The 54,898-nt window shown below is 67.4% G+C and carries 51 protein-coding genes and 1 pseudogene (1 of these 52 running past the window's edge); 28 read left to right on the top strand and 24 right to left on the bottom strand.

From position 1 onward, the window contains the following. Positions 1-167: 167 nt before the first annotated feature. Complete coding sequence (locus BCO18175_RS17995) at positions 168-1,118, bottom strand: LysR family transcriptional regulator (protein WP_085037685.1); 951 nt, start codon at positions 1,116-1,118, stop codon at positions 168-170. Between the two features lie 105 nt (positions 1,119-1,223). Here BCO18175_RS17995 and BCO18175_RS17990 point away from each other — a divergent pair, with 105 nt between their 5' ends. Both BCO18175_RS17990 and BCO18175_RS17985 read left to right on the top strand, forming a co-directional pair. Then, positions 1,224-2,579: an aspartate aminotransferase family protein gene (locus BCO18175_RS17990; RefSeq protein WP_174913703.1), complete on the top strand. Its 1,356-nt coding sequence runs from the start codon at positions 1,224-1,226 to the stop codon at positions 2,577-2,579. Positions 2,580-2,628: 49 nt separating this feature from the next. Beyond that, positions 2,629-4,146 (top strand): CoA-acylating methylmalonate-semialdehyde dehydrogenase, encoded by a 1,518-nt coding sequence (locus BCO18175_RS17985; protein ID WP_174982915.1) that lies wholly within the window; start codon positions 2,629-2,631, stop codon positions 4,144-4,146. Positions 4,147-4,298: 152 nt separating this feature from the next. Here the strand turns inward: BCO18175_RS17985 and BCO18175_RS17980 are convergent, their stop codons facing one another. The 4 genes from BCO18175_RS17980 to BCO18175_RS17965 all read right to left on the bottom strand — a co-directional run bounded on the left by BCO18175_RS17980 (position 4,299) and on the right by BCO18175_RS17965 (position 8,036). After that, entirely contained in the window at positions 4,299-4,673 is a 375-nt protein-coding gene (locus BCO18175_RS17980; protein ID WP_174913713.1) for a COG4315 family predicted lipoprotein, read from the bottom strand. Positions 4,674-4,975: 302 nt separating this feature from the next. Then, positions 4,976-5,911: a DMT family transporter gene (locus BCO18175_RS17975; RefSeq protein WP_174982913.1), complete on the bottom strand. Its 936-nt coding sequence runs from the start codon at positions 5,909-5,911 to the stop codon at positions 4,976-4,978. A 125-nt stretch (positions 5,912-6,036) separates the two neighbouring features. Further along, a complete protein-coding gene (locus BCO18175_RS17970; protein WP_217483917.1) occupies positions 6,037-6,969 on the bottom strand; it encodes an AEC family transporter in 933 nt (310 codons plus the stop codon). 182 nt (positions 6,970-7,151) lie between these two features. Next, positions 7,152-8,036: a LysR family transcriptional regulator gene (locus BCO18175_RS17965; protein WP_174982909.1), complete on the bottom strand. Its 885-nt coding sequence runs from the start codon at positions 8,034-8,036 to the stop codon at positions 7,152-7,154. Positions 8,037-8,347: 311 nt separating this feature from the next. Here BCO18175_RS17965 and BCO18175_RS17960 point away from each other — a divergent pair, with 311 nt between their 5' ends. Next, complete coding sequence (locus tag BCO18175_RS17960; protein WP_174982907.1) at positions 8,348-9,592, top strand: serine hydrolase domain-containing protein; 1,245 nt, start codon at positions 8,348-8,350, stop codon at positions 9,590-9,592. Positions 9,593-9,605: 13 nt separating this feature from the next. On the opposite strand, the gene BCO18175_RS17955 is transcribed toward BCO18175_RS17960, so the two are convergent. Both BCO18175_RS17955 and BCO18175_RS17950 read right to left on the bottom strand, forming a co-directional pair. After that, on the bottom strand, positions 9,606-10,436 hold the full coding sequence (locus BCO18175_RS17955) for a GntR family transcriptional regulator (RefSeq protein ID WP_174982905.1): 831 nt from the start codon (positions 10,434-10,436) through the stop codon (positions 9,606-9,608). 144 nt (positions 10,437-10,580) lie between these two features. Beyond that, positions 10,581-11,516: a helix-turn-helix domain-containing protein gene (locus BCO18175_RS17950; RefSeq protein WP_174982903.1), complete on the bottom strand. Its 936-nt coding sequence runs from the start codon at positions 11,514-11,516 to the stop codon at positions 10,581-10,583. An 87-nt stretch (positions 11,517-11,603) separates the two neighbouring features. Between BCO18175_RS17950 and BCO18175_RS17945 the strand changes: the two genes are divergently transcribed. After that, positions 11,604-13,025: a cytochrome P450 gene (locus tag BCO18175_RS17945; RefSeq protein ID WP_174982901.1), complete on the top strand. Its 1,422-nt coding sequence runs from the start codon at positions 11,604-11,606 to the stop codon at positions 13,023-13,025. Positions 13,026-13,257: 232 nt separating this feature from the next. Continuing rightward, the gene (locus BCO18175_RS17940; protein WP_174913732.1) at positions 13,258-13,563 is read left to right on the top strand and encodes a panthothenate synthetase; all 306 of its coding nucleotides are present in this window, start codon (positions 13,258-13,260) and stop codon (positions 13,561-13,563) included. 72 nt (positions 13,564-13,635) lie between these two features. Here the strand turns inward: BCO18175_RS17940 and BCO18175_RS17935 are convergent, their stop codons facing one another. Then, positions 13,636-14,139 carry a hypothetical protein gene (locus tag BCO18175_RS17935; protein ID WP_254608118.1) on the bottom strand — a complete coding sequence of 168 codons (504 nt, stop codon included), beginning with the start codon at positions 14,137-14,139 and terminating at the stop codon, positions 13,636-13,638. 18 nt (positions 14,140-14,157) lie between these two features. After that, complete coding sequence (locus BCO18175_RS17930; RefSeq protein WP_174982899.1) at positions 14,158-14,958, bottom strand: helix-turn-helix transcriptional regulator; 801 nt, start codon at positions 14,956-14,958, stop codon at positions 14,158-14,160. Between the two features lie 141 nt (positions 14,959-15,099). Here BCO18175_RS17930 and BCO18175_RS17925 point away from each other — a divergent pair, with 141 nt between their 5' ends. Together BCO18175_RS17925 and BCO18175_RS17920 are read left to right on the top strand one after the other, a co-directional pair. Continuing rightward, entirely contained in the window at positions 15,100-16,506 is a 1,407-nt protein-coding gene (locus tag BCO18175_RS17925) for an APC family permease (RefSeq protein ID WP_174969912.1), read from the top strand. Between the two features lie 64 nt (positions 16,507-16,570). Further along, entirely contained in the window at positions 16,571-17,680 is a 1,110-nt protein-coding gene (locus tag BCO18175_RS17920) for a DmpA family aminopeptidase (protein ID WP_174982897.1), read from the top strand. Between the two features lie 129 nt (positions 17,681-17,809). Here the strand turns inward: BCO18175_RS17920 and BCO18175_RS17915 are convergent, their stop codons facing one another. Both BCO18175_RS17915 and BCO18175_RS17910 read right to left on the bottom strand, forming a co-directional pair. Then, positions 17,810-18,022, bottom strand: a complete 213-nt coding sequence (locus BCO18175_RS17915) for a hypothetical protein (RefSeq protein ID WP_122946964.1) — start codon at positions 18,020-18,022, stop codon at positions 17,810-17,812. A 137-nt stretch (positions 18,023-18,159) separates the two neighbouring features. Further along, a complete protein-coding gene (locus tag BCO18175_RS17910; RefSeq protein ID WP_174982895.1) occupies positions 18,160-20,343 on the bottom strand; it encodes an FUSC family protein in 2,184 nt (727 codons plus the stop codon). 200 nt (positions 20,344-20,543) lie between these two features. Between BCO18175_RS17910 and BCO18175_RS17905 the strand changes: the two genes are divergently transcribed. Beyond that, positions 20,544-21,491, top strand: coding sequence for a LysR family transcriptional regulator (locus BCO18175_RS17905; protein ID WP_174982893.1), 948 nt, complete (start codon positions 20,544-20,546; stop codon positions 21,489-21,491). 140 nt (positions 21,492-21,631) lie between these two features. On the opposite strand, the gene BCO18175_RS17900 is transcribed toward BCO18175_RS17905, so the two are convergent. Continuing rightward, on the bottom strand, positions 21,632-21,934 hold the full coding sequence (locus BCO18175_RS17900) for a DUF4148 domain-containing protein (protein ID WP_174935386.1): 303 nt from the start codon (positions 21,932-21,934) through the stop codon (positions 21,632-21,634). Positions 21,935-22,150: 216 nt separating this feature from the next. Next, positions 22,151-23,293: a porin gene (locus BCO18175_RS17895; RefSeq protein WP_174982891.1), complete on the bottom strand. Its 1,143-nt coding sequence runs from the start codon at positions 23,291-23,293 to the stop codon at positions 22,151-22,153. A gap of 435 nt (positions 23,294-23,728) precedes the next feature. Between BCO18175_RS17895 and codA the strand changes: the two genes are divergently transcribed. The 5 genes and pseudogenes from codA (at position 23,729) to BCO18175_RS17875 (ending at position 28,943) form a co-directional block, all read left to right on the top strand. Beyond that, a complete protein-coding gene (gene codA, locus BCO18175_RS17890; protein WP_174982889.1) occupies positions 23,729-24,970 on the top strand; it encodes a cytosine deaminase in 1,242 nt (413 codons plus the stop codon). A 175-nt stretch (positions 24,971-25,145) separates the two neighbouring features. Then, positions 25,146-26,480 (top strand): chloride channel protein, encoded by a 1,335-nt coding sequence (locus BCO18175_RS17885; RefSeq protein WP_174982887.1) that lies wholly within the window; start codon positions 25,146-25,148, stop codon positions 26,478-26,480. Positions 26,481-26,764: 284 nt separating this feature from the next. Continuing rightward, positions 26,765-26,899 (top strand): annotated as a pseudogene (locus BCO18175_RS41015) (STM2901 family protein); the annotation flags it as partial. Continuing rightward, positions 26,892-27,239: a DUF1493 family protein gene (locus BCO18175_RS17880; protein WP_174982885.1), complete on the top strand. Its 348-nt coding sequence runs from the start codon at positions 26,892-26,894 to the stop codon at positions 27,237-27,239. The pseudogene BCO18175_RS41015 and the gene BCO18175_RS17880, both read left to right, overlap by 8 nt. A 381-nt stretch (positions 27,240-27,620) precedes the next feature. Continuing rightward, the gene (locus tag BCO18175_RS17875) at positions 27,621-28,943 is read left to right on the top strand and encodes a TIGR00366 family protein (RefSeq protein WP_174982883.1); all 1,323 of its coding nucleotides are present in this window, start codon (positions 27,621-27,623) and stop codon (positions 28,941-28,943) included. A 66-nt stretch (positions 28,944-29,009) separates the two neighbouring features. On the opposite strand, the gene BCO18175_RS17870 is transcribed toward BCO18175_RS17875, so the two are convergent. The 4 genes from BCO18175_RS17870 to BCO18175_RS17855 form a co-directional block, all read right to left on the bottom strand. Further along, on the bottom strand, positions 29,010-30,338 hold the full coding sequence (locus BCO18175_RS17870) for an MFS transporter (protein WP_174982881.1): 1,329 nt from the start codon (positions 30,336-30,338) through the stop codon (positions 29,010-29,012). Between the two features lie 221 nt (positions 30,339-30,559). Continuing rightward, complete coding sequence (locus BCO18175_RS17865; protein ID WP_174982879.1) at positions 30,560-31,492, bottom strand: 3-keto-5-aminohexanoate cleavage protein; 933 nt, start codon at positions 31,490-31,492, stop codon at positions 30,560-30,562. Between the two features lie 35 nt (positions 31,493-31,527). Further along, positions 31,528-32,334, bottom strand: coding sequence for an SDR family oxidoreductase (locus tag BCO18175_RS17860; RefSeq protein WP_174982877.1), 807 nt, complete (start codon positions 32,332-32,334; stop codon positions 31,528-31,530). 70 nt (positions 32,335-32,404) lie between these two features. After that, positions 32,405-33,115 (bottom strand): GntR family transcriptional regulator, encoded by a 711-nt coding sequence (locus BCO18175_RS17855; RefSeq protein WP_174913778.1) that lies wholly within the window; start codon positions 33,113-33,115, stop codon positions 32,405-32,407. A 297-nt stretch (positions 33,116-33,412) separates the two neighbouring features. On the opposite strand from BCO18175_RS17855, the gene BCO18175_RS17850 reads away from it, so the two are divergent. Together BCO18175_RS17850 and BCO18175_RS17845 are read left to right on the top strand one after the other, a co-directional pair. Next, on the top strand, positions 33,413-33,913 hold the full coding sequence (locus tag BCO18175_RS17850) for a type VI secretion system amidase effector protein Tae4 (protein WP_174969925.1): 501 nt from the start codon (positions 33,413-33,415) through the stop codon (positions 33,911-33,913). Continuing rightward, positions 33,910-34,362: a type VI secretion system amidase immunity protein Tai4 gene (locus tag BCO18175_RS17845; protein ID WP_174982875.1), complete on the top strand. Its 453-nt coding sequence runs from the start codon at positions 33,910-33,912 to the stop codon at positions 34,360-34,362. The genes BCO18175_RS17850 and BCO18175_RS17845 overlap by 4 nt, the downstream gene beginning before the upstream one ends. 208 nt (positions 34,363-34,570) lie before the next feature. On the opposite strand, the gene BCO18175_RS17840 is transcribed toward BCO18175_RS17845, so the two are convergent. Then, positions 34,571-35,992, bottom strand: coding sequence for a cytochrome-c peroxidase (locus BCO18175_RS17840; protein ID WP_174982873.1), 1,422 nt, complete (start codon positions 35,990-35,992; stop codon positions 34,571-34,573). 94 nt (positions 35,993-36,086) lie between these two features. Next, positions 36,087-37,760, bottom strand: a complete 1,674-nt coding sequence (locus BCO18175_RS17835; protein ID WP_174982871.1) for a phospholipase C — start codon at positions 37,758-37,760, stop codon at positions 36,087-36,089. A gap of 403 nt (positions 37,761-38,163) precedes the next feature. Here BCO18175_RS17835 and BCO18175_RS17830 point away from each other — a divergent pair, with 403 nt between their 5' ends. Continuing rightward, positions 38,164-39,021: an EamA family transporter gene (locus BCO18175_RS17830; RefSeq protein ID WP_174982869.1), complete on the top strand. Its 858-nt coding sequence runs from the start codon at positions 38,164-38,166 to the stop codon at positions 39,019-39,021. Positions 39,022-39,060: 39 nt separating this feature from the next. Here the strand turns inward: BCO18175_RS17830 and BCO18175_RS17825 are convergent, their stop codons facing one another. Continuing rightward, positions 39,061-39,534 carry an Lrp/AsnC family transcriptional regulator gene (locus BCO18175_RS17825; protein ID WP_011355274.1) on the bottom strand — a complete coding sequence of 158 codons (474 nt, stop codon included), beginning with the start codon at positions 39,532-39,534 and terminating at the stop codon, positions 39,061-39,063. 316 nt (positions 39,535-39,850) lie between these two features. On the opposite strand from BCO18175_RS17825, the gene BCO18175_RS17820 reads away from it, so the two are divergent. From BCO18175_RS17820 to BCO18175_RS17795, 6 genes are all read left to right on the top strand, one after another. Beyond that, positions 39,851-41,236: an amino acid permease gene (locus BCO18175_RS17820; protein ID WP_174913796.1), complete on the top strand. Its 1,386-nt coding sequence runs from the start codon at positions 39,851-39,853 to the stop codon at positions 41,234-41,236. A gap of 45 nt (positions 41,237-41,281) precedes the next feature. Further along, positions 41,282-42,484, top strand: a complete 1,203-nt coding sequence (locus tag BCO18175_RS17815) for an amino acid aminotransferase (RefSeq protein ID WP_174982867.1) — start codon at positions 41,282-41,284, stop codon at positions 42,482-42,484. 161 nt (positions 42,485-42,645) lie between these two features. Continuing rightward, the gene (locus tag BCO18175_RS17810) at positions 42,646-43,044 is read left to right on the top strand and encodes a DUF488 domain-containing protein (RefSeq protein ID WP_174982865.1); all 399 of its coding nucleotides are present in this window, start codon (positions 42,646-42,648) and stop codon (positions 43,042-43,044) included. Positions 43,045-43,182: 138 nt separating this feature from the next. Then, positions 43,183-43,473 (top strand): DUF1488 domain-containing protein, encoded by a 291-nt coding sequence (locus BCO18175_RS17805; RefSeq protein ID WP_174913805.1) that lies wholly within the window; start codon positions 43,183-43,185, stop codon positions 43,471-43,473. A 22-nt stretch (positions 43,474-43,495) separates the two neighbouring features. Continuing rightward, entirely contained in the window at positions 43,496-43,735 is a 240-nt protein-coding gene (locus tag BCO18175_RS17800) for a UDP-glucose 4-epimerase (RefSeq protein WP_089497012.1), read from the top strand. Positions 43,736-43,890: 155 nt separating this feature from the next. Beyond that, positions 43,891-44,241, top strand: coding sequence for a metal ABC transporter ATPase (locus BCO18175_RS17795; RefSeq protein ID WP_174982863.1), 351 nt, complete (start codon positions 43,891-43,893; stop codon positions 44,239-44,241). A 60-nt stretch (positions 44,242-44,301) separates the two neighbouring features. Here BCO18175_RS17795 and BCO18175_RS17790 read toward each other — a convergent pair whose 3' ends face one another. The 3 genes from BCO18175_RS17790 to lhpI form a co-directional block, all read right to left on the bottom strand. Continuing rightward, positions 44,302-45,081: a helix-turn-helix domain-containing protein gene (locus BCO18175_RS17790; RefSeq protein ID WP_174982861.1), complete on the bottom strand. Its 780-nt coding sequence runs from the start codon at positions 45,079-45,081 to the stop codon at positions 44,302-44,304. Between the two features lie 16 nt (positions 45,082-45,097). Next, on the bottom strand, positions 45,098-45,502 hold the full coding sequence (locus tag BCO18175_RS17785; protein ID WP_174913814.1) for a response regulator transcription factor: 405 nt from the start codon (positions 45,500-45,502) through the stop codon (positions 45,098-45,100). A gap of 166 nt (positions 45,503-45,668) precedes the next feature. Next, the gene (lhpI, locus tag BCO18175_RS17780) at positions 45,669-46,604 is read right to left on the bottom strand and encodes a bifunctional Delta(1)-pyrroline-2-carboxylate/Delta(1)-piperideine-2-carboxylate reductase (RefSeq protein WP_174982859.1); all 936 of its coding nucleotides are present in this window, start codon (positions 46,602-46,604) and stop codon (positions 45,669-45,671) included. Between the two features lie 263 nt (positions 46,605-46,867). On the opposite strand from lhpI, the gene BCO18175_RS17775 reads away from it, so the two are divergent. The 6 genes from BCO18175_RS17775 (at position 46,868) to BCO18175_RS17750 (ending at position 54,196) form a co-directional block, all read left to right on the top strand. Then, complete coding sequence (locus BCO18175_RS17775; protein WP_174982857.1) at positions 46,868-47,605, top strand: FadR/GntR family transcriptional regulator; 738 nt, start codon at positions 46,868-46,870, stop codon at positions 47,603-47,605. Between the two features lie 121 nt (positions 47,606-47,726). Beyond that, positions 47,727-48,848, top strand: a complete 1,122-nt coding sequence (locus BCO18175_RS17770; protein WP_174913823.1) for a branched-chain amino acid ABC transporter substrate-binding protein — start codon at positions 47,727-47,729, stop codon at positions 48,846-48,848. Between the two features lie 64 nt (positions 48,849-48,912). Then, positions 48,913-49,920, top strand: coding sequence for a trans-3-hydroxy-L-proline dehydratase (gene lhpH / locus BCO18175_RS17765; protein WP_174913826.1), 1,008 nt, complete (start codon positions 48,913-48,915; stop codon positions 49,918-49,920). Between the two features lie 174 nt (positions 49,921-50,094). Then, positions 50,095-52,683, top strand: a complete 2,589-nt coding sequence (locus tag BCO18175_RS17760; RefSeq protein ID WP_174982856.1) for a penicillin-binding protein 1A — start codon at positions 50,095-50,097, stop codon at positions 52,681-52,683. A gap of 78 nt (positions 52,684-52,761) precedes the next feature. Then, on the top strand, positions 52,762-53,643 hold the full coding sequence (locus tag BCO18175_RS17755) for a PilZ domain-containing protein (protein WP_174982950.1): 882 nt from the start codon (positions 52,762-52,764) through the stop codon (positions 53,641-53,643). A 223-nt stretch (positions 53,644-53,866) separates the two neighbouring features. Beyond that, positions 53,867-54,196: a DUF4148 domain-containing protein gene (locus BCO18175_RS17750; protein ID WP_174913832.1), complete on the top strand. Its 330-nt coding sequence runs from the start codon at positions 53,867-53,869 to the stop codon at positions 54,194-54,196. A 135-nt stretch (positions 54,197-54,331) separates the two neighbouring features. Here the strand turns inward: BCO18175_RS17750 and BCO18175_RS17745 are convergent, their stop codons facing one another. Further along, on the bottom strand, positions 54,332-54,898 hold the 3' portion of the coding sequence (locus BCO18175_RS17745) for a DMT family transporter (RefSeq protein ID WP_174982854.1). The gene runs 327 nt beyond the window's last position; 567 of the gene's 894 nt are visible here — the last part of the coding sequence; its start codon lies off the right edge, out of view; its stop codon occupies positions 54,332-54,334.

Below are 54,898 nucleotides of genomic sequence, written 5' to 3'. Positions count from 1 at the left end.
CAGCCGTTCAGCCGTTCAGCCGTTCAGCCGTTCAGCCGTTCAGCCGTTCAGCCGTTCAGCCGTTCAGCCGTTCAGCCGTTCAGCCACTCAGCCACTCAGCCACTCAGCCACTCAGCCACTCAGCCACTCAGCCACTCAGCCACTCAGCCACTCAGCCGCGGCGGCCGTTACGCCGCCGGCCGCGCCGCCGCATGCGCGGCTTCCAAACACGACTGAAACAGCAACGCGGCCCGCGACGGCCGCGGCGAGCGCCGCAGCAGGCTCACGAACCGGCACCGGTAATTGAACCGGTGCGGCGCGATCGGCTGCATCAACCCCTTGTTTTCAAAACTTTCCGCGTAATGGTCGGGCAGGAAGCCGAGATAGCGGCCGGACAGGATCAGCGTCGCGATCGACTCCTGGTCCGACGCGGTCGCGCTGCGCGTGAGCTTCGCGCGATGGCTCAGCTCCATGTTCGGCGAATGGAAGCCGAGGCCCGCGAATGCATGGTTGCGGATCGTCGTCCACGTGAGCTTGCCGTGCGGCGCATCGTAGAGCGGATGCTGGCGGCCGCAGTAGAGCAGCATCCGTTCGTCGAACAGTTCCGAATACACGAGGCTGCCCGAATTGCGGTGCGCGGGAATGATCCCGACCTGATAGCTGCCGTCGATGATCCCGCGCTCGACTTCGTTGATCGACGCGACATGCAGGTTCAACGCGACGTCGGGCGCTTCGTCGGCGAACTGGCGGATCGCGTCGCCGAGCCGCGCGTTCGCGTTGGTGGCCGTCTTGTCGAAAACCGCGATGTGCAGTTCGCCGCCCATCCGGTCGTGAATGCCGTCGATCCTGCTGCGAAATGCTTCCATCGACGCGAGCAGTCGCAGCGTTTCCTCGTACACCGTCTGGCCCTCGGGCGTCAGCGTGAAGCCCGCGCGGCCGCGCCGGCACAGCACGAGGCCGAGGCGCGTTTCCAGATCCTTCACGTGCCGGCTGATCGTCGAGATGCCGATATTCAGTTCCAGTTCGGCCGCCGCCATCCCGCCGCACTGCACGACGCCCTTGAAGACCCGCAGCAGGCGGAGATCCATGTCGCTGAGCTGCCCGAGCAGCGCGCGACTCTTCGGTTTCTTTGCTTGCATAGATGCGCAAGTGAACATTGATATTGCGATATTCAAAAGACTAATTGGCCTCCCGACAATGCGCAATATCAACATAAGGAGGAGGGGCGCCGCGCGCCGACCGACATGACCGACATCACCACCGCCCAGCAGAACGAAACCAACCTCCGTACCGACGCCGCGTGGCTCGACGCGCACTGGATGCCGTTCACGGCCAACCGCCAGTTCAAGGCCGATCCGCGCATGATCGTGTCGGGCAAGGGCGCGTATTACACGGACGGCGAAGGCCGCAAGATCTTCGACGGCCTGTCGGGCCTGTGGTGTACGGGCCTCGGTCACGGCCGCACGGAAATCGTCGAGGCCGTGAGCCGCCAGGTCGCGCAGCTCGACTACGCGCCGGCGTTCCAGTTCGGCCATCCGAAATCGTTCGAGCTCGCCAACAAGATCAAGGACCTGACGCCGGCCGGCCTCGACTACGTGTTCTTCACGGGTTCGGGCTCGGAAGCGGCCGATACCTCGCTGAAGCTGGCCCGCGCCTACTGGCGCGCGAAGGGCAAGGGCACGAAGACGCGCCTGATCGGCCGCGAGAAGGGCTATCACGGCGTGAACTTCGGCGGCATCTCGGTCGGCGGGATCGGGCCGAATCGCAAGCTGTTCGGCCAGGGCCTCGACGCCGACTTCCTGCCGCACACGCAACTCGCCGAGAACAAGTTCTCGCGCGGGATGCCCGAGCACGGTGCCGAACTGGCCGACCGCCTGCTCGAGCTGATCGCGCTGCACGACGCATCGAACATCGCGGCCGTGATCGTCGAGCCGTTCTCCGGTTCGGCGGGCGTGGTCGTGCCGCCGAAGGGCTACCTGAAGCGCCTGCGCGACATCTGTACCGCGCACGACATCCTGCTGATTTTCGACGAAGTCATCACGGGCTTCGGCCGTGCCGGCGCGATGACGGGTGCCGATGCGTTCGGCGTGGTGCCGGACATCATGAACTTCGCGAAGCAGGTGACGAACGGCGTGCAGCCGCTCGGCGGCGTGATCGCGACGAAGGAAATCTACGACACGTTCATGGCCGCGGGCGGCCCCGAGTACATGCTCGAGTTCCCGCACGGCTACACGTATTCGGCGCATCCGGTCGCGTGCGCGGCCGGCGTCGCGGCGCTCGACCTGCTGGTGAAGGAAGACGCGGTGGCCCGCGTGCGCGATCTCGCGCCGCATTTCGAGGCCGCGGTGCACGGGCTGAAGGGCCAGCGCCACATCACTGACATCCGCAACTACGGGCTGGCAGCCGGCCTGACGATCGCGGCGCTGCCGGGCGAGCCGGCACGGCGCCCGTACGAGATCGCGATGCGCTGCTGGGCGAAGGGTTTCTACGTGCGCTACGGCGGCGACACGATCCAGCTGGCGCCCCCGTTCATCTCGGAGAAGCGCGAGATCGACAACCTGGTCAACGCGCTGTCCGACGCACTGAACGAAGTGGACTGAGCCGCGGCCTGCCCTGAGCGATAACCGAATTCAAGAAAGAGCCTGAACGATGAAACACGACAGCAATGTGACCTCCACCGTCGGCCACCTGATCGACGGCAAGCGCGTCGACGGCGGCAGCCGCGTCCAGCCGGTGTTCGACCCGGCCACCGGCGAATCGCACAAGAGCGTCGCGCTCGCCGACAAGCTGACCGTCGAAGCCGCGATCGCGTCCGCGCAGGCCGCGTTCCCGGCCTGGCGCAACACGCCGCCGCTGAAGCGCGCCCGCGTGATGAGCCGCTTCAAGACGCTGCTCGAGGAGCACGCCGACGAGCTGTGCGCGCTGATCACGGCCGAGCACGGCAAGGTGCTCGCCGATGCGATGGGCGAACTGCAGCGCGGGATCGAGAACGTCGAATACGCGACCTACGTGCCCGAGCTGCTGAAGGGCGAGCACAGCAAGAACGTCGGCCCCGCGATCGATTCGTGGAGCGAGTTCCAGGCGCTCGGCGTCGCGGCCGGCATCACGCCGTTCAACTTCCCGGTGATGGTGCCGCTGTGGATGTGGCCGATGGCCGTCGCGTGCGGCAACACGTTCGTGCTGAAGCCGTCGGAGCGCACGCCGTCGTCTACGTTGCGCATGGCCGAGCTCGCGCTCGAAGCCGGCCTGCCGCCGGGCGTGCTGAACGTCGTGAATGGCGACAAGGAAGCGGTCGACACGCTGCTGACCGACCCGCGCGTGAAGGCGGTGAGCTTCGTCGGCTCGACGCCGATCGCCGAATACATCTACTCGACCGGCTGCGCGCACGGCAAGCGCGTGCAGGCGCTCGGCGGCGCGAAGAACTTCGCGGTCGTGATGCCGGACGCCGACATCGGCAACGCGGTGAACGCGCTGATGGGCGCCGCGTACGGCTCGTGCGGCGAGCGCTGCATGGCGATTCCGCTGGTCGTCGCGATCGGCGATGAGACGGGCGACAAGGTCGTCGCGGGCCTGAAGGCCGAGATCGAAAAGATGAAGGTCGGCCCGGGCAACGGCGCGGGCGTCGACATGGGCCCGCTCGTCACGAAGCAGCATTTCGAGAAGGTGACGGGCTTCGTCGAAGCGGGCGTGGAAGCGGGCGCGACGCTCGTCGTCGACGGCCGCAGCGTGAAGGTCGACGGCCACGACGGCGGCTATTACCTCGGCCCGTGCCTGTTCGACAACGTGAAGCCCGGCATGCCGATCTACCAGCACGAGATCTTCGGGCCCGTGCTCGGTGTGATCCGGCTGAAGTCGCTCGACGAGGCGATGGCGCTGATCGACGCGCACGAGTACGGCAACGGCACGTGCCTGTTCACGCGCGACGGCGAGGCCGCGCGCTACTTCGGCGACAACATCCAGATCGGCATGGTCGGCATCAACGTGCCGCTGCCGGTGCCGGTTGCGTACCACTCGTTCGGCGGCTGGAAGCGTTCGCTGTTCGGCGACCTGCACGCGTACGGCCCGGACGCCGTGCGCTTCTACACGAAGCGCAAGACGATCACGCAGCGCTGGCCGTCGGCCGGTGTGCGCGAAGGGACGGTGTTCAGCTTCCCGTCGAACCGCTGAAGCGCGCTACCCGGCTGCATGCGCCGTTCGTCCGCCTGACGGCGGGCAGCGTCAGGCAGCCGGCGTGATCGCCGGAAGGCCCGCCCGGATCGGCGATCCGCGCGGGCTTTTTCACGTCCGCGCAGCGTGCGCGGAAGATGCCGGAATGACGCTTACGGCGCGACCACGTGCCACATGTCCTTGAAGTTGTCGCCGTTGCGGTCGCCCTGTTTCATGTCCTTCGAGAAGAAGTACAGCGGCTTGCCCTTGTATGCCCATTGCGGGCTGCCGTCTTCGCGCTTGACGATCGTGTAGGGTCCGACCGGAGCGTCGGTCGCGCTGGCCTTGTAGGGCGGCCAGAAGGATTCGCACTGGCCCGTGCAGGCGCTGGTGCCGGCGTTGGCCTTGTCCTTGTCGAACGTATAGACGGTCATCCCGTTCGCAGCGACGAGCGAACCGTTTTCGACTTTCGTGATCGAGCCTTGAGCCGACGCCGAAGCGGATGCAATGGCGAGCAGGGCGGAGCTGACGAGCAGCGCGGCTTTCATGGGGGCCTCCTGTAATCCGGTGGGCGGCCGCGATCGTGCACGGGCGAGCGTGCGCCAGGATCGCGATGAATGGTGCCGGAACGCGGTGCCGTCGCCGCCGGTGCGAGCGACGCAGGGTCGAATGGCGGCAAACGGGGCGCTCCATTCACGATAGGCGGTTTTTAGCGGGGCTGCGAGAACATCGGGGGCGTATCGGCCGCGCGCGGGTGTCGCACAACGGCATCGCGATTGCCGTCATGTCATGCTCGGACTCCGGTATTTGACATCCGTCCCCTTAGGCGCGAGGTGCGCACGCCAATGTGTCACCGCCTCGCGCGATTGGTCAGCGCGACGCCCGCGATCACGAGCGCACCGCCGACCAGCATCGACGGCGACAACGGCTCGCCGAGCAGCGCGACCGACAGCAGCACGCCGAATACGGGCACCAGGTTGGTGAACACGGCCGCACGGGCCGGCCCGAGTTCGCGGATCCCTTGCGAATACCAGACGAACGCGACCACCGTGCCGATTGCACCGAGGTAGAGCATCGACGCGACGGCCTGCCACGTCAGCGGCGTGCCGCTGCCGGCGGGCGAGCCGAACAGGTGCGCGACGATCAGCAACGCGAGGCCCCACAGCGCCGCATACGTCGTGGCTGCCAGCGGCGACAATCCGTCGAGCGCGCGCCGGCCGATCACGGTATAGGCGGCCCAGCTCAGCACCGCGCAGAGCATGTACCGTTCGCCTGCGCCGAACGTGCTGCCGAGATCGGTCAGCACCCGCAGCAATTCGCCGCGGCTGATCACGACCAGCGCGCCGAACAGCGCGACGGCGATGCCGGCCCAGCGCGACAGCGACAGACGTTCGCCGCGCACGACGATCGACAGCAGCACGGCGGTGGCCACCGGATTCAGCGCGACGAACAGCGCGGTGCGCCCCGCCGGCATCCGCGCGAGTGCCGCGAAAAAGCACACGTTGTACAGGAAGATGCCGGTTGCGCCGAGCCCGAAGGTCGTCATGACCTGGCGGACGTTCAGCTTCGGCAGCCCGCCTTCGATCTTCCACGTCAGCACGACCAGCAGCAGCGCGGCGATCGCGAAGCGGCCGGTGGCCGCGGCGGTCGCGGACATCGACGCGGCCAGGATCCGGCCCGCGATGAACGTCCCGCCCCAGAACAGCGCGACGAGCGTGAGCTTCACGTAGAGGGGTGCGTTCGGCCGGGTGGCGACCAGGGCGGCGGGCGGGGCGGGAGCGTTCATGTGACGGGTTTCTCGGTGAGCGCCTGCGGCAACACGTGAGCGACCGCGCGCGGCCGACGATGCCGAATCGCGCAATGGCCGGCCGGCAGGCTGGATTCAGGGGAGTGGAGGCGGACGCTGCGTCGTCAGCGAAACACGGGCGCCGACGCGAGCGCGGTCAGCACGACGGGCATCGCGAGTGCCGCGGCGATCGTCTGGAACGCGGTGATGCCGGCCATCAGCGGCGCGTCGCCGCCGAGCTGGCGCGCCATGATGTACGACGCGGACGACGTCGGCAGCGCCTGAAACAGCAGTGCGACCGTCAGCGCCGCATCGCCGAGCCCGAACAGGCGGCCGGCGGCGAGCGTGATGAGCGGCATCGCCATGAACTTGAACGCTGACGCGACGCAGACCGGCTGCAGCCACGCACGCGCCGCATCGAATCTCAGTGCCGCGCCCACGCACAGCAGGCCGAGCGGCATCGACGCGACGCCGAGCGCGCGCACGGCCGGCGCGACGGCCGCGGGGAACGTGACGCCGCCGGCCTGCATCGCGATTCCGAGCGCGCACGCGACGACGAGCGGATTCGACAGGATCTGGCGCGCGAGCGCCGCCGCGCCGAGCCGCGTGTCGCCGTAGCGCGCGAATACGAGCACGCACATCAGGTTGACGGTCGGGACGATCGCCGCGACGCACACGGCCGCGAGCGCGATGCCTTTTGCGCCGAACAGCCCGGCCGCCAGCGCGGTGCCGACATAGTTGTTGAAGCGCACGGCGCCCTGGAACACCGACGTGAAGCCGGCGCCGTCGACCCGCACGAACCGGCGGACCAGCAGGAGAAGCGCCGCGGCGAGTGCGGTCGAACCGACCAGCGCTGCCGCGAGCGGTAAAACGGGCAGTGATTGCAGCCGTGCGTTCGCGAGACCGTCCGCGAACAGCGCGGGCAGCAGCACGTAGTAGCACAGCCGCTCGGCCTGCGGCCAGAACGCGTCGGCGATGAAGCCCGTGCGCCGCAGGCCGTGGCCGAACGCGACCAGCAGCGCGACCGGTGCCAGCGCGAGCAGGATCGGGCCGATCATCGGCACGCCTTCACGCGAGCCGTGCCGGCGGTGCGGGCCGCGGCGAGCGGCTGGCACGCAAAGCGGCGGAACGAGGCGGGAATCCATCCGGCGGGCAACATGGCGACACGCAATCGAAAGAATGACGATGCCGCCAAGTTAACACGCGCAAGCAACAGGAATAATTGTTAATTATCGGGTGTTCAATGAGAAATTCTCATCGATGAAGCGGTGACTTCGGCCGCCAGCGCACGCGCGAAACGTTCGGCCGGATGCGACTGGTGTTCGAGCAGGACGACCGCGCGCCCCATCTGCGGCTGGCCGAACGGCAAGCGCGTGACGGGCGGCAGGCGCGCGAGCGTCGAATCGGGGAGCGCGACGATGGCCGCGCCGAGCCCTCTCGCGACCATGCGCGCGATCGTTTCCGCGCTGTCCAGCACCATCTCCTCGCGCACGCGCACGCCGATGCGGCGCAGCTCGGCGGCGATCATGCGGCCGGCCCATGCCTGCGCATCGAAGCGGATGAACGGCAGTGCGTCGAGCAGCGTGACTGCGTCGCGTTCCGCATGGTCCGGCGGCGCGAGCAGCCAGAAGCGATCCTCGTACAGCGTGGTCCACGTCAGTTCCGCCGGATGCGGGCGCACGGGGCGCGTCGTGATCGCCGCATCGAGTTCGCCGGCCGCGACGCGGTTCGCCAGTTCGGCCGACATCCCGGCCGACACGTGCACGCGCAGCCCCGGGTGCGCCGCGCGCAGCGCGAGCAGCGCGTCGGGCAGCGGGCCGGACAGCGCGGTCTGGATCGCGCCGATCCGCAGGCGCCCGACCAGCTTCTTCTCGTCGCTGAGCGCATCGGGAATCCGGTCGACCATCGCGAGCACCTGCTCGGCCTGCGCCAGCAGGATGTTGCCGGCCTCGGTGAGTACCGGCTGCCGGCGCGAGCGATCGAACAACTGCACGTTGTATTCGCTTTCCAGCGTCTTGATCTGCAGGCTCACAGCCGATTGCGTGAGACCGATGGCTTCGCCGGCGCGCGCGAACGTCCGGTATCGGGCGATGGCGACCAGCGTTCTGAAGGCGCGTAATGACATGAGCGGACGGAGGTGGGCAGAGGCAGCCGTGTACGAAGCGGATCCCGGGCGGCGCGATCTACGGCGCGTTGAAGTGAGTGGTTCGCAGGGCCGCCGCCAGGGTTCGCGACATCATGCCCGCGCGTCTCGAATCGGGCAACCGGCCGGCATGCGGCGCGCCGCGTGTCGCCGACGAGCAGGGATGGTTCGGGCGTTATCTAAAATGATATAGTTCTATTTTTAGAATGTTTAAGCCGGGCAAGCGTGCTGTCTGAAACGCAGTGGCGCGGGTTCCGGCGTGTCGAGACCGAAGAGAACAGAGGAGCAAGGGCATGACGAAGGTGGCACTTCCGGGTTTGTCGTCGCAGCGGCTGAAGGCGCTCGACACGCGGCTGTACGAACGGTACGTGGCGTCCGGGCGCCTGCCGGGGGCGGTGACGATGATCCATCGCCGTGGCGAGCTGGCGCACGTGAACATCGTCGGATCGATGGACGTCGAGCGGGCCAAGCCGATGCGCGACGACGCGATTTTCCGCATCTATTCGATGACCAAGCCGATCACGAGCGTCGCGTTCATGACGCTGGTCGAGCAGGGGCTGGTGGCGCTCGACGATCCCGTGTCGAGCGTGATTCCGGCATGGAAGGATCTGGGCGTTGCGGTGGCCGGCGCACGGAGCCTCGGCGGGTTCCAGACCCGGCCGGTCGCGCGCGAAATGCTGATGGTGGATCTGCTGCGCCATACGGCCGGGTTGTCGTATTTCTTCCAGGCCCGGACGAACGTCGATGCCGCGTACCGCGAACTCGCGCTCGGCGAACCGGGCAACCCGGGCGGTCTCGACGGCATGATCGCGGATCTGGCGCGGCTGCCGCTCGACTACTCGCCGGGCGAAGAGTGGAACTATTCGGTCGCGACGCACGTGCTCGGCTATCTCGTCGAGAAGATTTCCGGGCAGCCGTTCGCCGATTACCTGAAGCATGCGCTGTTCGACCCGATCGGCATGCCCGACACGGGCTTCTTCGTGCCCGACGAGCAGGCCGAGCGCCTGTGCGCGTGCTATCGCCCGGGGGCCGATGGCGGCCTCGTGCTGCAGGACGACCCGGCGGCCAGCGCGTTTCGCCGGCCGCCGGCGCTGGCGTCGGGCGGCAGCGGGCTCGTGTCGACGGCGGGCGATTACCTGCGCTTCTGCAGGATGCTGCTGAACCGCGGTTCGATCGACGGGCACCGGATCCTGAGCCCGAAGACCGTCGAACTGATGACGATCAACCATCTGCCGGGCGGCCAGACGCTCGACCGGATGTCGCGCTCCACGTTCAGCGAGGCCGTGTATCCGGGGCTCGGTTTCGGGCTCGGCTTCGCGGTGACGCAGGACCTGGCCGCGACGATGCAGCCGGGCAGCGTCGGCGATTACTTCTGGGGCGGCGGCGCCAGCACGGCCTTCTGGATCGATCCGGCCGAGGACCTGATCGTCGTGTTCATGACGCAACTGCTGCCGTCGACGACGTACCGGATCCGCCGCGACCTGCGGCATTGGGTCTACGGCGCGATGGGCGACGACGATGGCGGCGCGCCGGCGTGACGCGGCGAGCGGGTCAGGCCGCCGGCTTGCGCGCGCTTTTCCGGGTGCCGGTGCGCGGCGACGGGATCAGGTCGGCACTGCGATCGTCGCCGTCGAGATCGTGCGTGATATCGAGCACGAAGCGGTCGGCGCGGTAGAGATAGAGCCCGGCGTGGACGATGCAGCCGTCGCCGTCGGTCCACCAGCGGCGCATGCGAATCAGCATGTCGGCCATGCTGCAGTCGGCGCCGTCCGACGCGAGCAGGTCGGCCGTTTCCTGGTCCGCATAGGCGGCCGTGATTTCCTGGCGGGCCTTCGCGAGCGGAAGACGGTTGTATTGACGGACGAGATAGCCGACCTTGTGCCGCGCGTCGCCGCCTTTCGGAAACCGGTCGTAGGTTTCGCGCGCGACGTAGCTGTCCATCACGCCGTAAGGCGTGCCGTCGTGCAGATGAAGCGTGCGGATCCGCATGTAGGCGGCGCGTATGGGCTGGCCCGTCTGCAACGCGACGGGTAATTCGGTCACGGCTTCGCGCAGCAGCACGCGCAGGGTCTGGCCGGGCGCGAGTTGCAGCGGATCGTTGATCGCGGCGCGCAGTGCCGGGTTATCCGCCGGTGAGACGACCTCGGCCGTGACGAAGGTGCCACGGCCGCGGGCGCTGCTCACGAGCCCTTCGGCGCTCAGTTCGGCCAGCGCCTGGCGCACGGTGATCGTGCCCGCCTGATAGAGCGCGCACAGCTCGGGAATCGGCGGCAACTGGTCGCCGCGCTTCCATTCGCCCTGGTGGATTCGTCCGCGCAGCAGGCTGGCAATCCGCGCATAAAGGGCAACCCCTTTGCGCTCGGGCGACGACGACGGGTTCAATCACGGGCTCCTGGAATGATGCGGGTGGGGGCGCGGTTCGGCGCAATGCCTAACATTCTACTATTGGAATGAATGCGCGCTCGCGCTTCAGGCAGGGCCGGCAAGCGACGCCGCACGCCGGCGCAATGCGCGGTACGCGCTGCGTCACACCCACAGCCGATACATCCAGAACGATTCGTCCTCGATGAAGCGTTGCGTGAATTCGCTCGGCGAGAAACCGGTGATGCGCTTGACCTCGCGGCTCAGGTGCGCCTGGTCGGCGAACCCTTCGTCCAGCGCCAGCGTGGCCCAGTTGAACGCGGCGCCCGCTTCGAACCGGTCGCGCGCCGCGAAGAACGCGCTTTCCGTCCTGACGAGCGCCTGCCATTCGCGCAGCGATCGGCCGCTGTAGGTCTTGATGCGCCGTTCGACCTGGCGCGGGCTGTGCGTATGGCGCCATTCGCGCGCCTGCAGTGCGAGACGCTCGACCCAGCTGCGCCCCGCGTTGCGGAGCGACGACAGCGGTGTCGCGGGCCGAAGCGCCTGCCAGCGCGGCGCGAGATGACGTTCGATGGCCGCCAGCACGTCGGCATCGCGGTCCGCGCCGAGCAGGCCATCGAGCAGCGGGTGCCAGTCGTGGCCGAGGCACGCGTGCGCGTCGAGCACGCGGTCGTGGATGTCCGACAGCGCGATGCCGAACAGCGCCCGCGCCGCGTCGGCCGTGAAGCAGATCATGCCGATCCTTCCACCCGTCGGCGCCCAGGCCACGGTGGGCACCGAATGGCTGCCCGACAGCGTTGCCGCGGCACCGAAGGGGCGCCATCGGGGCCCGTCGGCCGTGGGCTCGACGAAGCCCACGTCGAGATCCCGATACCACGACACGCACACCAGCGGCGTGGCCGGAAAATGCGAGAGCCGCTGCGCGTCGCTCAACGCGAACCCGCGCGTGTCGTGCAACACGATCGCGACCACCGCGCCCTGCAGGGCAGCCGGCGCGGGGAAAAGCCGCCCGTGCGGCGACCGCCCGCCACTCAGCACGCGGGGGGCGCGTGCCAGCGGATCGGGGCACGATGGCGAGATCGATGACGGGTCGGAGAACATGACGCCGGAGTATAGGGACGGGCCAGACGCGTGTCGATGTCGTTTGCGTTCAAGACCGCCGGCACGCCGATGCGGACAATCCGGCCCATGAACACGCGAACCACTTCCCAATGTCCATTCCATGCGGGCGCTTCGGCTTCGGCGCCCGTGCTTCACCCGCCCGGCGTATGGCCGCCGGGGCCGCGTGTCGGCCTGACGGGTTGGGGGCTGTTGCGCACGATGTCGCGCGACCTGCTCGGCACGCTGGCCGGCTGGCAGCGCGAATACGGTGATGTCGTGCACTTGCGCGTGTGGCCCGAGCATGCGGTGGTCGTGACCGATCCCGCGCTCGTGCGCGAACTCCTGGTTACGCATCACGATGCGCTCGGGCGCTGGGAGCGCGCCGTCCGGGTGTTTGCGGAGGTTCACGGCCATAGCGTGCTGATCGCCGAAGGCGACGCGTGGCGCGACAAGCGGCAGGCGTTGCAGCCGAATTTCATGCCGAAGCCGGTTCAGGCGTTCGTGCCGTCGATCGCGGCGACGGCCGGACATGCGCTCGCGCAATGGCCCGCACGCGATCCGGACTGGCCGATCGAAAGTGCACTGACGTCGCTGGCGATGGACGTGATCATGCGCACGATGTTCTCCGATGCGATCGGCGACGATGCGCGTGCGGCCGAGGAAGCCGTGCGCGCGGTGAGCGCGGCGGCCAACGCCGATTTCTACTGGCCGGCAAGCACGCCGGACTGGATGCCGTGGAAGCGCGGCAAGGCGCGCGCGATGGCCGTGCTGAACGAGTTGATCGACCGGCAACTGCATGCGCGTCTCGACCTGCCGACGCACGCGTGGCCCGACGATCTGCTGTCGCGCCTGTTGCGGCTGCATCGGGACGACGCACGGCGATGGCCGCTGCAGGCCGTGCACGACGAATGCATGACGGCGTTCCTCGCGGGCCATGAGACGACGGCCGGGGCACTGACCTGGTGGGCCTGGTGCATGGCGGCGAATCCGGCGGCGCAGGCCGCCGCACGCGACGAGGTGGCGCGCGTGCTGGGCGGTCGCGCGCCGTCCGCCGAAACGCGATCGTCGTTGCGCTACCTGACGCACACGCTCGAGGAAACGCTGCGCCTGTATCCGTCCGCGCCGATCCTGATCAGCCGCCGGGCGTCCCGGCCGATCGCGCTGGGGCCGTGGCAGTTTCCCGCGCGGACGCTGTTCATGCTGCCGCTGCAACTCATGCAGCGCGATGCGCGATGGTTTGCGGAGCCCGACGTGTTTCGTCCCGAGCGTTTTGCGGACGACGCGCCGGCCGCGCCGCGCGGAAGCTACATGCCGTTCGGCACGGGCCCGCGCGTGTGTCTCGGGCAGCATCTGGCGATGACGGAAATGACGGTCGTCGCCGCGATGATCCTGCAGCGCTACGTATTGTCTGCGCCGCCCGGCATGAAGCCGCCGCGGCCGGTGCTGAACGTGACGCTGCGGCCGGAGCGGCCGCTGCATCTCGCGATCGCGCCCGCCGCTACCGAGTGATGCGTGCGGCGCGGCCGGGCGAGCGGGGCGCCGATTAGACGGGGCATCGTACGCGACGACATGCTCGCAGGACGCGCGTGTCGTGAACGACTACCGGTCGCGCAATGCGGTGTCAGCGAATCGTCGGAATGTGAATGCGTGCCGGCTGCCGCTTTCGGCGCGCACTGGCGCGGCATCGCGCAGCACCTATGCTTGAAGGGCCCAGGCCGGGCGGAGCCCAAGGAGGATGGTCATGCGCATGCTTCTCAACATACGAATCCCACACGAGCCGTTCAACACGCTGGTGCGCGACGGCAGCGTCGGCGACGTGATCGGGCGAATACTCGAAGCGGTCAAGCCGGAGGCCGTGTATTTCACGGAGCAGAACGGCGGGCGAGGGGCGGTGGTGATCGTCGACGTGAGTGAACCGTCGCAGATCCCGGCGCTCGCGGAGCCGTGGTTCCTGATGCTGAATGCAGACTGCGAGTTCCGCGTGGTGATGTTGCCGGACGATCTCCGGAACGCCGGGCTCGCGCAACTCGGCGCGAAGTGGAAGTAGCGGGAAGCTGCACATGACCGTGCTCCTGCTCGAGAACCGGGCAGGTGGCATGGCGCGGTGTTCGCGTGCCGACTATTGCGTAGATTGCGACGGTGCGGGGTTCGCCGCTTGCCTGTCTTTCGGCCGCAACAGCAACAGCAGGCCGCTCAGTGCGGCCGCTGCGATGAACACGAAAAAGAACCGTTCATTCCATTGGCGCAGGCCGTCGGACGCCGTGCCTCCATGATTCCCGGCCGTGGCGCCGGCTTCCAGCAGGAACGTGAAGACCGCCGGCACCGGCGCGGACCCCAGATAGGCCAGGAACGCGAACTGCAGCCGGCCGCGGGTCAGGATCGACCAGACGTCTTTCCCCATCAGGCACGCGACCAGCACCACGGGCGGCGCGATCACGAGCGACGCGGCGCTGATCGCGCACAGAAACAGCCAGCCAAGTCCCACGATCGGAATGAGCGACATGAATCGGGATTCCTGTTTTCGGGCAATCTTGTTGTCGGCGGCGCATCCGTATCGGCGTGACCGGATGACCAACGCATGCGGCGCTTCCCGGAGTGTGCCCGATTCCGCGCCGGTTGCCATCCGTCCGGATCGAGGCGGTCATCCGGCCGCGTCTTCCCCCAGCGCCTGGATGAAGCGCGAGAACAGCTCGGGCTGCGACGAAATCCCGAGCTTCGTGTACAGGTGGCGCCGGTGCACCTTCACCGTTTCGGGTGATATCGTCAGCCGCTCGGCAATCGCCTTCGACGAATTGCCGCGCAGCACCATTCTCGCGATCGACATCTCGCGATCGGTCAGCACGCCCGCGCCGAAGCGGGCGAGCGCCTGCTCGACCCGCGCGCCGAGATCGGCATCGGGCGTCGCGCGTGCCGCGTCGCCCACCAGCCGCCAGTGCTGCCGGATCGCCGCGAGCACCCACGGCATCGCGGCCGTCAGCTTGCCGAGCGGTTCGACGTCGAAACGCGTGCCCGCACCGAGCGACAGCGACAGCAGCATGTCGGCGTTCGGCCGCACGAGGATCTGGATCTCGTCGTCGCCCACTGCATCGCGGAAGTAGCTCAGGAAATATTCGCTCTGCCGGAACAGGTCGGGCGCGACTTCCTCGAGCCGGTAGCAGCCGTCGGCAAGCCCGTCGTGCGCGGCCTGCAGGAACGGGTCGAGCAGATACACGCCGTTCAGGTAGAGCGGCACGGGCGAGGCGGCATCGGTGCCGCCTTTGTCGTATTCGTCGAGCACGAGCGGCACGCCGTCGGGGCCGATCGCGGTCGCGAGCGCGTTGTCGAACGGCACCATTTCATTGAGCAGCAGCACCAGGAACCGCCAGAAACGCGGCTGGCCGAGATGATCGATTGCGCGGCCGAGCGCCTGGTGCATCGCGATTTCGGAAAAGAGACGATCCATACCACCACCGGAAGGGCGTAACACGAAGGGGGAATAGCGGTCCTGAAATTGGCTTCCTAGACTGCCACGCAATCAATCGGGCCCGAGTATGGGCGTTCAAAAAAGAGTGGCAAAGGGTTGGCCCAAGCACAGGAGAACGAAATGGCGATGATGTCGGAATCGACGGGCACGCTGCAAGCGGCGCCTGCAACGGAAGACGCGCCGCGCGCGCTGTCGCAGACGCTCAGCGTGCGCGATGCGGTGATGATCACCGTGTCGGGCGTGACGCCCGCGAGCTCGATCTTCGTGATCGCGCCGTTCGCGATCCAGCAGGCCGGTAGCGGTGCCGTGCTGTCGTTCCTGCTCGGCGGCGTGCTCGCGCTGGCGTTCGCGCTCTGCTACGCGGAGCTCAGCGCCGCGCACCGCAGCGCGGGCGGCGAGTACGTGATGGCCAAGCGCGTGTTCGGCACGCTGCCCGGCTACCTGACCTTCATCACGGTGCTGTCCGTCAGCGTGTTCATCCCGGCCGTGCTCGCGAGCGGCGCCGCGCCGTACCTGAACAACGCGCTCGGCACGCACTTCAGCAACCAGTCGGTCGCGCTGACGATCGTGCTGCTCAGTTACCTGCTCGGCATGCTGAACATCAAGACGAACGCGTGGATCACGGGCGCGTTTCTCGTCGTCGAGATCGGCGTGCTGATGCTGATCGCGGGCCTCGGCTTCGGTTCGCCGCATCGTGGCGCCGACGCGCTGATCGCGCCGGTCGTCGCGAGCGGCAACGCGCTCGTGCCGGCGACGCTTGCCGCCATCGTCCCGGCGATCGGCACGGCGATCTTCTGCTACAACGGCTTCGGCTCGGCCGCGTATCTCGCGGAAGACCTGCGCGGCGGCAACCGCAACGTCGCGAAGGCGGTGATCTACTCGCTGCTCGTGATCCTCGTCGTCGAACTGATTCCGCTCACCGCGATCGTGCTTGGCGCACCGTCCCTGACGGAGCTGACGAAGAGCGCCGACCCGATCGGCTACGTCGTGCGTTCGCTGAGCAACCCGGCCGTGTCGCGCGTGGTCAGCGGCGGGATCTTCCTGTCCGTGTTCAACGCGATCATCGCGATCGTGATCACGATGGGCCGGCTGCTGTACAGCAGCGGCCGGCATGCGCTCTGGTCGCGCACGTGCAACCGGGCATTCTCGACGATTCATCCGCGCCTCGAATCGCCGTGGCTCGCCACCATCGCGCTCGCGGTACCGTCGGCGGGGCTCGTGTTCGTGTCGAGCCTCGACGAGCTGACCGCGTTCACGGTCGACCTGCTGCTGCTGATCTACCTGGTTGTCGGGCTGGCCGCGCTCGCGAGCCGCTTCGTGCGCCGTGACGTCGAGCATCATTACCGGATGCCGTTGTGGCCGGTGACGCCGCTCGTCGCGGTGGCGGGCGCCGCCTACACGCTCTACACGACGCTCGCAACGGCCACGAAACCGACCGACCTGATCATCATCGCGGGGCTGCTGGTCGCCGCGCTCGTGATGTATATGGTCTGGGCGCGCCACAGCGAAGCCTTCCGCGCGCTCTGAGCGCCGGATCGTTACCCTGCAACACCGAAACATCGAACCATTGAAAGACTGGAGGAATTGCATCATGCGCACGAGGGATCTCGGCATCCGCATCGGACTGGGCACACCGGGCCGTTTCAACGCGATCACGGACGTTCCGGGCGTGCGGGTCGGACATTGCACGCTGAACGTCGAGAACGGCGACGCATCGATCCGCACCGGCGTCACCGTCATCGAGCCGCGCACGGGCGCCGCGCACGATTCACCGTGTTTCGCGGGCGTGCACGTGCTGAACGGCAACGGCGACGCGACGGGGCTCGAATGGATCCGCGAGGCCGGCCTGCTGACCACGCCGATCGCCTATACGAACACGCACAGCGTCGGCGCGGTGCGCGATGCGCTCGTCGCGAACGAGCGCGAAGCGGCGGCCGGCCGCGTGTACTGGTGCATGCCGGTCGTGATGGAAACCTACGACGGGCTGCTGAACGACATCTGGGGGCAGCACGTGAGCGCCGCACACGTGCAGCGCGCGCTGGCCGCCGCGCAGTCGGGGCCGGTTGCCGAAGGCGGCGTGGGCGGCGGCACGGGGATGATCTGCCACGAGTTCAAGGGCGGCATCGGCACCGCGTCGCGCGTGCTCGCGGCCGATGCGGGCGGCTGGACCGTCGGCGCGCTCGTGCAGGCGAACTACGGCGTGCGCGAAATGCTGCGCGTGGCCGGCTACCCGGTCGGCGAAGTGCTCCGGCACGTGCCTTCGCCGTTCCGCGCGCCGGACGCGCAAGGCGAGGCCGGGATGGGCTCGATCGTCGTGACGATCGCGACCGACGCGCCGCTGCTGCCGCACCAATGCACGCGCCTCGCGCAGCGTGCGAGCGTCGGGCTCGCGCGCGTGGGCGGCGGCACCGAGGATTCGAGCGGCGACATCTTCCTGGCGTTCGCAACGGGCAACGACGGCCTGCCGGCGGCGAACTACGGCAGCAAGGGTGCACCGACCACCGGCGTGAAGATGGTCAACAACGACCATATTTCCGCGCTGTTCGTCGCGGCGGCGGAAGCGGTGGAGGAAGCGATCGTGAATGCGCTCGTCGCGGGCGGCGACGTCGAGTCGCGCGGTGCGCGGGTCGAAGGGCTGGGGCAGGCGCGCTTGCTGGATGCGTTGCGCGAGGTGGGCTGGCGGCCGGGGCGCGGCGCCTGAAACGGCATGCGCCGCTTCAATCGAAGCGGCGTGGGGTGGAGCGGTGGTGCGGCGATCGGCCGGGCCGCCGCTCGCCCGCGCATGCAAGGCGGGCGGTGCGGGCCTGGCCGTGACGACGCGGCGTCATGCTCAGCTGCCGAAGTAGATGTTGCAGAAGCTGACGGGGCCGACACAGGCGTTCGGGTCTTCCTGCTTCGATTGCGAACGATCGACGCGGCCTGCGGTTGCGACGGCTTCAGCGCGGTTCGCCTGTTGCGGTGCGACGTCTGCCGGTGCCGGCTGTGCGTGAGCAACAGCAGCGGTGAGCGACAGGGCAACGAGGGCGAGGTGCAGCGGCTTCATTTTGGTTTCTCCTGGGTGAGTGCCAGTCTCGCTGGCAGTGAGGAAACTATAGGCTCGCACTGCTTAAAGATTAATCACCGCGGCTGTAGAGCTTATTTCCATCCGGAACAAGGATCCCGTTGCGCGCGCACCGATCGTCAATGACGATGGCGGTTGAACGGCGCGTCCTTGTCCAGCAGCGCGCTGCGCATGAAGTGCAGGCAGCCGACGATGCGCTGCATCCGGTGGCGCTCGTTGGGCACCGCATACCACGCCTGCAGCGTGTGCTGCGCCGCGCGGATCGCGAGATTCACCGATTTCAGCGTGCGCGCGTGATGGCCGGGCGTCGGATCGTCGAAGAAGCGCGGCAGCTCGTGCAGCACCGCGTCGATCGAGCCGGTCCAGCGCAGCGTTTGCGGCGGTTTCGATGCGCAGAACGCGTTCAGTTCGTCGCGCAGGTCGATCACCGCGTGGCCGACCTCGAGCGTCGACAGCATCCAGCGCATTGCGTCGCGATGCTGTCGCGTGCGCCGCACGAGCAATGTGCGCAGTTGGGCCATCAGGTCGTGCGTACTCGACTGAAAACGCTGCGCGAGGCCGTCCGGTGCGCCTTCGCACGCCAGCGTGACCTGGCGGCGCAGGTCGTGCGCGATGCGGCCCGTGAGCCACGGCATGTGAGTCGGGAACACGACCGCGAACACGAGCGAGCACGCGAGCATCGCGATGACGATCGCCAGCCCGTTGTTGATCAGCACCTCGGGCGTATACGCGATCACGTTGTCGGGCCCCGCGAGCAGGCAGAAAAACACCGCGAAGCCGATCCCGTAGCCGGACAATCCCGGCCGCATCGCGAGAAACGCGCCGAGGCCGAGCACCGGCGCGAGCGTGGCGCACAGCAGCGGGAAGCCGTCGATGTTCGGATACACGTAGCACAGGAACAGATAGCCGACGGCGGTCGCGAACGCCGCGCCGACGCTCATCTGCGCGACGAACTTCGGCGCGCGCGGCGACGTCGAGCTGAGCGCGCACGCGATCGCGGTGGCGATCACGGCGAGCGGGCCGCTCGGCCATTCGGACGCAAGCCAGAACGCGCTCATCGCGCCGACGGCGACGATCGTGCGCAGGAACGCGAACCCGACGAAGAACGAATTGGTCTTCACCGCGTAATGCGTGACCGAGCGCTCGAATGCGTGATCGTCCTGGTCGAGCGACGCATAGGTGTCGGCGTAGCCGAGATATTCGCCGATGAAGCGGTACAGCAGCTCGATTGCGGTATCGAAGTCGAGCAGGCCGCCGGCCGCATGCGCTTCGATGTCTCGACGCGACGCACGTGCGGCTTTCGGCAACGCGCTGTGGAAGCGGCGCAGTTCGAGCAGTGCGCCGGTGGTCGGCGAGACGCCGCGCTGCCGCTCGTCGCGCAGCGCGGCGAAGCGTTGCGCGAGCGCGTCGACGTGGGGCGCCAGCGCATCGAGCACCGCGTCCGAGCCATTGGCGCGCAGCCGCTTGACGAGCTGGTGCAGCGCATGCAGCCGCGTGCACGCGTTCATGAACTCGCTGTTCAGCCGCGCGAGGCGGCGGCTGCGCGCGCGAATGTGCGGATCCTCGAATGACGCGAAGGCGCGATTGGCCTCGAAGCCGACGATGTCGTCGACGAAATCGGCGAAGCGCCGCTCGAAATCGCCGCGCGCGACGTCGCCCGCGAGCGCGCCGGCCGTGAACGCCGCGAACGTCGCATGGCGCGTGCCCAGCGAGCGCATCAGCGCTTTCGCGGAGCTGAGCGGCAGGATCAGCGCGCTGACCGCGCCCGAGCATGCGATGCCGAGCGCGACTTCCGCGGCACGGGTGAGCGCGGACTGGAACAGCGTCTGCGGGGTCATCACGGCCGGCAGGCCGATCAGCGCGGCCGTGTAGCCGGCGAGCACGAAGCCGTACCAGCGGAAGTGGCGGTTGCGCACCGCGAGCGCGATGCAGGTGCCGATCCACAGCGTGATGCCGGCCATGTACAGCTCGGGCTGCTGCGCGAACAGCCCGCCGAGCGCGAGCGCGGCGACGAGGCCGGCCGCCGTGCCGAGCACGCGGTAGAAACTCTTCGCGAACACCATCCCCGACAGCGGCTGCATCAGCACGAACACGGTCGTCATCGCCGTGCGCGGCTGCGACATTTCCAGGCGCATCGCGATGCCCATCGCGAGGAGTGCCGCGAACACGGTTTTCGCGAGGTGCAGCCAGATCAGCCCGTCGCTCGCGGCCCAGTCGCGTGCCGCATCGCCGAGTGGATCGAGCCATGTCCTCCATCGTGCCGGTTCGATGGAAGGTCGCTCGATCGCAGGTTGTGGCTTCATGAAAAGAGGGGGCCGGTACGGGGCCGGGCGAGATGCGCGGCGCGTCCGAACGGGTCCGTTCGACTGTTGAGGCGCCGATTGTAGGAGTGCGGCGCCCGCGCATTAACGCAGCTGCGGGGAAACGATAGTTGCAGCCGGAGTAACAATCTGTCGCATCCAGTGGAGGAAAATAGCGGCTCCGCTACAGGTTGCTCACAGGAATGGATACCCTACAAAACATGCGGGTGTTTTCGCGCGTCGTCGAGACGGGCAGTTTCACCGCCGCCGCGCAATCGCTGAATTCGACGACGGGCGCCATGTCGCGCGCGGTGTCGGAGCTCGAGGCGCGCCTGCGCACCCGTCTGATGAATCGGTCGACGCGCCGTCTCGCGCTCACGTCGGCCGGCGAAAGCTATCTGCGGCGCTGCCGCCAGATCCTCGCCGACGTCGACCGCGCGGAAGAAGAGGCGAGCTGCGCGCACGAACGCCCGGCCGGCGTGCTGCGCATGCACAGCTTCGCGAGCGTCGGTCATCACTATGTGTTGCCCGCGCTGACGCGCTATCACGCGCAATACCCGGACGTGTCGATCGAGCTGTCGCTGTCACAGCGCATGCCCGACCTGTTCGACGGCACGAGCGACATGGCCGTCGTGACCGCGTCGTCGCTGCCCGATTCGGAACTCGTGTCGCACCTGCTCGGCTCGACCTTCAGCATCCTGTGCGCGTCGCCCGACTACGTGAAACGCCACGGCGCGCCGGCCCGTCCGCAGGATCTCGCCGCGCACGCGTGCCTGACGCTGTGCACGCCGGCGTTTCCGACGCACGAATGGGTGCTCGAAGGGCCCGAAGGCGTCGAGCAGATCCACGTCGCGGGGCCGGTGCAGACCAATACGGCCGAATCGCTCGCCCTCGCGATTCGCGACGGCATCGGGATCGGCATGCTGCCGCTGTACTCGGCGATCGATGCGCTGCGCGACGGCACGCTCGTCCGCGTGTTGCCCGCGCATATCCTGCAGAAGATGAACGTGTACGCGCTGTATCCGTCGCGCCGCTTCGTCGATGCGAAGGTGCGGACCTGGGTCGAGATGCTGCGTGCCCAGGTGCCGGCGATGATCGCGCGCGACGTCGAGATGCTGAACGCGATCGATCGCGAACCGCAGGCGGCCTGAGCGGCCGACGCACATCGGCACATCGGCACATCGGCGCGTTGCCGCACGGCCGGCTTCTTCTCTTCAAGCAGGCCCGGCGAACGCGATTCGCGCCGCGCCCGCGGTACATCGTTCACGCGGCGCGGTGCTTCGTCGTGCCGTTACAGCGCGGGCTTGGCCGCCGCGCCCGATTCCGTCGTCGGTTCGCCGGCGTGGCCGTATGCGGCCTGCGCAGCCTTCTGTTCCGCGAGACGCTTTTCGTGGAGTCGTTCCTGCGCCGCCATGATGTCGTCCGGATAGTTGTTGACTTCGCCGCGCGCCGGGTTGTAGCCGACCGACTCGAGATCGATCAGTTCCTGCAGCACTTGCGCACGCGTGACGGGCGACTTTGCCGACTGGGCGAAAGACAGGGCCGGTGCGGCAAGCAGGACGGCAGCGGCGGCGGTAACGACGAGCGATTTCACGGGGTTCTCCTGGGTACGGGGTGGGCGGCCGGTTCGACGCGCGATGCGTGACCCTGACCTTTGCTGGCAGTCTACGCAGCACCCGCACGCGTAAAAACCCCGATTCCAGGCAGGCTGCCTTCCAGATGGAACAACATTGGTGCAAGCCGCCCGCGGCCAGCGAACCCGCATGCGAACGCAGGTTCGTGGCCGACGGGCGGCGATGCATCGCGCCGGTCAGAAGCGCGTGCGCATGCCGATCGTGCCGACGATCTGGTTCGCCGTGCTCGATGCGCCGCCCGAGCCGTTGATGAACGCCTGGTAGCCGCGGCCCGCTGCGTGCTGATACATCGCTTCCGCGTAGACGTCCGTGCGGCGCGACAGCTTGTAGACGGCCTGCAGGTCGACCTGGTGCCACTTCGGATCGGTGCCGTGCTTGCTGTCGGGGTTCGACACGCTGGCGTCCGTGTACACGTAGGCCGCGCCGAGGCTGACGGCCGGCGTCACCGCATAGCGCACGTTCACGTCGTAGTTGTTGAACGCGACCTGGCCGGTCGAGCCGAACGAGCCCGTGTTGTCGTATTGCGAGCGCGTATAGACGAAGCCGACGGTGGCCGGGCCGAACCCGTAGCTGATGCCGCCGCCGTACGAACGCATGCGGTCCGAGCCGATCGACCAGCCGCCCTGGTTCAGGCTCTTCGCTTCGGCCGCGTCGGTCGCGCCGGGGCTCGCGCTCGTCGAGCCCTTCGTGCCGTTCATCTGCAGGTACGCGCCGGCCAGCTTCAGCGGGCCGTTCGTGTAGCTCGCCGCGACGCTGTACGCGCGGTTCGCGCCGAAGTTCGTCGCGTTCGAGAACGCATACATCGCACCGACCTTGAAGCCCGCATAGGTCTCGCTCGTGTACTTGACCGCGTTGTTGATGCGCAGCGAGTGGTTCAGGTTGTCGTTGTCGAACGGATGCGCGAAACTCGCGTCGCCGAAATCACCGGCCGTGGCCGACAGCGGCGCGACGAAGTCGACCATCGTGTCGTACTGGCGGCCGAGCGTCAGCGTGCCATAGCCGTTCTGGCTCAAGCCGACGTATGCATGGCGGCCGAACAGCTTGCCGTCCTGCCCGAGCCCGCCGTTGTTCACGTTGAAGCCGTTCTCGAGCACGAACAGCGCCTTCAGGCCGCCACCGAGATCCTCGGTGCCGCGAAACCCGATGCGGCTGCCGTTGACGGTGCCGCTGTTCAGGCGCCACAGCGACGCACCGTTGGCGTTGTTGGTGTAGACGATGCCGGCGTCGATCAGCCCGTACAGCGTGACCGAACTCTGTGCGTGAGCGAGCGGGGCGAACAGCGCGGCGGTACATGCGCCGGCGATGAGGGTTTTTTTCAAGTCAAGGCTCCTGCGTGTGGGACTGGGAACGAAAGTTCGGCGCAAGTATAGGAACGCATCGCGCGCGCAAGGCCGCCGAGGGTTGCGAGCGCACCTTTCCGGATCCCGCAAGAGTCCTTCACAAAACTGACACGACGCGCCGCGTACGCCTGACGCCGGCGGTTTTTGCGTGATCACGCGCGGGTGGCGTCGGGTCCTCGCGGGCCGGTTGTCGCGCGGTTGCAACATGCGCGGAGCGCGGCACGGCGGTTGATCGGTGCGACCGGCGCACGGAGAATGGGGCGTTCGCGCAGACACCCGCGACCGGCGTCACACGCATTCGAAGGCGGGCGCGTGCGCGCATCGACGCGTTTCATCCATACTCGTCAACTGGATCGCACGGCCGCCGGCGCAAAGCGCGCGGCCGTTCTCATGGAAGCTACGGGGAGACTCCACATGAATCTGTTCAACGTACGCCTGCGCGGCCGCGACGGCCTGTTCACGATCGGCATCGACGGCGGCACGATCGCGCGGGTTGACGCACAGTCGGCGTCGGTTGCGCCCACGGGCGCCGGCGATGTCGACGCGGGAGGCCGCCTGGCGATCCCGCCGCTCGTCGAGCCGCATATCCACCTCGACGCGGTGCTGACGGCCGGCGAGCCCGCGTGGAACATGAGCGGCACGCTGTTCGAGGGCATCGAGCGCTGGGCCGAACGCAAGGCGACGATCACGCACGAGGACACGAAGACGCGCGCGCATACGGCGATCGGCATGCTGCGCGATCACGGGATCCAGCACGTGCGCACGCACGTCGACGTCACGGATCCGACGCTTGCCGCGCTGAAGGCGATGCTGGAAGTGAAGGACGAAGCACGCGGGCTGATCGACCTGCAGATCGTCGCGTTTCCGCAGGAAGGCATCGAATCGTTCGATGGCGGCCGAGCGCTGATGGAGCAGGCGATCGAACTGGGCGCGGACGTCGTCGGCGGGATTCCGCATTTCGAGAACACGCGCGAGCAGGGCGTCAGCTCGATCCGCTTCCTGATGGATCTTGCGGAGCGCACCGGTTGCCTCGTCGACGTGCATTGCGACGAAACCGACGATCCGCATTCGCGCTTCCTCGAAGTGCTCGCGGAAGAGACGCGTGTGCGCGGGATGGGCGCGCGCGTGACCGCGAGCCACACGACCGCGATGGGCTCGTACGACAACGCGTACTGCTCGAAGCTGTTCCGCTTGCTGAAGCGCGCGGGCCTGAACTTCATCTCGTGCCCGACCGAAAGCATCCACCTGCAGGGGCGCTTCGACACGTTTCCGAAACGGCGCGGCGTCACGCGCGTCGCGGAACTCGATCGCGCCGGCATCAACGTGTGCTTCGGGCAGGATTCGATCAAGGACCCGTGGTATCCGCTCGGCAACGGTAACATCCTGCGCGTGCTCGATGCGGGTCTCCATATCTGCCACATGATGGGTTACCAGGACCTGCAGCGCTGCCTCGACTTCGTGACCGACCACAGCGCGACGACGATGCATCTCGGCGACGGCTACGGCATCGCGGTCGGGCGTCCGGCGAATCTTGTCGTGCTCGACGCGGACAGCGATTACGAGGCGGTGCGCCGGCAGGCCAAGGCCACGCTGTCGATCCGCCACGGGAAGGTGATCCTGCGGCGCGAACCGGAGCGCGTCACGTATCCGGATTGACGCGGACTCGACGCGGGCGGCGGGCCGTCACTGCCCGCCGGTCTTCATGTATTCATGAAATGCATGAGTCGATTCGAAAAATACGTTTGTCTCATGATGGGCGCCGGCCTACGATTCGGACCTGACGACGGCGCGCGTGTTGCGCGCCGTCTTTTCGATTCCATTCGCCGACCCCATGCGCCTCGATCTCCCGTCCGCCCCCGCATCCTCTTCGCCGGCCGCCAGCCCGTTCGCACGCGTGGCCGTCGTCACGATCCTGACCGGCGTCGGCGCGGGCCTCGGCGGCATGCTGCTCGCGCTTCTGCTGCATGCGATCCAGCACGTTGCGTACGGCTACAGCGTCGCGCACGTGATCGGCACTGAGAGCTTCCTCACCGGCGTGACCGGTGCCGATCCGCTGCGCCGGCTCGCGGTGCTGATCGTCTGCGGGATCGTCGCCGGCGGCGGCTGGTGGGCGCTGTACCGGTATGGCCGGCCGCTCGTCAGCATCCGCCGCGCGGTGCGCGCGGCCGATCCGCGGATGCCGTTCGTCAGCACGATAGTTCACGCGCTGCTGCAGATCGTCACCGTCGCGCTCGGCTCGCCGCTCGGCCGCGAAGTCGCGCCGCGCGAGATCGGTTCGCTGCTTGCCGGGCGGCTGGCGCATGCGGCGGGGCTCACGCCCGACGATTGCCGGCTGATGGTCGCGTGTGGCGCCGGCGCGGGCCTGGCGGCCGTCTATAACGTGCCGCTCGGCGGCGCGATCTTCGTGCTCGAAGTGCTGCTCGGCACGTTCGAACTGCGTGCGCTGGTCATCGCGGTCGCGACGTCGGCAATCGCCGCGGCCGTTGCGTGGATCGGCCTCGGCAACGAACACCAGTACACGGTGCCGCCGTTCGTGTTGAGCACGCCGCTGGTAGCGTGGTCGATCGTCTGCGGCCCGCTGTTCGGCTTCGCTGCGTACGGCTTCGTGCGGCTCACGACGCGTGCGCGCACGAACGCGCCGAAAGATTGGCGGCTGCCGGTGCTCGCGCTGGTCAATTTCACGGTAATCGGCGTGCTCGCGATGCGGTTTCCGCAATTGCTCGGCAATGGCAAGGGGCCGGCTTCGCTGGGCTTCGACGGCACGCTGACGATCGGCCTCGCCGCGGCGCTGCTCGTGCTGAAGGTGCTGATCGAGGCCGGCAGCCTGCGGGCCGGCGCGGAAGGCGGCCTGCTGACGCCGGGCCTCGCGAACGGCGCGCTGCTCGGCGTCGTGCTCGGCGGGCTGTGGAGCTTCGTGTGGCCGGGCGCGTCGATCGGCGGGTGCGCGCTCGTCGGTGCGACCGCGTTTCTCGCCGCGTCGATGCAGATGCCGATCACGGCGGTGGTGCTGCTGGCCGAGTTCACGCGCGCGGATCACGATAGCCTCGTGCCGATGCTGCTTGCCGTGGCCGGCTCGCTTGTCGCATACCGGTTCGCGCAGCGGCTGGCCGAGCGGCGGGTGAATGCGGTTGCGATGACGAGCGAGCGCACCGCGGCTACGCACTGATGTGGCAGCGATCAAGAAGCGGACGGCATTCGTTGGTGCATGTTCCGCCAGCGTGCCGCTCGAAATTAACGATTTGTATTCGTTTTGATGCATGCCGGTGCTGTCGGGGGCTCGTGCGGAACCACGACGCTATAGCGATCCGACATGCACGCCAAAAGGCGATGCAGATGCAACCCACGGGATCGATCCATTGCTCCAGGATGCGTTCCTGTCGCAGCGGCCGATCGGGTCAGTCGTTGTCCTCCCCGCGTCACTCACGATAGTCTTGCCTGCTTGTTCAAGTTATCGGCGCGTTCGTCGGGCGCGCGATTCCCGGCGTCGGTTGGGTAATCCTGGCGACGGATGTATCGCTGATCATTTATCGCACGATCGGCACCTACAACAGCATGGTGAAACACGAGGATCGCCTGTATGGCTGACGCATGGGAGCGTCTCGAAGCGTTTTTCTTGGCCGATATCGACGGGCTTCCGGTCGCTGGAATCGAAATGACGCGAAACACGGACCTCTATCACGATCTCGACCTGGAGCCGAACGACATCGACAAGCTCGTCAGACGATGGGCGTCGACGTTTGGCGTCGACCTGTCCGAATTCGACATCCACTATTACTACCCATCCGCGAAGCTCGGCATCGGTTCGTTTCTCGTGGCGGTTGCCAAGTCCCCATTCAGCAATGAGGCGCGCGAAACTTTGGGCGGCCGGTCATTGACGCTCGGATTGATGGAAGAGGCTATGGAGCGTGGGCGCTGGGAGCCGTGAGCGGTCCATGCTGGAACGCGATGAACCTATCCGTCGAGATTCGTCGCACATGTGATGAATAGACGATCGCACGTAGATCGGATCGCCTCATGAAACACCGAACGCCCGCCTGGGTCGCATTCAGGCGGGCTTTTTTGCGTTCGCGCCATCCGCCACGACGCCGGCTCGCAGCGCCTTTCGTTGGGCCTCGTCGATCGGCCTTCGGTGTCAGGACTTGCCGGCGGGCACAATGCACGTTCGATAACCTGAAATCGTTCGGCGCCGGCGCTGGCCAGGGCATCAAAGCAAACTGCGTGGTTCTGTGCAAGAATCCGCGCGTTTCCGCGCCTCAACCAACAACGACACGCGCGGACGTCCCTATCAGGAAACGAGGAGCTCAAGTTGATTCAGCGCATTTCCCGCTTTTTCACGCAGGTGGTCCACCGCGTGTTGCCCGACCCGTTGATTTTCGCGATCCTGCTGACGATCGTCACGTTCGGGCTCGCGTTCGGCCTCACGCCGAATACGCCCGCGCAGCTCACGACGATGTGGGGTTCGGGTTTCTGGAACCTGCTCGCGTTCTCGATGCAAATGGTGATGATCCTCGTCACCGGCCACGCACTCGCGAGTTCGCCGCCCGTGAAGCGCATGCTCGTCGCGCTCGCGAGCACCGCGCGCACGCCGGGGCAGGGCGTGATGCTCGTCGCGTTCGTCGGCGCGCTCGCGTGCGCGATCAACTGGGGCTTCGGCCTCGTGCTCGGCGCGATGCTCGCGCGTGAAGTGGCGCGTCGAGTCGCCGGCAGCGATTACCGGCTGCTCGTCGCGTCCGCGTACATGGGCTTCCTGAGCTGGCACGGCGGATTGTCGGGTTCGGTTCCGCTCGTCGCGGCCACAAAGGGCAATCCGATGGAGAAGACCATCGGGCTGATTCCCGTGTCTGAGACGATCTTCACCGGCTACAACGCGTTCATCACGATCGGCCTGATCGTGATGCTGCCGTTCCTCGCGCGCATGATGATGCCGAAGCCCGGCGACGTGGTCAGCGTCGATCCGGCGCTGCTGGCCGAACCGCCGAGCGTCGAGCGCCAGCTCGGGCCCGACGCGACGTTCGCGGAGCGGATGGAGGAGAGCCGCGCGCTGTCGGTCCTCGTCGCGGCGCTGTGTGCGGCGTTCCTCGTGCTGAAGTTCGTGCAGAAGGGCTTCGCGCTCGACATCGACACCGTCAACCTTGCGTTCCTCGCGGCCGGCATCCTGCTGCATCGTACGCCGATGGCCTATGCACGTGCGGTGGCCGGTGCGGCGCGCGGCGCGTCGGGGATCATGATTCAGTTCCCGTTCTACGCGGGCATCCAGGCGCTGATGGATCACTCGGGGCTCGCGGGCGTGATCACGAAGTGGTTCGTCGATATCGCGAACGTGCACACGTTCCCGCTGCTCGCGTTCCTGAGCTCGGCCGTGATCAATTTCGCGGTGCCGTCCGGCGGCGGCCACTGGGTCGTGCAGGGCCCGTTCGTGATGCCGGCAGCGCAAGCGCTCGGCGCCGATCTCGGCAAGGCCGCGATGGCGATCGCGTACGGCGAGGCCTGGACCAACATGGCGCAGCCGTTCTGGGCGCTGCCTGCGCTGGCGATCGCCGGGCTCGGCGTACGCGACATCATGGGGTATTGCGTGACGACGCTGCTGTTCTCGGGCGTCGTGTTTGTCGCGGGGATGTATCTGTTCTGACGATGTAGCGCGCGATGCGGGCCGGGTTCGGCGCCCGCATCGTGCCGGCTTGAATGGTGCGGGCCGTCAACCGGGCGACCGCGCATTGGAACGCTCGTGTCCATGACGCAGCGCGAGGCTTGCGAACGCCGCGATGACGAGCGCGGCCGCAAGCAGCGTCAGCCCGTTCCTTGCATTGCCGGTTGCCTGTTCGATCGCACCGACGACGGTCGGCCCGACGAACCCACCGAGCAGCCCGCACGTATTCACGAGCCCCAGCCCGCCGGCCAGCGCGCTACCGGCGAGCCGCGACGCGGGGAACGTGAACACGATCGATTGCACGACGAAGAACATCGACGCGGCCACGCACACGCAAGCGAGCCCGGCGACAGGCGACACATGCGCGGCGCCGGCCATCCCGGCCGCCATCACGACCAGCCCCGCGAACAGCATCCTTCGCGAATGACGCGACTCGCGTGCAAAGCGCGGCAACGTCCCGGCCCCGATCGCTGCGGCGAGCCAGGGCAGCGCGGTCAACAGCCCGACCGCGAACGGCGAGAAGCGCCCTGACGCGCCGATGATGCCCGGCAGGAAGAAGATCACCGTATAAATCGTCAGCTGGTGACAGAAATAGACGAAGATCGCGAGCCAGATCTGCGGATCGCGCAATGCCGCACCGAACGCGTGACCGCCGTGTGCGACGACGCCCGCGTCCTGTTCCGCAGCCAGCGTACGCTCGAGTGCACGGCCGGTTTCCGGAGAGAGCCACGGCGCGGCGCTCGGTCGATCCGGCAACCGTGTCCACACGACGAACGCGAGCAGGATTGCCGGAATGCCTTCGACGACGAACAACCATTGCCAGCCGTGGAGTCCCAGCGTGCCGTCGAGCTCGATCAGTGCGCCGGCCAGCGGCCCGCCAACGATATTGGCGATGCATACACCGAGCAGGAAGTAGCCGGTTGCGCGCGCACGTTCCTCGCGGCAGAACCAGTACGTCAGGTACAGCATCACACCGGGAAACAGGCCGGCTTCGGCGGCCCCGAGCAGCAGGCGCATCACGTAGAAGGACGTCTCGCCGCTGACGAACGCCATCGCGACCGACAGCGCGCCCCAGGTGATCATGATCCGCGTGATCCAGAAGCGCGCACCGACGCGATGCATGATCAGGTTGCTCGGGATCTCGAAGAGCGCATAGGTCAGGAAGAACAGCCCCGCGCCGAGTCCGTATGCGGCCGATGAAATACCGAGGTCGACACCCATCGAATGTTTGGCGAATGCGATGTTGGTGCGGTCGAGAAAGCTGATTACGTACGCGGCGATCAGCAGGGGCATCAGTTTGCGGAACAGCAGCCGGTTGAGTGACGCGCTTGCGTCGCCAGCGGCGGGAGACAGGGCCTGGGCGTGATGAGTGGACATGCGGACGACTCCGGTAAGGGCGAACCGGCGCGCACGGCAAGCACGGCGCGCCGCGTTCGGCAGATACCGCTGCGACATGCGCAGCGGATGGGCAGACGACGGAGCCGCGCCGGCGGCGCTCGAAGAGAGCGGGGCGATGAAGGGCGTCCTGGCGCCGGCCGGCTCGGGCCGGTGCCTTGTCACTGCGCTTGCGGATCCTGGTGTTGGGGGCTACCCGGCGATCAGAAATTCACCGCGTCACCGCCCTTGAGTGCGAGCATCGCGCGCGCCTCGGCCGGCGTCGCGATTTCCAGCGACAGGCCTTCGAGCACCTGCCGCACCTTCAGTACCTGCGCGGCGCTCGATTCAGCGAGCTTGCCCGGCGCGATCCACAGCGAATCCTCGAGCCCGACGCGCACGTTCGCGCCTTGCGCAGCGCCGATCGTCGCGAGCGGAATCTGGTTTCGGCCGGCGCCGAGGATCGACCACACGTAATCGCTGCCGAACAGGCGGTCGGCCGTGCGGCGCATGTGCATCAGGTCCTCCGGATGGGCGCCGATGCCCCCCAGCAGGCCGAACACGCTTTGCACGAAGAACGGCGGCTTCGCGAGTCCGCGGTCGATGAAATGAGCGAGGTTGTACAGGTGCGAGATGTCGTAGCACTCGAATTCGAAACGCGTGCCGTTCGCGCCGCAGCGCGTGAGGATCGTCTCGATGTCGGCGAAGGTGTTCTTGAACACGAGGTCGCGGCTCTTCTCGAGATGTTCGCGTTCCCACGGATGCTTGAACTCGCGGAAGCGCTCGAGCATCGGGTACAGCCCGAAGTTCATCGAGCCCATGTTCAGCGACGCGACCTCGGGCTGGAAATGCAGTGCGGGCTGCAGCCGTTCGTCGACCGTCATGTGCGGGCTGCCGCCCGACGTGAGGTTGATCACCGCGTCGGTCTGCGCCTTGATGCGTGGCAGGAATTCGGCGAACACGGCCGGATCCTGCGTCGGCTTGCCGTCGGACGGATTGCGTGCGTGCAGGTGCAGGATTGCTGCGCCGGCCTGCGCGGCCGCGACGGCGGCGGTCTCGATTTCGTGCGGCGTCACGGGCAGATACGGCGACATCGAAGGCGTGTGGATCGCGCCGGTGGGCGCACAGGTGATGATGACTTTGCGAGCGTTTGCCACGGGTGGGTTCCTCTCGGGGAGCGATAAGGGAGGCGTCAGAGCACTTCGACATTGCCGCAGACGGAGATCGCCTGCCCGGTGATCCCGTGCCCGCCCGGCGAGCACAGGAATAGCGCGGTTGCGGCGATCTCGGCCGGGTCGGTCATGCGCCGCAGCGAAATCTTCTCGAGGTAGCGCTTCTCCATCTCGTCGTAACCGACGCCGAGCTGCTGCGCACGCGCGTCGATCACGCGGCGCATCCGCGGGCCGCGCACGATGCCGGGCTGGATCGCGTTCACGCGGATGCCGAGCGGCCCAAGTTCGATCGCGAGGCTCTTCACGAGGCCGACCACGGCCCACTTGGTCGCCGCGTAGGGCGTGCGGAACGCATATCCGAGCCGGCCCGCCACCGATGACATCGCAATGATCGCGCCGCCGTGTTTCGAGTCGCGCAGCAGCGGCACCGCGCGGCGCGCGAACTGGAATTGCGCGTTCAGGTTGATCGCGACGGTTTGCTCCCACTGCACGGGGTCGATTTCATCGATGCCGCCGGTGGGGCCGGCGATGCCCGCGTTGTTGACCAGCACGTCGAGGCCGCCGAGCCTGGACGTTACGTCGGCGAACACCTGTTCGACGGCGGCCGGGTCGGATACGTCGGCCAGCGTCGCGCTGATCGCGACGGCCTTGGCGCGTGGTGGCCGGTCCGCGAGCGCCGCAATCGCGGCTTGCGATGCATCGCAGACATGCACACGCGCGCCGCATTCGGCGAAGGCGTCGGCGATTTCGAGGCCGATGCCCGATGCACCTCCGGTCACGAGAACGCGCAGGCCGTCATAGGGTTTCAGCAGGTCGGAAGCTGTCATGCCGGGTTGTCTCCATTGTTGGTATCGGGATGGCGGCCGCACGTGATCGGGCGCCCGCGGCAAGCGGTCGCTACGGCTTGGCGTTCACGGTTCGCGGCGTCTGTTCGGCCCGCAGCGTCTCCGCAAGATCGTGCGCGGCTCCGCCGATGTCGAGCGCGATGCCGGCCCGCACGCCCGCGCAGTCGCGTCGCTGGAGCGCGTCGACGATTGCGCGGTGCGCATCCATCGAGCGCCGCATGTGCGGGATGTCGAGTGCGACCATGTTGAGGAACGGCCCGACGCGCATCCACAGGTTCTCGACGATCGCGAGGGTGCTTTCGCTTGCGCCGTGCGCGTAGATCGCGCTGTGGAACGCGAAATTACTTTGCAGGTAAGCGCGCGAGCGGCCGGCCTCGACGTGCGCCTGCATCGTTTCGCAGGTCTTGCGCACGGCGGCAATCTGCGCGCCGGTCATTCGAGCGCAGGCGCGTTCGGCAATGCAGCCTTCGAGTGCGATCCGCACGTCGCGCAGCTCGTCGAGCATGTCGAGCGTCATCGGGGGCACGACGAGCGCACGGTTCGGGCCATCGACCAACGCGCGCTCGGCGCGCAGCCGCGTGAGTGCGGCGCGCACGGGCATCGTCGACGAGCCGACGGCCTCCGCGACGCTGCGCAGGCTCAACGCCTGGCCGGGCGCGAAACGGCCGCTCATCAGCGCTTCGCGCAGTTGCTGGTAGACCTTGTCGGCCATCGTTTCCTGTTCGATGGCTTTCAGTGCGGGCGGAACGATACGAGGTGCCAAAACCGGGTTCTCCTGGGTTTGATCTGCGATCTGTGATCACACTGTGGATGTGCGAAGTGTTGACGATCGAGGGAGTCGAGTCAAGTCGAACGGGATTGGGGAAAACGAGAGGGAGGCGATGCGAAACGGCTCGCAGACAGGTGCCAGGAAAGGCGCAATACATTACTAAATACTTTCGATTCATGCATGATGACGTGCTGGTTCGAGGGTCTCGGGGGAATTCCAAAACGTCGTGCAGTTGCGATTTTTCCGATGCGTCTCCTCCAGCCGAATTGATTTCAACAACAAGGAGTCAGGGTGAAACGACCGTCATTTGCCGTTGCATGGGCGGCATCTCAGCGAATTTACGATCCGGCGAACTCCGGTGCGCGCGTTGCAAAAGTGATAGGCGGATATGTCGAGAAGAACGTCAACAATCCAAGTTCGACAGAGCGATGGAGTAACACGTGTGCGGTGAGAATGAGCTATATCCTCGGCGAAGCCGGTATGGTGATGCCGCGAATCCCCGGGCAAACGGTATCGGGCGGAGACAGTCGGCAATACTTCTTTCGTGTCCGGGACTTGATTCGCTTTCTCGAGCAACGGTGGGGGAAGGCGGAGGGTGTCAAGTACCCGCCGTCGAACGGAGGGGCAGTGGCGGGCCGACAAGGCGTCATCCTGTTCGAGGTGTCGGGGTGGAGCGATGCGCAGGGCCACGCCACGCTGTTCAACGGGCGTACGTGTTATGACCATTGCTATTTCAACGAACCGGGCGCGCGGTATCGTACCGATCGCGCAAATTTCTGGAGTCTGTCATGAGGAGAGCCTGGATCGCTGTCATGTCGGCGTGCGTCGCGCTTCAATCTGCGATCGTGTGGGCAAAGGATGCAGCGCAAGTGTCGCCCGAAGCCGGCTCACGGACTTACATCCAGAACTTCAAGGATATGGTGCTGGCTGAGTGCCTGGCTACCGCTTACAAGCAGGAGCCCGGCGCGAGCAAGGATATCGGCAGCAGCATCAGTGCGTTGCGCGACTGGACCTACTACAACATGGAGCGTGCGCCTGACGCCGTTCACGCGCTGGTGGCGAAGTATCTTGCGCGCGATTACCGCAATCCGGTTGTCGAAACGGAGGTCGGGGATGTGAAGTTCGACTTCCTGAAATGCGTTGACCTTTACCACGGCAAGGAACTGGACGCAGTAGCAAGGAAACTCGTGTTGCGCCCGAACAACACGTATCGGGCGGAGAATTCGCTGATGCGACAGTAGTGATGTCCGGCGTCGAGGCCTGGCGGTGACCGCCACCGACATCCCGAGCGTGGTGGACGACGGAGGTAGGCGGCTCAACCGGTTCATCGAACCGAAGCCGCCAGCAAGGGATGAAGACCGCGCCGGAACGGCTCCACGCGGAGCCGCCGTCTTTCGCTTGCATCCGCGCGCGCCGCTGACAAGACGCGGCGCGGCGCTCAACCGGCACTCAGTGCCGCACCGGCTCGTCGTTCAGCGTGCCGAGGAACGCTTCGATATCCTTGATATCCTGCGCCGTCATCGCGGGCTTGTCGCCCGGCTTGCGATCGAAGGGCGCATCGGTCACGTCGACGTTCGCACGATATTTCGGCGGGATGTCGTCGTACTCGTCGACCTTGCCGTCCGCGCCGCGCGAATAGAACTTCTGCGGCGAGATGCTGCGCTCGTTATAGAACGCCATCACCTGGTCGAGCGTGTGGAACACGCCGTTGTGGAAGAACACCCGGCGCGTGGCCGAGTTGCGCAGCGTCGGCGTCAGGAACATCGCGCAATACTGCGTCTGGTCCTTCAGGTCGTCGCGGAACGGCCCGCACACGCCGAGATCGTAGAACGCCGGGTTGCGGTTCTGCACCAGTTCCTTGTTGCGCGGCGCGCCGAGCGCCTCGTACTGGTAATCGGTAAACATCGGCGGCAGCCCGTCCTTGCCGGGTTTCGACAGGTGGCAGCCCGCGCAATTCGCCTTGTCCGGATCGTTGAACAGGCGCAGCCCGCGCAACTCGGCCTGCGTGAGGCGCGCACGGCCTTCGAGCCAGCGGTCGTACTTGCTGTTGTACGGGTGGAACGACGGATCCTCCACCTGATAGCGCGCGATCGCGAACATTGCCTCCGACACAGCGAGCTGCGGGCTGTCGAACACACGCGCACCGAACAGCTGCTCGAGCTGCGCGCGGTGCGATGACTGCGCGAGCTTGCGCGCGACGTCGTCGATGCTCGCGTTCGCCATCTCGACCGGGTTCAGCAGCGGGCCGAACGCCTGCTGCTGCAGCGTATCGGCACGGCCGTCCCAGAACATCCCGCCCTGCGGCACGAGCTGCGGCGCGGCCGACGTGCCGGCCACCTTCTGCGCCTTCACGACACCGGCCGCCGACGCGGCCTGTTGCGCGACGCTCGGTGCGGCGTCGTTTTCACCGGCATCGGGGCCGATGCTGAAGTTCGGCTGGCGATACAGGTACATCAGCGACGGCGGCGGGCGATAGCCTTGTTGCGTCATCGCGAGGCCGCCCGGCTGCACGTCGAGCGCGTTCGGCGGGCCGTACGCATGATCGGGGCTGTGGCACGACGCGCACGACTGCTTGCCCGACGCGGACAGCGACGGATCGGCGAACAGCGCACGCCCGAGCTGCGCGACCGCTGACAGCGGCTGCGCGGCGGGCCGCTGCAGCACGACCGGATGCGGATTCGCGCCCGTCCAGTCGGCGACGACGGTGCCGATCGCCGCGGGCACATGCGCGGGGAACGCGATCGCGTACGCGCCATAGCCGAGCACGGCGGCGCCGATCACGAACGCCGCGCGGCGCAGGAGGCGGGATGGCGTGCGCGGCGCGCGGTTGCCGGTGGTGTCGGGAGACGGGAACGCGGGGCGAGCTGTCATGCTGTCGGTCGAAAATCGGGCGCTGCACGAAGCGGCGCGTTAAACGGAAACGGCCGGCGCGTGATGCGCCGGCCATGCGGTCATGCAATACCGGTCAGATCGCCGGTGCCGCGCTCAATGCCGTGCCGAGCGTCGGGTCGAGATACAGCGGCGTCGTGTTCGGCTTCGACGTGAAGTCGAACAGCGCGCGCAGGTCGCCCGCCGTCGCATCGAACGAACCGCCGCCGATGCGCTGGCCGCCGAGCCAGTTGTCCTCGATGAAGCGCACGACGGACGACTGGTCGATCATCGTGTGGTCGACGTAGTTCTGCTTCGCGTACGGCGAGATCACGATCAGCGGAATACGCACGCCCGGGCCGCAGCGGCCGTTCACGGTCGCGCCGTTCACGCCGGTGGTGCCGCCCGTGCCGCACTTGCCGCTGCCGTTGACCTGGTCGACCGGGTCCGACGACGCGCGGGTCGGCGCCGTGTACACGTGGTCGTACCAGCCGTCCGAGTCGTCATAGGTGACGATCACGGCCGTGTTCTGCCAGTCCGGCTGCTGCTGCAGGAAGTTGACGACCTTCGTCACGAACGCCTGCTCGTCGAGCGGATCCGAATAGCCGGCGTGCGCGTCCTGTGCGGCCGGGGCCTTCAGGTAGCTGACCGACGGGAAATTGCCGGCCTTCACGGCCGCGAAGAAGTCGTCCGTGTCGTACTGGTGGTTCGCCGGTTCGGTGGTCTTGCCGTCCGTCTGGAGGCTCGAGCCGATCGCCGCGACCGAGCTCGGGCGCGTGTGCTGCGGGTTCGCGGTCGACGCGTAGTACTGGAACCAGTTGTGGTGCGGGATGTAGTCCGACGTCGCGGCGTTCACGGCGGTGGCGACCGTGCTGCGGCTGCAGCCCGTCGTGCCGTTGCCGTTCGTCGTCGACAGGTTGAAGCCGCCCATGAAGCCGCCCCACGTGATCTTCGCGCCGTTCAACAGGTCGCCGATGTTCTTGCCCGACATCATCGCCTGGTCGGTCGTGCTCGAGCACACGTCGAAGCCCGGGTCGACGTCGTTGATCATCGTGAAGCCGCCCTGGCCGTCATTGATGTAGTACGAGCTCTTCGCGAGCGTCGACGGTTGTGCCGACGTCTTGACGATCTGCATCCCGTTGGTCTGCCCCGAGATGACGTTCAGCGCGCCCGGCGTCGACGGGCCATACGACGTCGTGTACATGTTGTCGCTCATCGCGAAGCGCTGCGCGTAGTTCCACAGCGCGGTCACGGTGTTGCCGTCGAAGTAGCCCATCACCTGGCCCTTCGTGCCGAACGCGCCGGCGCCGCCGGACGAGCCCTTGCCGGTGTATTTCGGGAACAGGTCGGCGAGGCCGTTGTCCTCGGCCTGCTGCTCGGCCGTGTACGCGTGGTTCTGGTCGGCGGTCGCGGCCTGCGTGCGGTCGAGGCGGAACGGGTTCGCCGCGTCGGTGCCGTTGGCCGTGTTCGTGAAGTTCGGGTTCGCGGTGAGCAGCGTGCCCGTCAGGCCGTTGGGCGTCGGCGTGCCGGACTTGGCGGTGAACGCCGGTTCGCCCGACGGGTTCGTCGCGTTCGGGTAGGTGCCGAAGTAGTGGTCGAACGAGATGTTTTCACCGTAGATCACGACGACGTGCTTGATCGGCGTGGCGGTCTGCAGCGCATCCTGCGACGACACGGCAGGCGTCGACGTGGGGTCGTCGCTGCCGCCGCAGGCGAACAGCGCCAGCGCTGCGGCTGCGCAGGCGGTGACGAGCAAGGCTTGACGGAACATCGGGAAACTCCAGGTAAGGTCTTCGATGGTGGAGAGCGGCCCCGTCGCCGTGTCGGTTCGGCGCGGAGCTCGTGAGAGAGCACGCGCATTGAAACAGTCGCGTATGAAGATATGGGGACGGAGTGATTTCGCGATGGTTGCGCTGCGGTATCGATTTCATTACGGCGGAATGCCGGGCGAAAGAGAACGGAAAGGGGCAGACCGCCCGCCACTTTTGCGTCACATACGGCTGCGCGCGGGGCCGCTGCCGCGGATCCCGCGCGGGGCGGGCGAAAGGGCGGGGTCGGCTGGTTTGCGCGCGGTGCTGCGCTGCGCCAGCTTTTTGACAATCGGATGACGGATTCATACGATGAACGCCCTGCGGCGACGATTCCGCGTGGCCGACCGTCAGTGAGTATTCAACGTGCCGATTCCCGTTCTGTTTGCGGTTCTGTGTGCGGCGTTCCTGCATGCGTCATGGAACGCGCTCGTCCGCAGCAGCGGCGACCGGCTGCGGTCGGCCACGGTGCTGCAGATCGCGATCGGGCTGTTCGCGCTGCTGTTCCTGCCGGCAGCGGCGCCGATCACGCCTGCGAGCTGGCTCTATGTCGTCGCGTCGGCTGTACTGCACGTCGTCTATACGCTGCTGCTGGTGCGCGCATACGAGCACGGCGACCTGACCGTCGCGTACCCGGTCGCGCGCGGCACCGCGCCGCTGCTCGTCACGCTCGGCGCGGCGGCGTTCGCGGGCGAGCACCTGAATGCCGGCGCGCAATGCGGGCTCGTGCTGATTTGCGCGGGCATCCTGGCGATCGGCCTGGAACGCGGGCGCGGCGCGAAGCACCGGATGATGCAGGTGCTGCCCACCGCGTTCGCGACCGGCGTGTCGATCGCAGCCTACAGCGTGGTCGACGGGATCGGTGTGCGGGAAAGCGGCAACACGGTCGGCTATACCGCGTGGATGTTCGTGCTGACGGGCGCGATGATGGCCGCGTACTACCGGCTGCGGGCGGGGCCGCTGCGGCTGACGCAGGATGTCGGCGAAACCGCGAAGGCGGCGTGCGGCGGCGTATTCGCGGCGCTCGCGTACGGCATCGTGATCTGGGCGATGGATCGCGCGCCGATGGGGCCGGTATCGGCGCTGCGCGAAACGAGCGTGGTGTTCGCGGCGCTGATCGCACGCGTGTATCTCGGCGAGCGGCTGACGCCGCGCCGGGCGGCCGGTTGCGCGGTGATCGCGGCAGGGGCGTTGTTGATCAGTGCGTTTGAAGCGGTGCGGTGAGCGGGCCGGCCGGGTGGGTCGGGCGCCCGGCCCGCCACCTCAGGCCTCAACCGGCATCGCACTCGTGCACTTGATCTCGTCGAGGCACACGCTCGAATGCACGCCGCTCACGCCGGGAATGCGCATCAGCGTCTCGAGCAGGAATCGCGACAAGCCTTTCAGGTCGTGCGCGACGACCTTCAGTACATAGTCGATGTCGCCCGTCACCGAGAAGCACTCCTGGATCTGCGCGAGATCGGACACCAGTTTCTGGAACTTCGACAGGTCGCGGATATGCCCGCGCTCCATCGTCACGTGCACGAAAGCGGTGACGCCGAAACCGAGCGTGTCGGGGCACAACCGGGTTTCGTAGCGACGGATCGCGCCGATCTCCTCCAGCCGCCGGTGGCGGCGCAGCGTCTGCGCGGGCGACAGGCCGACGGCCTTCGCCAGATCGAGGTTCGACGCGCGGCCGTTCTCCTGCAGGATCGATAGCAGATGGCGATCGAGGCGATCCAGAACCGGTTCATGCATTTTTGTTTCCTCGTTTGTCTCCTGGATGCAATCTTATCTCATAATGTAGGGTTTGCATGAACGGGTTACGAAACCCGATTTCGCCGTCGCGACGCTAAACTGACGCCGGATTTTCGTGTGCGAACGCAGCAATGCGGCGCGGCGACAGTCGGCAGCCGGTCTGGCGGGCACGCCGACGCGAATCGGGCGCCGCCACGCGAAGATTGCAGTCCCCAACCCGGCGGCTCCACGAACGGCCCCGGCACAGCAAAACAGCGCCCGGCACACCGAGGCGCGCCGCACCGCTTCAGGCGGAGGCGGACAGAGTGGAGAAGACATGGTTTCTGGAAACGAGAGCGACGGCCTGAAGCGCGGGCTGAAGAACCGGCACATCCAGCTGATTGCGCTCGGCGGCGCGCTCGGCACGGGGCTGTTCCTCGGCATCGCGCAGACGATCAAGATGGCCGGCCCGTCCGTGCTGCTCGGCTATGGGGTGGCCGGCATCGTCGCGTTCTTCATCATGCGCCAGCTCGGCGAGATGGTCGTCGACGAGCCCGTCGCCGGCTCGTTCAGCTACTTCGCCAACAAGTACGTCGGCCACTTCACCGGCTTCCTGTCGGGCTGGAACTACTGGGTGCTGTACATCCTCGTCAGCATGGCCGAGCTGTCGGCCGTCGGGATCTACGTGCAGTACTGGTGGCCCGGCGTGCCGACCTGGGTGTCGGCACTGGTGTTCTTCGTCGCGATCAACCTGCTCAACCTGGCAAGCGTGAAGTCGTACGGCGAGACGGAATTCTGGTTCTCGATCATCAAGGTCGCCGCGATCGTCGGGATGATCGGCTTCGGCGGCTGGCTGCTCGCGAGCGGCCATGCGGGGCCGGAGGCGAGTGTCCGGAACCTGTGGCAGCACGGCGGCTTCTTCCCGAACGGCGTGTCGGGGCTCGTGATGTCGATGGCCGCGATCATGTTCTCGTTCGGCGGGCTGGAGCTGATCGGCATCACCGCGGCCGAGGCCGACGATCCGAAGCGCAGCATTCCGCGCGCGACCAACCAGGTGATCTACCGCATCCTGATTTTCTACATCGGCGCGCTCGCCGTGCTGCTGTCGCTGTATCCGTGGGAAAAGGTCGTCACCGGCGGCAGCCCGTTCGTGCTGATCTTCCACGCGATGAGCAGCAACCTGGTGGCCAACGTGCTGAACGTGGTCGTGCTGACGGCCGCGCTGTCGGTCTACAACAGCGGCGTGTACAGCAACAGCCGGATGCTGTTCGGCCTCGCGAAGCAGGGCAACGCGCCGAAGGTGCTGTGCTCGGTGAACAAGCGCGGCATTCCGCTCGCCGCGCTCGGCGCGTCGGCGCTCGCGACCGGCGTGTGCGTGCTGGTCAACTACTTCATGCCGGGCAAGGCGTTCGAGGTGCTGATGGGCCTCGTCGTGTCGGCGCTGATCATCAACTGGGCGATGATCACGCTGATCCACCTGAAGTTCCGCCAGGCCAAGCGTGCAGCCGGGGAGGAGACTTCCTTCCGCAGTCTGGGCTATCCTTTCACGAATTACCTGTGCCTGGCATTCATGGCCGGCATTCTCGTCGTGATGTACCTGACGCCGGATCTCCGCCTGTCGGTGTACCTGATCCCGGTATGGCTCGCGGTGCTCGCGGTCGGGTATCGCTTCCGTCAGAAGAATGCAGGCTACGCGGTGCACGACGGCGCATCCGCACGCTGACGCAGGCCAAGACCGATCATTCTTCCAAACGAGACCGACATAGCCATGTTCGAACACATCGACGCGTACCCGGGCGACCCGATCCTGACGCTCAACGAGAACTTCCAGAAAGATCCGCGCGACCAGAAGGTCAACCTGAGCATCGGCATCTACTTCGACGCCGAAGGCCGGATTCCGGTGATGGGTGCCGTGCGCGAAGCCGAAACCGCGCTGCAGCGCGACAGCAGCGCGAAGCCGTACCTGCCGATGGTCGGCCTGGCCGCGTATCGCGACGCCGTGCAGGCGCTCGTGTTCGGCGCCGATCACCCGGCCCGCGCGGCCGGCCGCATCGCGACGCTGCAAACGCTCGGCGGTTCCGGCGCGCTGAAGGTGGGCGCCGATTTCCTGAAGCGTTACTTCCCGGAATCGCAGGTATGGCTCAGCGACCCGAGCTGGGAAAACCACCGCTTCATCTTCGAGCGCGCCGGCTTCACGGTGAACACGTACCCGTACTACGACGAGGCGACGGGCGGCCTGAAGTTCGACGCGATGCTCGCGGCGATCGACGCGCTGCCGGCGCGCAGCATCGTGCTGCTGCACGCGTGCTGCCACAACCCGACCGGTGTCGACCTCGACGAAGGCCAGTGGGAGAAGCTGATCGACGTGATCGAGGCGCGCGGGCTGCTGCCGTTCGTCGACATGGCCTACCAGGGCTTCGGCGCGGGCCTTGACGCGGACGCATTCGCGGTGCGCGAACTGGCCCGTCGCGGCGTGCCGGCGCTGGTCGCGAACTCGTTCTCGAAGAACTTCTCGCTGTACGGCGAGCGCGTGGGCGGCCTGAGCGTCGTCTGCGAGGACGCCGCCGCGGCCGACCGCGTGCTCGGCCAGCTGGCCGGCGCCGTGCGCTCGAACTACAGCAACCCGCAAACCTACGGCGCGAAGGTCGTGGCGGCCGTGCTCGGCACCCCTGCGCTGCGCAAGCAGTGGGAAGAGGAACTGTCGGCGATGTGCCGCCGCATCGCGCGGATGCGCCAGTCGATCCATGACGGCCTGCGCGACCACGTCAGCGGCGAGGCATTGACGCGCTACGTGAAGCAGCGCGGGATGTTCACGTACACGGGCCTGACCGAATCGCAGGTCGACGCGTTGCGCGAAGTGCACGGCGTGTACATCCTGCGTTCGGGCCGGATGTGCGTCGCGGGCCTGAACGACTCGAACGTCGCCATCGTCGCGGACGCAATCGGCAAGGTGCTGAAGAGCGGCGTCTGATCGCGGCGCGCCCCGCGCGCAACGCGACTGGCCGAACCGGCTGTCTCCCGCAAGGGAGCAGCCGGTTTTTTATTATGCGGCGCAATGTGCGCCACCCGGCTGACGCGGGGGCAGGCGCGGGGGTACGATCACAGAATCTGACGCAACTCGGAAGGAGCGACATGGGCATCCGGATCATCCAGCTCGGCACGCCGCGCGCGGCCGGCGAAGGCCTGCGGATCGGAACGGTACGGCGGCCGCCGCGCGGTGTGCCGAAGGCGGAATTCGCGTCGCGCAACTACTATGATGTATGGTTGCCGACGCTGTCGCCGAGCCCCGAACTCGTTGCGCGGGCGCAGGCCGCCGAAACCGATGCGGAATGGAACGCGTTCAAGCGCCACTTCCGCGCGGAGATGGCGCATGGCGACGCGCCGAAGGTGCTGGACCTGCTGGCGGCGCTGTCGGCGACCACCGCGTTCTCGATCGGCTGTTACTGCGAAGACGAGCGTCATTGCCACCGCAGCGTGCTGCGCGAGCTGCTCGCGGAGCGCGGCGCGGCGATCGAGCCCGACGCGGGCTGAAAGCGGGCCGACGCGGCGTCGTACAGCCGCGCCGGCATGCTGCCGCGCCGTGATCGTGCGGCGCAGCGAACCGGTTGACGTGGGTCAAGCGTGCGGGCGCGCGCGCCACTATGCTCTTGTCATGGAGCGATCACGACGATGACAGGCGGACAGATGCAGATTGCCTTCCCGCCGGAACCACCCGAATATTGCGCACGCGACCTGGTCGTGGCGTTTTCGGCACTGGTCGACGGGCGTTGCGTACAGTGCGCGGTCACGGCCGAGGCGCTGGAAGATCATTTCGGCGCGCCGTCGCTGCTCGAACGCGACCTGCTGGCTGCGTTCGAGGCGCACAGGTCGGCGATCGAGGCGATGGCGCGACGGATGCTCGAGGAAATCGGCGGCCGGCCGGTGCTGCTGCACAGCGGCCACTTCCGGCTCGGAGACTGATACCCCAGCCCCAGGAGGGTGCATGACACTGCAGGGCAACATTCACGAACGCGACTGGTCCGTCGAAGTCGAGACGCGCCCGTGCGAATCGGGCGAATTCCGCTGCCGTGTGTCGGTCGAGCATGGCAGTGGTGCCGCGCGTTTTCATCACACGTTCGAGCACAGCCATGCGTATCCAACCGAGCGCGAGGCGATGATCGAAGGGCTGCGGGCCGGCATGACGTGGATCGAGATGAAGACGTCGCAGACCTTCAACGTATGAACGATCCCGCGCCGACGAAGGCGCGGGCAGACTATCGGCCGGGCAGCGATCGAAGAAATCGCGCCGTGCCACGGGTAACACGTGCCGCCGCCTTTCGGTGCGGGCGGCACATGCAAGGCGGTCGACGAGCGGGCGGCCCCGTCAGGAGACACGACATGGGCGTGGGCATGCAGATCGCCTGCCTTGGATTCGCGGGTTCCGCCGCGGTCGAAGCCGAAGCCGGCGCGCAGCTGGTGCGGCTCGAACGGTTTCGCACGCTGATTGCCGGCTGCCACCTCGCGATCGAATCGCGAGCCGCAGCCGATGGCGCACGCGAGTACGACGTGCGGCTCGACCTCGTGATGCACGACACCGCACTCTGGCCGCTGCCGCCGTGCGTCGGCAACGATGTGGACGATGTGCTGTGCCGCGCGTTCAGGCAGGCCGAACAGGCGCTGATCGCGTGCCAGGCGGGCGGTGCAAGGGTGGGGCTGCGCGACGCGGCGACCGGCGGCGCGGTGCGATGATGCATCGCGCGCGGGGCCGGGGCCGCGCACGCCGCCAGACGTAGTCCTGGCCTTGTTCCGTCAGACCCGTGCGAGCGCTTGCGAGTCGATGATGCGCACGCGCTTGCCGCGCGTTTCGACCAGCGCTTCGCGATGGAACCGCGAGAACATCCGGCTGACGGTTTCGAGCTTCATCCCGAGAAAGCAGCCGATTTCCTCGCGCGTCATCCGCAGGTTGAATTCCGTCGCCGAATAGCCGCGCGCCTCGAAGCGCGACGACAGGTTCAGCAGGAAATGCGCGACGCGCTGCTCGGCCGACATCGTGCCGAGCAGCAGCATCTGGCTCGATTCGCGGACGATCTCGCTGCTCAGCATCTGGTAGAGGAAGTGCTGCATCGGCTTGATCTCGCGGCAGGCTGCTTCGAGCGCGCCGAACGGGATGATGCACACGACGCTGTCTTCGAGCGCGATCGCGTCGCAGCAGTGCTGGCCGCCGCCGATGCCGTCCATCCCGAGCGTTTCACCGGCAATCTGGAAGCCCGTCACGTGCTCGCGGCCGTCGCGATGCATCATCACCGTCTTGAACGAACCCGCGCGTACCGCATAGATGCTCTGGAACGGATCGTCGGTGCGGAACAGCGCGTCGCCCTGGCGCACCTGCCGGGTCGTGCAGATGATCGCGTCGAGGCGGCCGTATTCGGCCGCGGTCAGGTGCGGCGGCAGGCACATCGAGCGCATTGCGCACACCGAGCAGCGCGCGGCGGGATGTTTGGCGGCGTCGGCACGCGTGACCGCGCGAAGCGGAATCGTCGGCCGAGGCGTGATGGATACGTCGGCGGCGCAGGTGGTGGCTGTGGACATGAGTCACTCCGGCTCGTCAGGGGCGGTGCGCGCGAGCGTGCACCAGGGATTCGATGACACGGCATGCGGCGTCGAATTCGACAGTCTTGTCGAAGAAGTAATCGGCTCCGGCCGACGCGCATGCCTCTCGGAATGCCGGCGCCGAGTGATTCGTCAGCACGATCGTGACGATGCGCGGCGCGGCCTTCGACAGCGTCCCGATCAGGTCGAGACCGCTGCCGTCCGCCAGCCGCAGGTCGACGATCACCACATCCGCATGGCTGCTGCGGATATGCGTCCACGCGTCCTGGCCGTCTTCCGCTTCGCCCACGACGGCGACGCCGCGGATCGCGCCGACAAGCAGCGCGATCCGCTGCCTGACGGCGACGGCGTGATCGACGAGAAACACCCGGAGCGCGGCGGGTAACTGGCTGGCATTCATGCGGGCAGTATCGTGTTGCGCCGCCGAAAATGAAATCGGCCGAATTGGAAGTTGATGTAGGCCGGTGCGACGCGTTGTAGGGCGATTCCTACAACGCGTACGGGAAACCGCCGGAGCGGCTTCGAGGTGATGGTGCCGCGAGCGCGGCTGAAGGGGGGCTGCCGGGTCAGCCGGCCCGGCGCGCGGCCAGTGCATTGCGCGCCGTGCGGCACGCGGCGAGATCCCATGCCGCACAGCCGACGCTCTTGAACAGCAGCGGCCCGTTGCGGTCGAATGCGCCGCCCAGCACGTCGGCGAGCGACGCGACGTGCTGCCAGTCGACCTGCGCGACGATCAAGTCGCCCGCTTCGTGGCGCGCGCCGGCCGGATCGTCGACGACCAGCCGGCTGGCGCGCACCGTGTTCGCGTCGATCTCGGCCGCGTCCGCGGTGAACGCGCCGACGCCGACCACGAGCCGGCCTTCGCGCGCGGCTTCGCGATAGACGGGCGTGCGGCTCGTCGTCAGCGTCACGACGACATCGATCACATCGGGAATCGCGTCGCCGTCGAGCGGGACGAGACGCGGCGCTTGCGCGCGGTGTGCGGCACAGAAGGCGGCCACGCTGTCGGCGTTCGTGCCGCGCACGTGGAGGCGTGCTTCGGGAAAGATCGCGGCGAGCGCTTCCGCGTGATTGGCCGCCTGCTTGCCGGTGCCGATCAGCAGGATGTCGTGCGGGGCGGCGCCGTGCAGCGCCTGGATGCCGAGCGCGGTGATGGCCGCCGTGCGGCGTCCGGTGACCGTCGGGCCGTCGAGCGCGAAGCGCATCTCGCCGGTGGTCGCGTCGTATGCGGTCACCTGGCCGAGGATCGTCGGCAGCCCGCGCGCGCCGTTGCCGGGGCACACGTTGACGAGCTTGTGGGTCGCGAGATCGCGCGCGCTCGACGGCATCGACAGCATCACGCCGCCGGCCTGCAGCGGCACGACCAGGCGTTCGGGGCTGACGATCTCGCCCGCCGCATAGTCGGCGACGGCCTGCCTGAGCGTGGCGAGCAGCGCCGGGTAGTCGAGCAGCGCGGCCGTGTCGGCCGCATCGAAAACGGGAATCGGGGAAAGAGCGGTCATCGTGTACGTCGCATGCGTCGGTGAGCGTGGACGACGGGCGCATGCCGCGCCCGCCACAGGGCTGCCGGATACCGTGACACAAGGCAGTGTGGATCGAATCTATACCACTTGCTGGCCCACCCGCAACCCAGAAAATAAAGCGCCTCGCCATTTTTGGTTCTAATATCTGTCCAGAAGGGGCGCCATGGCCTCGATGCCGGCGCGCTCCGGTATAGTGCGAACCCATTCCAGATTCACGCCCGCGACCGGGCAGGAGCCATACGATGATGTCCGCGCGTCCCGACACACTCGAAGGCGGTTTCAGGCCGCTGCAGATCTACGAGCAGGTGGCCGAGAAGATCCGCGACGAGATCCGCGCCGGGCGCTATGCCGCCGAGTCGCGGCTGCCGTCCGAGCGCGAACTCGCGGGGTTGTTCCAGGTCGGCCGGCCGGCCGTGCGCGAAGCGCTCGGCGCGCTGCAGAACGAAGGGCTCGTGTTCACGAAGCGCAATTCGGGCACCTACGTCGTCGCGTCGCCGCTCGACGTGCTCGCGCATCGCGGCGACACGCACCGCGCATCCGAACCCGATTTCAGCCCGACGTCGACGCTCGACGTGCGGCTGATCCTGGAGCCCGCGATCGCACGCCTCGCGGCCGCGCACGGCCGTGCCGACCCGGGCGCCGAACGCTATCTGGCCCAGATGGAAACCATTACCGACGTCGACGATCCGCATCAGCGCGCGTTGTGGAACGAGAGCGACCGGCTGTTCCACCGGCAGCTCGCGCTGATGACCGGCGACGCGCTGATCGTGAAGATCGCGGACGAAGTCGCGAAGACGATGGACCAGCCGCTGTGGAAGCGGCTGAAGGACGACGGCATCTACGACTCGGGCCGGATCCGGCTCTACGTGTCCGAACACCGGCTGATCTACGAGGCGATCGTGTCGGGCGACGCTGACGCGGCGGCGTTCTATGTCGAGCAGCACATCCGCCGCGTGCGGCGCGACATCACGCCGAAGTGACAACGTCAGGCTCGTTCTGGTCTGAAAAATGACCAGAATCGAAGTTTTTATTTTGAAATTGCTTGCATGGTGACCACGCGTGTCCTACATTGGTTTCACACAAAACCAATCAGGAGACATCATGCGACACCTCGTTACCGCGCTCTCGGTGGCCATCGCCGCCGGCGCGCTGACTTCCGCGCACGCGCAGGAAGTCGTGATGATCGGCCATTCGGCGCCGCTGACCGGCCCGCAGGCCGCGAACGGCAAGGACAATGAAAACGGCGCGCGCCTGGCCGTCGACGAACTCAACAAGGCCGGCATCAAGGTCGCCGGCAAGACCGTCACCTTCAAACTGGTTTCCGACGACGACCAGGCCGACCCGAAGGCCGGCGTGCAGGTTGCCCAGAATCTCGTCGACAAGGGCGTCGTCGCGGTGCTTGGCCCGTACAACTCGGGCGTCGCGATTCCGGCATCGCGCGTGTACTCGACTGCCGGCGTGCCGATGCTGCCGGTTGCGTCGAACCCGGCGCTGACCAAGCAGGGCTTCAAGAACATCTTCCGGATCGGCGCGAGCGACGAACAGCTCGGCGGCACGATGGCCACCTTCGCCGCGAAGACGCTGAACGCGAAAACCGCCGCCGTGATCGACGATCGCACCGCGTACGGGCAGGGCGTTGCCGAGCAGTTCATGAACGTCGCGAAGGCGAACGGGATCAAGATCGTCGACCAGGAATTCACGAATTCGTCGGCCACCGACTTCCTCGGCATTCTCACCAAGATCAAGGCCAGCAACCCGGACGTGATCTTCCTCGGCGGCTATGCGGCACAAGGCGCGCCGATGGCCAAGCAGATGAAGCAGCGCGGTCTGCGCGCGAAGCTGCTCGGCGGCGACGGCATCTGCTCGGCCGACATGGGCAAGGTCGCGGGCGACGCGGCGTCGATCGTCTACTGCGCGCAGGGCGGCGTCGCGCTCGAGAAGACGGCGGCCGGCCGGGAATTCCTGAAGAAGTACCACGACACGTATCACACCGATACGCAGGTCTACGGCGTGAACTACTACGACGGGATGAAGCTGCTCGCCGATGCGATGGTCAAGGCCGGTACGACCACCGACAAGGCGAAGCTGATCGCGCAGTTGGCGAAGTCGAACTATGCGGGCGTCGCGGGCACCTATTCGTTCGACGCGAACGGCGACCTGAAGGGCGCGCCGACCAGCGTCTACGTGATCCGCAACGGCCTGCCGGAACCGTACGCGAAGTAACCGGCCGGCCTGCCATCGGACGGCGGCGCGGCCGCCGTTCTTCGTTTAACCCCTTCGCTCGACCATGAAAATTTCCCGATCCCTTTCCACCGTCGAAGTCCACACGGGTGGCGAAGCGTTCCGCATCGTCACGAGCGGGCTGCCGCGCGCGGCCGGCGCCACGATCGTCCAGCGCCGCGCGTGGCTCAAGGAAAACGCCGACGAGATCCGCCGCGCGCTGATGTTCGAACCGCGCGGCCACGCCGACATGTACGGCGGTTACCTGACCGAGCCCGTGTCGCCGAATGCCGATTTCGGCGTGATCTTCGTGCACAACGAAGGCTACAGCGACCATTGCGGGCACGGCGTGATCGCACTGTCGACCGCGGCCGTCGAGCTCGGCTGGGTGCAGCGCACGGTGCCGGAAACGCGGGTCGGCATCGACGCGCCGTGCGGCTTCATCGAGGCGTTCGTCAAGTGGGACGGCGAGCATGCGGGGCCCGTGCGCTTCGTCAACGTGCCGTCGTTCATCTGGCAGCGCGACGTGTCGGTCGAGACGCCGTCGTTCGGCACGGTGACGGGCGACATCGCGTACGGCGGTGCGTTCTATTTCTACGTCGACGGCGCGCCGTTCGACCTGCCGGTGCGCGAAGCGGCGGTGGAAAAGCTGATTCGCTTCGGCGCGGAAGTGAAGGCCGCCGCGAACGCGAAGTACCCGGTCGTGCATCCGGAGATTCCGGAAATCAACCACATCTACGGCACGATCATCGCGAACGCGCCGCGCCACCCGGGCTCGACGCAGGCGAACTGCTGCGTGTTCGCGGATCGCGAGGTCGACCGCTCGCCCACGGGTTCCGGCACCGGCGGCCGGGTCGCACAGCTCTACCAGCGCGGGCTGCTTGCGGCCGGCGACACGCTCGTCAACGAATCGATCGTCGGCACGGTCTTCAAGGGGCGCGTGCTGCGCGAAACGACGGTCGGCGACATCCCGGCCGTGATTCCGGAGGTGGAGGGCAGCGCGCATATCTGCGGGTTCGCGAACTGGATCGTCGACGAACGCGATCCGCTGACCTACGGTTTTCTCGTGCGCTGAGTTACTGCGCCGATCGGCTGCGCGTGGCGCGGCCTCCCGTTTGTAGTACCAGGCTTGGCGCGTCGTTCCCGTTGCGGGGCGCGCGCCTTTTTTGCGTGTGAACCGCCGCGCGGCCGCGCCGTGTGTGCCGCCGCCACGCCATCGCAGTCCGGCGGGCCGCGCGAGTTTGGTACGATGCACCCTTTTCAGCCGAGCTCCACCCGCGTGAATCGCCGAAACGTGTCGTCAGTGCGTGACTTCTGTGCCAGATGGGTCGCGCGCGCCCAACCCGTCGCGGCTGCCGCCGTCGCGCGGGTCAAGCCTCTCGCCGCCACCGCGTGGCACCATGTCCGTCACCCGACGCGCCGCGGCGTGCTGCTTGCCGGCGCCGCCGTGCCGGCGCTGTTCGTGGTCTACGTGGTCGTGCTCATCCCGTTCACGCCGGGCATCGGCGACATCCGCAAGGCGCGCGTCGACCAGCCCGCGCAGGTGCTGTCCGCCGACGGCAAGCTGCTGGCCGAATTCAAGCCGTCGAACCGCGAGTGGGTGCCGCTCAAGCAGATCTCGCCGCACATGGTCGACGCGCTGATCGCGACCGAGGATCACCGTTTCTACGAGCACCACGGCCTCGACTGGAAGCGCACGGCGTCGGCCGCGCTCCATACGTTCTCGGGCAGCCGCCAGGGCGGCTCGACGATCACGCAGCAGCTCGCGCGCAACCTGTATCCGGACGAGATCGGCCGTGCGCCGACGCTCACGCGCAAGGTGAAGGAGGCGATCACCGCGCTGAAGATCGAGGCCGTCTACAGCAAGGACCAGATCCTCGAGACCTACCTGAACACGGTGCCGTTCCTGTACAACGCGTACGGCGTCGAGATGGCCGCGCGCACCTATTTCGACAAGTCGGCCGATGAGCTCGACGTGCTCGACAGCGCGACGCTCGTCGGCATGCTGAAGGGCAACAGCTACTACAACCCGGTGCTGAATCCCGAGCGTGCGCTGCAGCGGCGCAACACGGTGCTCGGCCAGATGGTGAAGTACGGCAAGCTGTCGCCCGCGCAGTTCGCGCAGTTGCAGCGCCGGCCGCTGCGGATCGACTTCGAGCGCCAGAAGGAACCGCCGGGGCCCGCGCCGCATTTCGCGCAGCAGCTGCGCAAATGGCTGATCGCGTGGGCCGACCGCAACGACTACAACATCTACTCGGACGGGCTGATCGTGCGCACGACGATCGACTCGCGGCTGCAGCAGATGGCGACGCAGGCGCTCACGCTGCAGGGCAACCAGCTGCAGGGCATCGCGAATAACGCGTGGAGCGGCCGCGACGGCTGCGGCACCGACAACGAGGTGTTCCGCACCTTCATGCGCGAGTCGCCCGAATACAAGGCCGCGCAGGACGCCGGCAAGGACGACGCGGCCGCGATGAAGCTGCTCGCGGCCGACCGTGGTTTCTTGCGCGCGCTGTGCAAGACGAAGACCGACGTGCAGGCCGGCTTCCTCGCGATCGATCCGCGTGACGGGCAGATCCGCGCGTGGGTCGGCAGCCGCGACTTCACCAACGAGCCGTTCGACCACGTCGCGCAGGCGCGGCGCCAGCCGGGCTCGACGTTCAAGCCGTTCGTCTATGGCGTGGCGTTCGCGAACGGGATGACGCCGGACGACACATTCATCGACCAAGCGGTCGAGATCCCGTTGAAGGGCGGCGAGATCTGGCGGCCGAACGACGACGTGCCGCCGACCGGCAAGCCGATGACGCTGCGCGACGCGGTCGCGCTGTCGCGTAACCGGATCACCGCGCAGGTGATGGAGAAGGTCGGGCCGGCTTCCGTGGCAAGGCTCGCACGTGACATGGGCGTGCGCGAAAGCCCGCTCGAACGCGTGCCGTCGCTCGCGCTCGGCACGAGCCCGGTCACGCTGAAGGAGATGGTCGCGTCGTACGCGACCATCGCGAACGGCGGGCTGTATGTCGAGCCGCAGATGGTGACGCGCATCGAGAACCGCCAGGGCGACGTGCTCGCCGAATACGCGCCGGCGCCGCCCGAGCGCGCGCTCGACGCTGAAACCGACAAGACGCTGCTCAGCGTGATGCGCGATGTCGTGACGCGCGGCACGGGCGGCAGCATCCGCACGCGCTTCGGGATCCGTGGCGACGTGGCCGGCAAGACGGGCACGACGCAGGACAATGCGGACGGCTGGTTCATCCTGATGCAGCCCGGCCTCGTTGCCGGTGCGTGGGTCGGTTTCGACGATGGCCGCGTGACGCTGCGCAGCGATTACTGGGGGCAGGGCGCGCACAGTGCGCTGCCGATCGTCGGCGATTTCTTCCAGCGTGCGCAGCGCGCCCGGATCGTCGACACGAAGATGAAATTCGATACCGAGCCGTCGCCGGGCTGGTTCGCGTCGCTGCGCGAACGCGTGACGGATCTGTTCGACACGTGGTTCCCGCCCGAGTCGAAGAAGGCGCCCGTGCCGGTCAGGACCCAGCGGGTGGAACGTGCACCCGAGGCCGACGCAGGCGTGGCCTCGGCCGCGTCGGCGGCATCGGCGCCCGAAGCGGCATCGGGCGGTATCGTCGAGGAATGGGTGCCGGCGTCAGAAGTGGCCGCGTCGGCCGCCGCGCTGTCGGCGGGTGCGTCGCAACCGCAGCCCGCGCAGCCGCCAGCGGGGGCGAGCGCGGCGGGCGGAAGCAGCGCGGGATTTGGCGCCGCACCGGCTGCCGCCCCTTCGGCCGCACCGTCCCAGGCGCCCGTGCCGGCCGCGCCCGACGCAACCGGCACTTCGCAGTAACGGAGCCGTTCAGATTTCGCGCGAAGCTGCCGTAATCATGTTGTCATGACAGCTCGCGCGGTCGCTCCGCGCCTTCCGATGAGGCTATCTACCGACTACGTCCCGCTCGCGCGCGACGATCTTGCCGCCGGCGTCCCGTTCGGCTTCGATCTCTACGATGCCGACGGCGCCGCGCTGCTGCCGGCGGGCACGACGCTGCGCGATGCCGCGCAGCATGCCTTCCTGTTCGACCATTTCCGGCCGGTACGCCGGCGCGACGACGCCGAAGCCGAAGCGGAGCCTCGCGTGCCTGACGCGGTGCCTCACGCGCCGCGGATGGGGTTGTCGGCGGGCGCCTCGATCGGCATCCGTCGCCGGGTCGGCACGACCCGCGGGCTGCAGCGCTACCGCCTGATTGGCATCGCCGCATCGGGCGCGCTGTTCGTCGAGCCGCAGCCGGCGGCCGCGTTCGACTTCGCGCGCGGCGACGACATCGAGGCAGTCGCGATCGGCCGAGCCGCGGTGTCGCGTTTCGGCGCGACGGTCGAGTCGGTGCAGGCAGCGGGTGCCGCGCGGTTCCTGGTGCTGTCGCCGCCCGGCTTCGTCGACCGGCTGCGCACACGCGCGGAGCCGCGCGTGCCGGTGCGGATCGCCGCCTGCTGCGCGGGCGGAGCGGAGGGCGCGGAAGGCATCGGGATGGTGCACGACATCAGCGTGAGCGGGCTGTCGATTGCCGTCGACCGGCCGATTGCCGCAATCGGCGAACCGTTGCGCGTGCAGCTTCCGTACACGACGGGCGACCGGGTCGAGCTGCTGGCGCTCGACGGTACGGTGCGGGCCGTCCATGCCGATCCGGTGGCGCCCGCGCTGACGCTTCATCACGCGGCGTTCGGCGAGACCGGCGCGGACGACCTGATCCGCCTCAAGGCGCTGCTGTTCGACCGGCTGATGGCGTCATCGGATAACGGCCGGCGGCGCTGAGCCGTGGACAGGCGCACCGGGTGCCGCGTCGCGGTATTCAGTGCGTGAATGCCTACAATCATCTGATGATTTAATGGATTCCACGGCGATTGTATGTTTTCCGTCAACAGTGAATTCGCGATTTAAGTATTTACCCTGATAGCGTGGCCTCCTAGACTTCTACTCATGCGCAACGACCCCGAGTCCGAAGCGCCTGACAAAACAATTCTGGAGGTAACGCACCATGAAATCGCTGATCAAGGCAGTTGCACTGGCCGCCCTGGTGGCCGCACCGGTCGTCTCGTTCGCCCAATCGAACCAGCAGCCGCTGACGCGCGCGCAAGTGCGCGCCGAGCTGGTCCAGCTCGAAAAGGCCGGCTACAACCCGAACGACTGGATGAACTACCCGGAAAACATCCAGGCCGCGCAGGCCAAGATCGCCGCCGCGCAGAACACCGGCGCGCAAGCTGATGCAACGGGCTACGGTGCGAACGCTGCCGCGACGTCGCAGTCGGGTCAGCACGTGGTCGCGCCGGCCGCAACCGACCGTTCGTCGGTGTTCTTCGGCCACTAAGCCAGGCAGCGCCCGCAAGGGCGCCCGGTTTGCCGTCTGTTCTGAAACCCGTACACGGTATCCGTGTGCGGGTTTTGCATTTTGGCGGCCTCTGAATGGGCGGGGGCCACGCGAATGCGCTGCGTCCGATGCGCATCACCTTTTGTTGCCCGCCTGCCGAGCCCGCGTCGCGAGCACGGCCGCGACCCCGCCGAGGATCGCGGCCGATGCGAGCGCGAGCCGCCATGTCGGCTGTTCCGACAGGAACAGCACGGCGCCAGCCGCAGCGATCGGCGGGACGGAGAGCTGAACCGCCGCGGCGCGCATCGCCGTGAGGTGGCGCAGCGCGGCATACCAGACCACGTACCCGAGGCCCGACGTCAGCGCGCCGGAAAGCGCGGCGAGCGCGGCGCCGGCCGGCGTGACGTGGAAGCGGGTGGCGAGCGCGACGCTCAGCGCGAGCGCCAGCGGCGCGGCACGCAGGAAATTGCCGGCGGTTGCCGCGACCGGATCGACGGGCCGGCGGCCCCGTATCGAATAGATTCCCCATGCAATGCCGGCAGCCGTCATCAGCGCTGCGCCGCGCGGCGTCGGCGCGGCGAGCCCGGGCGACACGAGATAGACCAGCCCGCCGAGCGCTGCCCCGAACCCGGCCCAGCCGGTCGCGGCAAACCGTTCGCCCGCGTGCCATCCCGCCGCGAACATCGTCAGTTGCACCGCGCC

Origin of the sequence: Burkholderia lata (genome assembly GCF_902499335.1) — a bacterium.
GTDB classification, from domain to species: Bacteria; Pseudomonadota; Gammaproteobacteria; order Burkholderiales; family Burkholderiaceae; genus Burkholderia; species Burkholderia lata_B.
This window is presented reverse-complemented; position numbering and strand designations above follow the sequence as displayed.

Coding starts and splice junctions, on each gene's coding strand:
- BCO18175_RS17995 (WP_085037685.1), bottom strand. CDS start 1,118: ATGCAAGCAAAGAAACCGAAGAGTCGCGCGCTGCTCGGGCAGCTCAGC.
- BCO18175_RS17990 (WP_174913703.1), top strand. CDS start 1,224: ATGACCGACATCACCACCGCCCAGCAGAACGAAACCAACCTCCGTACC.
- BCO18175_RS17985 (WP_174982915.1), top strand. CDS start 2,629: ATGAAACACGACAGCAATGTGACCTCCACCGTCGGCCACCTGATCGAC.
- BCO18175_RS17980 (WP_174913713.1), bottom strand. CDS start 4,673: ATGAAAGCCGCGCTGCTCGTCAGCTCCGCCCTGCTCGCCATTGCATCC.
- BCO18175_RS17975 (WP_174982913.1), bottom strand. CDS start 5,911: ATGAACGCTCCCGCCCCGCCCGCCGCCCTGGTCGCCACCCGGCCGAAC.
- BCO18175_RS17970 (WP_217483917.1), bottom strand. CDS start 6,969: ATGATCGGCCCGATCCTGCTCGCGCTGGCACCGGTCGCGCTGCTGGTC.
- BCO18175_RS17965 (WP_174982909.1), bottom strand. CDS start 8,036: ATGTCATTACGCGCCTTCAGAACGCTGGTCGCCATCGCCCGATACCGG.
- BCO18175_RS17960 (WP_174982907.1), top strand. CDS start 8,348: ATGACGAAGGTGGCACTTCCGGGTTTGTCGTCGCAGCGGCTGAAGGCG.
- BCO18175_RS17950 (WP_174982903.1), bottom strand. CDS start 11,516: ATGTTCTCCGACCCGTCATCGATCTCGCCATCGTGCCCCGATCCGCTG.
- BCO18175_RS17945 (WP_174982901.1), top strand. CDS start 11,604: ATGAACACGCGAACCACTTCCCAATGTCCATTCCATGCGGGCGCTTCG.
- BCO18175_RS17940 (WP_174913732.1), top strand. CDS start 13,258: ATGCGCATGCTTCTCAACATACGAATCCCACACGAGCCGTTCAACACG.
- BCO18175_RS17935 (WP_254608118.1), bottom strand. CDS start 14,139: ATGGCAACCGGCGCGGAATCGGGCACACTCCGGGAAGCGCCGCATGCG.
- BCO18175_RS17930 (WP_174982899.1), bottom strand. CDS start 14,958: ATGGATCGTCTCTTTTCCGAAATCGCGATGCACCAGGCGCTCGGCCGC.
- BCO18175_RS17925 (WP_174969912.1), top strand. CDS start 15,100: ATGGCGATGATGTCGGAATCGACGGGCACGCTGCAAGCGGCGCCTGCA.
- BCO18175_RS17920 (WP_174982897.1), top strand. CDS start 16,571: ATGCGCACGAGGGATCTCGGCATCCGCATCGGACTGGGCACACCGGGC.
- BCO18175_RS17915 (WP_122946964.1), bottom strand. CDS start 18,022: ATGAAGCCGCTGCACCTCGCCCTCGTTGCCCTGTCGCTCACCGCTGCT.
- BCO18175_RS17910 (WP_174982895.1), bottom strand. CDS start 20,343: ATGAAGCCACAACCTGCGATCGAGCGACCTTCCATCGAACCGGCACGA.
- BCO18175_RS17905 (WP_174982893.1), top strand. CDS start 20,544: ATGGATACCCTACAAAACATGCGGGTGTTTTCGCGCGTCGTCGAGACG.
- codA (WP_174982889.1), top strand. CDS start 23,729: ATGAATCTGTTCAACGTACGCCTGCGCGGCCGCGACGGCCTGTTCACG.
- BCO18175_RS17885 (WP_174982887.1), top strand. CDS start 25,146: ATGCGCCTCGATCTCCCGTCCGCCCCCGCATCCTCTTCGCCGGCCGCC.
- BCO18175_RS17880 (WP_174982885.1), top strand. CDS start 26,892: ATGGCTGACGCATGGGAGCGTCTCGAAGCGTTTTTCTTGGCCGATATC.
- BCO18175_RS17870 (WP_174982881.1), bottom strand. CDS start 30,338: ATGTCCACTCATCACGCCCAGGCCCTGTCTCCCGCCGCTGGCGACGCA.
- BCO18175_RS17860 (WP_174982877.1), bottom strand. CDS start 32,334: ATGACAGCTTCCGACCTGCTGAAACCCTATGACGGCCTGCGCGTTCTC.
- BCO18175_RS17845 (WP_174982875.1), top strand. CDS start 33,910: ATGAGGAGAGCCTGGATCGCTGTCATGTCGGCGTGCGTCGCGCTTCAA.
- BCO18175_RS17840 (WP_174982873.1), bottom strand. CDS start 35,992: ATGACAGCTCGCCCCGCGTTCCCGTCTCCCGACACCACCGGCAACCGC.
- BCO18175_RS17835 (WP_174982871.1), bottom strand. CDS start 37,760: ATGTTCCGTCAAGCCTTGCTCGTCACCGCCTGCGCAGCCGCAGCGCTG.
- BCO18175_RS17825 (WP_011355274.1), bottom strand. CDS start 39,534: ATGCATGAACCGGTTCTGGATCGCCTCGATCGCCATCTGCTATCGATC.
- BCO18175_RS17820 (WP_174913796.1), top strand. CDS start 39,851: ATGGTTTCTGGAAACGAGAGCGACGGCCTGAAGCGCGGGCTGAAGAAC.
- BCO18175_RS17815 (WP_174982867.1), top strand. CDS start 41,282: ATGTTCGAACACATCGACGCGTACCCGGGCGACCCGATCCTGACGCTC.
- BCO18175_RS17810 (WP_174982865.1), top strand. CDS start 42,646: ATGGGCATCCGGATCATCCAGCTCGGCACGCCGCGCGCGGCCGGCGAA.
- BCO18175_RS17805 (WP_174913805.1), top strand. CDS start 43,183: ATGACAGGCGGACAGATGCAGATTGCCTTCCCGCCGGAACCACCCGAA.
- BCO18175_RS17800 (WP_089497012.1), top strand. CDS start 43,496: ATGACACTGCAGGGCAACATTCACGAACGCGACTGGTCCGTCGAAGTC.
- BCO18175_RS17795 (WP_174982863.1), top strand. CDS start 43,891: ATGGGCGTGGGCATGCAGATCGCCTGCCTTGGATTCGCGGGTTCCGCC.
- BCO18175_RS17790 (WP_174982861.1), bottom strand. CDS start 45,081: ATGTCCACAGCCACCACCTGCGCCGCCGACGTATCCATCACGCCTCGG.
- BCO18175_RS17785 (WP_174913814.1), bottom strand. CDS start 45,502: ATGAATGCCAGCCAGTTACCCGCCGCGCTCCGGGTGTTTCTCGTCGAT.
- lhpI (WP_174982859.1), bottom strand. CDS start 46,604: ATGACCGCTCTTTCCCCGATTCCCGTTTTCGATGCGGCCGACACGGCC.
- BCO18175_RS17775 (WP_174982857.1), top strand. CDS start 46,868: ATGATGTCCGCGCGTCCCGACACACTCGAAGGCGGTTTCAGGCCGCTG.
- BCO18175_RS17770 (WP_174913823.1), top strand. CDS start 47,727: ATGCGACACCTCGTTACCGCGCTCTCGGTGGCCATCGCCGCCGGCGCG.
- lhpH (WP_174913826.1), top strand. CDS start 48,913: ATGAAAATTTCCCGATCCCTTTCCACCGTCGAAGTCCACACGGGTGGC.
- BCO18175_RS17760 (WP_174982856.1), top strand. CDS start 50,095: ATGCACCCTTTTCAGCCGAGCTCCACCCGCGTGAATCGCCGAAACGTG.
- BCO18175_RS17755 (WP_174982950.1), top strand. CDS start 52,762: ATGAGGCTATCTACCGACTACGTCCCGCTCGCGCGCGACGATCTTGCC.
- BCO18175_RS17750 (WP_174913832.1), top strand. CDS start 53,867: ATGAAATCGCTGATCAAGGCAGTTGCACTGGCCGCCCTGGTGGCCGCA.